This is a genomic window from Pseudomonas sp. Rh2 (genome assembly GCF_040762985.1).
GTDB lineage: Bacteria > Pseudomonadota > Gammaproteobacteria > Pseudomonadales > Pseudomonadaceae > Aquipseudomonas > Aquipseudomonas taiwanensis.
In genome coordinates, this window is the sequence record NZ_CP142890.1 from 4547482 (window position 1) to 4604282 (window position 56801).

Sequence of the window (56801 nt, forward strand, 5' to 3'; positions counted from 1 at the left end):
GGCGAGAAAGCCCTTCGACGATGGATTTGCGATCTTCTTCAGAGATACCGATATCGATTGCCATGAAGTTCCCCTTTTCCATGATGGCTTGTTGAACAAGCGGGCCCGAAACACTGTACCAACACTTTCCCCAACCCGCATGTGACACAAGGCAATGGATCGACGGCAACCGCCCTCGGTTTGAGAAGCCCCCGCCTTTGCTGTTAAATAGGCACGGTGCCACCCGTGCGGATTGTCATTGCCGGGTGCATAGGCTGGCCTGCCACGTGTTCGCGCTCTACACCTCATGCGCACCGTGCCGCCAGCTCTTCCTGTGATCGGCCTTATCAACTGTGAGCCAACCCATGTTCAAGATCGTCCATCTGGTGACGGGCGTAGCGGCTTTGCTGCTGTCGCTCATACCTGGCCTGAAAACCGATGCAACACCTTTCCTGCAACAACCCGACGCGGTCTACCTCGCCCTGCTCGGCCTGCTCAACCTGCTGCTCGCCCCGGTCGTACCGCTGTACTACCGAGGCGCTCGCCAGCAATTGCAACACCTGGCCTGCGCCCTGCTGGTGGTGGCAATGGTGCTGCAGACCCTGACGCTGCTGGCACGCCCGGAAATGGGCAACCTGGCCGCCCTGGTCTGTGCGGCATTGGCCGTCGCGCTGCACCTGGCCGCTGGCTTCGCGCGCAGCGGCCGCAAAGCCCGCAGCACCCAGCAGGCGCCCCTGGAAGGCGGCAAGCGCGATACCGGCACCGTCAAGTGGTTCAATACCTCGAAGGGCTTTGGCTTCATCTCCCGCGATTCGGGCGATGACATCTTCGTCCACTTTCGCGCCATTCGTGGCGAGGGCCACCGCATTCTGGTCGAAGGCCAGCGCGTGGAGTTTTCGGTGATGCATCGCGACAAGGGCCTGCAAGCCGAAGACGTGGTCGCGGTTACCCGCCGCTGACCGTGCACGGCCCTGGCCACCCCAGGGCCGCCCTTCAATAATGTGGCGGAGGCGCCTCTTCGCCTTCACCACCATATTGCCCGACCATTTCTTCGTATCGCTTGATCAGCTCGGCCATCTGCAACTGCAGGCGCTCGATCACCCGCCCCTGCTCGACCACCACATCATTCAATGCCTGAATGGTGTCATCCTGGAACGCCTGACGGGTCTCCAGCTCGATGATGCGCGATTCGGCAGACATTTCAGGCCTCCTGGTATTGATCATCGAGCCGCGCACGCAGGCGCTGGCGTATGGCGTCGACCTGCCCTGGGCCGTACTCGATCGCAGGCACCTTGCCCCACACCGGCGCCGGCCAGGCTGCATCGCCATGGCGGCGTACGATGACGTGCATGTGCATCTGGCTGACCACGTTACCCAACGTGGCCACATTCATCTTGTCGCCAGCGAACTCATCCTTGAGGACTTCAGCCAGGTAGGTGGTTTCCTTCCACAACTGGGCCTGCTCATCGGTGCTGAGGTCGAACAGCTCGCTCACACCTTCGCGCCGTGGCACCAGGATGAACCAAGGGTAATTGGCATCCTTGCTCAGCAACACACGGGACAATGGGAAATCCCCCAGCACGAGGGAATCCTGCTGCAAACGCGAATCCAGGACGAACACGGCAAACCTCCTAAGAAAACAGCCCCGTCGAATGCGGGAAAACCTGCGCAGAGGATACCCTGCTTCGCCCCTTTGGACATGCAACGGCTCGAATTGCGCTCACTTTCGGTTCACGGACGAGCCACCTTTGCACGCTTGCGGTAACACTGCGCTACTTTTCGCACCAAAATGATGCCGAAAATGTGGATCCCACCACACATCCCCCCACGCAAACGACTCAACTTGAACAGTCCGCGGTAACACATTGACTTTTAAGGCAGCTTTTGGGCATTTGCCGACGTGCTTCGGCGGCAGACCACCCACCCCGATACCGCCCCGTATTTGCGGGACTTCGCGCCCCTTGCCCGGGGATTTTGTGAAAATTTCATGAAGCGTTGCGAATTTTGAGCACGGTTGTTGCATTCCCTTCACGCCAAGTCGGCACGACACCTGCATTGACCGGGTGGACGCGACAAATAACAACAGCGGCATTGGAGGCACCAGGGAGTTTCTCGAACCGGACTTTCTTATTACAGATCGATTACGGTGACAGAAACAGCGCTGGCGTTGTACGCCTCACTTGGGGAGGCGTGATTTGCGACATGGAACTACCTAGAAGCGACATGAGCGTAACGTTACCGAAAGGATGTTTATTCCCATATCGCCAACAACAGTCAGCGTGCTATACATTTTCGCCGACATAACAAGAAAGAGCTGTCCCATATAACTAAAAAACTTGGGCACAGCGGTACTCTTCCTAAAAACCAAAGGAGCAAATCACGATGCGCGTGATGAAGTGGAGCATGATCGCCCTGGCCGTTGCGGCAGGGACCTCGCAGTTCGCCGTAGCCTCTTCGCAAGACGAAGCAAAAGGTTTCATCGAAGACAGTTCGCTGAACCTGAAGACTCGCGCCATGTACATGAACCGCGACTTCAAGCACGGTGCAGGCAACATTGCCGACCCAACCCGCTCCAGCGGCTTCAAGAGCGGCCACCGCGAAGACAGCGGCGCATCGCTGCTGGGCACCTTCGAATCCGGCTTCACCCAGGGCACCATCGGCGTGGGCGTTGACCTCATGGCCATGGGTAGCGTCAAGTTCGATGGCGGCAAAGGCACTGCCGGTAACGGCCTGTTCCGCACCGACAGCGACGGCCACCCGGAAGATTCGCAAGGCAAAGGCGGCGCAGCCGTCAAGTTCCGCCTCTCCGACACCACCCTGAAGTATGGCCGCCAGTTCGTCGCAAGCCCTGTGTTCGCGACCGATGACAGCCGTCTGCTGCCAGAAGTGGCGGAAGGCACCTTGATCACCAGCAAGGAGATCAAGGGCCTGGAATTGAGCGCCGGTCGCTTCACCGCGCTGAGCTCGCAAACCGGCATGGGCAAGGACAGCATCAACGGCAAGCACACGCCTGGCCTGACGTCGGCCAACATTGCCGGTGCCACCTACTCCTTCACCGACAACTTCGTCGGTACCCTGGCAGCCTCTGATGTCGATGACTACTTCAAGAAGCAGTACATCAACCTCAACTACACCCTGCCGATCGATGATACCCAAGCGCTGAACTTCGACTTCAACGGCTATCGCTCCAAGGACCAGGGCCAGAAACTCTACGGCGAACTGGACAACAAACTGTGGAGCCTTGCAGCTGCCTATAGCCTGGGCGGCCACAAGTTCACCCTGGCCTACCAGCGCTCCAGCGGCGACACCGGCTACCTGTATGGCGTCGATGGTAACGGCACTGTCTTCGTGTCCAACTCCATCCAGATCTCCGACTTCGTCGGTGCCGAAGAGAAATCCTGGCAGGCTCGCTACGACCTGAACATGGCTTCCTACGGCGTACCTGGCCTGAGCTTCATGACCCGTTACGTCTACGGTGACAACATCGAGACTACTTCCAACACCGAAGGTAAGGAACACGAGCTCAACGTCGAGTCCAAGTACGTCATTCAGGAAGGCCCGGCCAAAGACCTGTCCTTCCGCGTACGCTACGCCGTTTACCGTGCAAACAACGCGTACAACGCCGACTACGCTTCGGACAACAACGACCTGCGCCTGATCCTCGAGTACCCGCTGAGCATCCTGTAAGCTTCGGCCGACAGCGCTTCGCAATTGAAAAAGCCCGGCACATGCCGGGTTTTTTCTTGGCTGACAACTGCCAGCCAGTGCTGCATTCTGTACGCTTTCGTTTCGCCCCCGTACAATGCGGGGTCATTTCACATTCAGGCAATCGACACGGCTCACCATGCGCACCAGTCAATATTTGCTCGCCACCCAAAAAGAAACCCCTGCCGACGCCGTGGTCATCAGCCACCAGCTCATGCTGCGCGCTGGCATGATCCGCAAGCTGGCCTCCGGCCTGTATACCTGGCTGCCGATGGGCCTGCGGGTAATGCGCAAGGTCGAGGCCGTGGTCCGCGAGGAAATGAACGCTGCTGGGGCCCTGGAAGTGTTGATGCCAAGCATCCAACCTGCCGAGCTGTGGCAGGAGTCCGGCCGCTGGGAGCAATACGGCCCTGAACTGCTGCGCCTGAAAGACCGCCACAATCGTGACTTCTGCGTCGGCCCGACCCACGAAGAGGTCATCACCGACCTGGCCCGTAACGAGCTGTCCAGCTATAAACAGCTGCCGCTCAACATGTACCAGATCCAGACCAAGTTCCGTGACGAGATCCGCCCGCGCTTCGGCCTGATGCGCGGCCGCGAGTTCATCATGAAGGACGCCTACTCGTTCCATGCCGACCAGGCTTCCTTGCAAGAAACCTACGACCGCATGCACCAGGCGTACAGCAATATCTTCACTCGCCTGGGCCTGGACTTCCGCCCAGTGCAGGCCGACACCGGCTCTATCGGTGGTAGCTACTCGCACGAGTTCCACGTACTGGCCGAGTCCGGCGAAGACGACGTGATCTTCAGCGACACTTCCGATTACGCAGCCAATATCGAGAAGGCCGAGGCCATCCCGCGCGAAACCGTGCGCCCTGCGCCAACTGAAGAACTGCGCCTGGTCGACACCCCGAATGCCAAGACCATCAAGGATCTGGTGGACAACTTCGGCCTGCCGATCGAGAAAACCGTCAAGACCCTGATCGTCCGCGGTGCCGAGGAAGGCAAACTGGTCGCCCTGGTGGTCCGTGGCGACCACGAGCTCAATGAAATCAAGGCCGCCAAGCTGGAACAGGTTGCCGACCCGCTGGTCATGGCCACCGATGCCGAACTGCGCGAGGCCATTGGCGCCGGTGCTGGCTCGCTCGGCCCAATGAACCTGCCGATGGAGTGCATCATCGACCGCTCGGTCGCCCTGATGAGTGATTTCGGCATCGGCGCCAACATCGACGACAAACACTACTTCGGCGTGAACTGGGAGCGCGACCTCCCCGTCCCGCAGGTCGCTGACCTGCGTAATGTGGTCGAAGGTGACCCGAGCCCGGACGGCCAGGGCACCCTGGTGATCAAGCGCGGTATCGAAGTGGGTCACATCTTCCAGCTCGGCACCAAGTACAGCGAGGCGCTCAAGTGCCAGGTACTGGGCGAGAACGGCAAGCCGGTCACCCTGTCCATGGGCTGCTACGGCATCGGCGTGTCCCGCGTGGTCGCCGCGGCCATCGAGCAGAGCTATGACGACAAGGGCATCATCTGGAACGACGCCCTGGCCCCGTTCCAGATCGCCCTGGTACCGCTGCGCTACGAAACCGATGTGGTTCGCGAGGCAACCGACAAGCTGTACGCCGAGTTGACGGCTGCCGGCTTCGAAGTGTTGCTGGACGACCGTGACAAGAAGACCAGCCCAGGCATCAAGTTTGCCGACATGGAGCTGATCGGCATCCCGCACCGCATCGTCGTCAGCGATCGCGGCCTGGCCGAAGGCAACCTGGAGTACAAGCACCGCACCGAGCAAGAGGCTCAGGCACTGCCGCTCAATGAAGTGCTGACCTTCCTGCAGGCCCGCGTTCGCCGCTGATAACCAATGCACGAGTGATCATGTCCAAGCGAAGTACCTTTACCCTGGGGGGCGCCGCTTTGTGCGGCGCCCTGCTGGTCAGCGGCTGCGCCAACCAGATGTCCCAGCGCAGCGAGCACGAGGAACGCGTCGAGCGCAAATTGCTCGAGCACAGTCTGCAGATCGATGTCGGCGAGCCGAAGGTGATGGAACTGCCTCAACGGCGCGTTCGGGTCAATGAGCAGAAGCGCTTCGAAGTCACCGAGTTCGAAGTCACCCGTCGCTATGACCGCTACACGCCCTACCAGCCCTGGCGGGAGATCTACGAGATTCCGCTGGGTGCGGTGGCAGTGGTTGCCGGGATCGGCGCCAATGTGGTCAACGTCTTCGCCTTGGGCAACCTGCCGGACAGCGTCACGCACGATTGGCTCAACTACGGCGTGGCCGGGGTAAACCCGTTCATGAACGTGCAGTCCAATGGTCGTGCTCAGCAAAACCTTGCAGGCATCAGCGAAGTGCAGAAGGGCAAACGTGAAGAGTTCACCAGCATGCCCTGGAGTGAACGCCTGGTCGAGGTGAAGGCTGGCAAGCAAACCCACGAGCTGACCACCGACAGAAACGGCGTCTTGCGCCTGAACCTGCTGGACAGCCCGTTCTCCGAGCAGCACCTCAACCACGTCGGCACCCTGCACCTGCATGTGGCTGATGAAGAGAACGCCGTGCGTGGCGATGCCAGCTTGTTGGTCAGCGCCACGCTGCGCAACAAGTTGCTCGAAGCCCATGAGCTGATTTTCGATGACCTGGAAGACGATGACGTCGGCCAGTGGGTACACCGGGTCAAGCGCCTGTCGGAGCTGGGCCTGGAAGAAGAGGCCAGTGAAATGGAGCAGAGCCTGATCGAGCTGACCCGCAACGATCCGGAGCTGCAACAGGAGTTCCTGCAAGCGCTGACCAAGGCTACCGGCCGGTTGGTGGCAGATCCGGGCGTGCAGTAATAAAGCATCGCTGATAAACCGGCCTCTCCAGATACCGCTAAAAAAGCCAGACGCTCGACTCCGTGAAAGCGGCCTTGCGTCGCGTTAGGGCTACACAGGAGCTCTATCGTGACGCAAGGCCGCTTTCACGAGGTTGGCCGACACTGCATTGCTCACGGCCCTGGGAACAGCTCCAACTGCTCATGGGCCCCTCGCAAGTCCCGCAGCCTCACCCCTACCCCCAGCAAACGCACCGGCTTTCCGCCACGGGCAAAAGCCTGGCTCAGCAACTGCCGATAACTTTCCAGATCCCTGCCCGCCCCCGCCTGCTCCAGGGTGGTCTGGCTAAAGTCATGGAACTTGACCTTCACGAAAGGTTTGTCCGGTCGATAGCTGCTGTCCATTCGGGCGATTCGCTCATTCAGACTGGCCAACAGTTCAGGTAACCGTTCAAGACAGCTGGCGAGGTCAGGCAGGTCGGTGTCGTAGGTGTTCTCCACACTGACCGACTGCCTGCGACTGTCGTTGTGCACTGCCCGCTCGTCGATACCGCGCGCCAGCCCCCATAACCGCTCGCCGAAACTGCCGAACTCGCGCACCAGCGCAAGTCGCGACCAATCCCGCAGGTCATCGCATGTGTCGATCCCCAGGCGCGCCAGCTTATCTGCTGTGACCTTGCCGACGCCATGCAGCCTGGCCACCGGCAAAGCGGCGACGAAAGCCTCCACCTCATCTGGAGTGATGACGAACAGTCCATTGGGCTTTCGCCAGTCACTGGCAATCTTGGCCAGGAACTTGTTCGGCGCCACACCCGCCGAAACCGTTATGTGCAAGGTGCGCGCGACCCGCCGACGAATATCTTCGGCAATCCGTGTAGCGCTGCCGGAAAACCACTGGCTGTCGCTGACATCCAGATAGGCCTCGTCCAGCGACAACGGCTCGATCAGCTCGGTATAGTCTCGAAAAATGGCGTGGATCTCGCGCGAGGCCTCGCGGTAGGCATCAAAGCGCGGCTTGACGATCAGCAGGTCAGGGCACAGCTTGAGTGCATGCCGCGAGGACATGGCCGAACGCACGCCATAGGCGCGGGCCTCGTAGTTGCAGGTGGCGATCACCCCCCGCTGTTCGGGCTGCCCCCCTACCGCCATGGGGCGCCCCGCCAGACTCGGGTCGTCACGCATCTCGATTGCGGCATAGAAACAATCGCAGTCGATGTGAATGATCTTGCGCTGGGACATGGCCTACCATCGGCACTGTAAATTCATACAGATAGTAGCGTAAGCGCCCCTTATGGAAACAGCCTGCATGCGACAAGACCGGCTAATCGGGCTGAAAGCCACGTCAATCCTGAGCTGCGGACTCATTGCGTACGCTAAGAGATTGAACAAAAAAGGTTTTTTTCACGAAACAGCTTGACATAGGGAAGCAAATCCGTAGAATTCGATCTCACAGGCGCGGGATGGAGCAGCCTGGTAGCTCGTCGGGCTCATAACCCGAAGGTCGTCGGTTCAAATCCGGCTCCCGCAACCAGATTCGAGAAAAGGCCACTGTTCACACAGTGGCCTTTTTCTTTGGCCCTTGAAAAAGGCGCGGAAGAAAAATGACGAAAAATCAATGCTTAATGCTTGACAGCCGTCCGCGAAACTGTAGAATGCGCACCACTGACGCGGGATGGAGCAGCCTGGTAGCTCGTCGGGCTCATAACCCGAAGGTCGTCGGTTCAAATCCGGCTCCCGCAACCATATTCGTCAGAACAAACCCCGCCTGTTTAACAGCAGCGCGGGGTTTGTTGCTTTTCCCCTCCAGGAAATTCCCCGCCTTACCCCCCCCTACGGCCAGGCCCCGTGTATTGGATGAACTATCTTTAACCCGCTCGGACGGCTAAAAGCGACGTCGCCCGGAGTAATATCTGGATACGTTTTCCAAAGGGACTTTCTCTTGGCCGCACCTTTCCCCCACCTCGCGCTGTGTGCACGGGGTACCCCATGACCTCCCGCAACCCTGAGCCTCAGGCTACCATCGCCTCGGCCCTACCCAGCGCCGCGCACCAGCTGACCTGGCTGGAGCGCATAAGCCGTTATCGCCAACCCATCGGGCTGGCGGTGACCTTGTTGCTGTTCGCCATGGGCCTGATCGCCTGCCGGCACCTGTTGAGCGAACTCGACATCTATGCCTTGCACGATGCCATGCTCAGCGTGCCGACCCGTGCGCTGCTCGGCGCCTTCGTGGCCACCGTGGTGGGCTTCGTGATCCTGCTCGGGTACGAATGGTCGGCCAGCCGCTACGCAGCCGTGAAACTGCCGCTACGCACTTTGGTGCTGGGTGGTTTCAGTGCGTTTGCGATTGGCAATGCCATCGGCCTGTCGATGCTGTCTGGCGGCTCGGTGCGCTACCGCCTGTATGCGCGCCAGGGGCTGGGTGCCGGGGAAGTTGCGCGGATGACGGTGTTCGCCAGTCTCTCCCTTGGCTGCGCGCTGCCTCCCCTGGCAGCCTTGGCCACCTTGAGCGACCTCTCTGCCGCAGCCACCGCCTTGCATATGGCGCCAACACTGTTGGCAGGTATCGCGATTGCCGTGCTGGCCGCATCCGTCGTGCTGGTCATCGGGCTATACCGCCGACGCCAGGCCGAACAACCCTTGGCCGACAACCTGCTGGTACAAGTCGGACGCCGTACACTGCGCCTGCCCGGGGCTCGCCTGACGCTGCTGCAGTTGCTGATCACCGCCCTGGACGTCGCTGCGGCAGCCACCGTGCTCTATCTACTGCTTCCAGAGGCTCCGCCATTTGGCGCGTTCGTGCTGGTGTACCTGTTGGCCCTGGCCGCAGGCGTGCTCAGTCACGTACCGGGTGGCGTCGGCGTCTTCGAAGCGATTCTGCTGGCAGCCTTCGCTGACCAATTGGGCGCAGCGCCCCTGGCGGCGGCGCTGCTTCTATACCGCCTGATCTATGTCGTGCTGCCGCTGCTGATGGCATGCGTGCTGCTGCTGGCCAACGAAGCCCGTCGCTTACTGTTCGCCCAGCAGGCTATCAAGGCAGCCTCCGGGCTGGCGGCGCCGATCCTGGCGATCCTGGTGTTCCTCTCCGGCGTGGTCCTGCTGTTCTCCGGTGCGACACCGGAAATCGACACCCGCCTCGAACATATGGGGTTCCTCGTACCTCACCGACTGATCGATGCCTCGCACTTTGGCGCCAGCCTGATCGGTGTCCTGTGCCTGCTGCTGGCCCAAGGCTTGCGGCGCCGACTGTCGGCCGCCTGGCTACTGACCACTGTGTTGCTGCTGGTCGGTGCCTTGTTATCGTTGCTCAAGGGCTTCGACTGGGAAGAAGCGAGCCTGCTGACCGTGACCGCAGCCTTGCTGGCGTTGTTCCGTCGCTCGTTCTACCGCCCAAGCCGCTTGCTGGAACTGCCATTCTCGCCAATCTACCTGGTAGCCAGTGCCTGCGTGGTCGGAGCGTCGGTCTGGTTGCTGCTGTTCGCCTATCAGGATGTGCCCTACAGCCACCAGTTGTGGTGGCAGTTCACCCTGGACGCCGATGCCCCGCGTGGTCTTCGCGCCGCGATGGGCAGTGCGGTACTGCTGGTGATCGTCGCCCTGACCTGGCTGTTGCGCACTGCCCGCCCAGTGATCCACCTGCCAGATGATGATGAACTGCAGCGCGCCCACCAGATTCTGCTGGCCTCCGACCAACCCGACGGAGGCCTGGCCCTGACTGGCGACAAGGCGCTGCTGTTCCACCCAAGCGACAAGGCCTTCCTGATGTATGCGCGCCGTGGTCGCAGCCTGGTGGCCCTTTACGACCCCATTGGCCCTGCGCAAGAGCGCGCCGAAATGATCTGGCAGTTCCGCGACCTGTGCGACCTCCATCATGCCCGCCCAGTGTTCTACCAAGTGCGAGCGGAGAACCTGCCCTTCTATATGGATATCGGCCTGACCGCGCTCAAGCTCGGCGAAGAGGCCAGGGTCGACCTGCGCCGCTTTGACCTCGAAGCCAAAGGCAAGGAAATGAAAGACCTGCGCTACACGTGGAACCGCGGCGGCCGCGATGGCCTGAGCCTGGAAATCCACGAACCCGGCCAAGCGCCCCTGGCTGAACTGAAGGAGATATCCGACGCCTGGCTCGGCGGCAAGAACGTGCGCGAGAAAGGCTTCTCGCTCGGGCGCTTCAGCGCCGAGTACCTGCAGCACTTCCGTATCGCCCTGATTCGCTTCCAGGGCCGGCCGGTGGCCTTCGCCAACCTGCTGGAAACCCACAGTAACGAACTGGCCAGCCTGGACTTGATGCGCGCTCACCCCGAAGCGCCGAAGCTGACCATGGAATTCATGATGATCGGTCTGATCCTGCATTACAAAAGCCGAGACTACGCACGCTTCAGCCTGGGAATGGTTCCGCTTTCCGGCCTGCAACCGCGCCGTGGCGCCCCGCTGACACAGCGGTTGGGTTCGATGGTGTTCCGCCGCGGCGAGCAGCTTTACAACTTCCAGGGTCTGCGGCGCTTCAAGGACAAGTTCCAACCGGACTGGGAACCCCGTTACATGGCCGTGCCGGCCGGGCTCGACCCGCTGGTGGCACTGGCTGACACTGCCGCCCTGATTGCCGGCGGCCTGACTGGATTGGTGAAACGTTGATGATCCGACGCTATTGGTTGTACGTACTGGTTCCCTTGCTGCTGGCCGCGCTGTGCGGCGCCCTGGCCTTCTGGCTATGGGCTCGCCCGGCGCCCGAGGCGCGCCTTGAACAGCTGACCCTGGACGGCACCAGCATGACCCGGGTAACTCCGGGGGTTCACGCCAAGGCCAGGGTCGCCATCGGCGTACCCCAGGACCAAGCCCTGACCGGCAAGCAACTGCTGGACCTCAGCCAGGCTGGCGAAGCGCAACTGGTGCAAGTGATTCTGCCGCCGAGCGACTGCGCGAAACAGCAACAGGCGATGGACCAGGCCCTGAGCCAACTGTCCGACAAGCCGACCCTGGTTGCCGGTATTGGCCCGGGTGCGGCTCAAGCCTGGCGCTGGCTGGCCAGTCAGAGCGATGACAAGGCCCGCGCCATCTCCGTCGACTTCAGCCTCGAACAGCCGGGCTGTGCCACTGCCCTGCCGAAGTCTGCGGCCCACGGTCACTGGAACGTAGCCTGGAACGACAACCCCGATGACGCCAGCGCTGCGTTCGTGCGCGACCAGGCCAATGCCGAGACCAGCATCAGCGATTACGACATCCATCTGCCGCAGGTACTCAAGACGCAGTTGACCCAGGCATTGGTCGGTCGCGACGGTAACGCGCTTGCCATTCCGGTGGTGGAAGTCCCGGCTGGCCAAACCACCGATACCGTGACCCTGTTCCTCTCGGGCGATGGCGGCTGGCGTGACCTCGACCGCGACGTGGCGGGTGAGATGGCCAAGCTCGGCTACCCTGTGGTCGGTATCGACACGCTGCGTTACTACTGGCAGCACAAGACCCCGGAGCAAAGTGCCGCCGACCTGTCCGAACTGATGCAGCATTACCGTCAGAAATGGGGCACCAAGCGCTTCGTGCTGACCGGTTACTCGTTCGGCGCAGATGTGCTGCCAGCCATTTACAACCGCCTGCCTGTCGAGGATCAGCAGCGAGTCGATGCCGTGGTTCTGCTGGCGTTCGCCCGCAGTGGCAGCTTCGAAATCGAAGTCGAAGGCTGGCTGGGCAAGGAAGGTCAGGAAGCGCCGACCGGGCCGGAAATGGCCAAGCTGCCAGCGTCGAAGGTAGTGTGTGTCTATGGTGTTGAAGAGACCGACGAAAGTGGTTGCACCGACAAGACTGCCGTGGGCGAGCGCCTGAAACTGCCAGGCGGGCACCACTTCGACGAAAATTACCCGGCCTTGGCCAAGCGCCTGATCGGCGAGATCGAGACCCGTCAGGGCAAGTCCAGCGTCGCTGAACAGAACTGAGGCGTAGCCACGCTCCCACAGGATTACCGTGGGAGCGGCCTTGTGTCGCGAATGGGCCGCAAAGCGGCCCCGGATCACAGCCTCCCTGCATCCAGAAGGGCTGCTACGCAAGGCCGCGATGCGCGTCAGATCTCGACTTGAGTCCCCAACTCGATCACCCGGTTCAACGGCAGGTTGAAGAATCGCAGGTTGCCGTTGGCATTCTTCAGCAAGAACGCGAACAGGTTGCCCCGCCAGCGCGACATCCCTTCCAGGCGCGAAGCGATGACCGTTTCACGGCTGAGGAAGTACGTCGTGCGCATCGGGCTGAAATCCAGCTCATCCAGATGGCACAGCTTCAGCGCTTCAGGCACGTCGGGCTCGTCCATGAAGCCAAAGTGCAGCAACACGCGGAAGAACCCATCGCCGTAGGCCTCCACCTCGAAACGCTCCTGCTCCGGCACCCTTGGCCGGTCTTCGCTGACCACGGTCAGCAGCACCACCTGGCTGTGCAGCACCTGGTTGTGCAGCATGTTGTGCAACAAGGCATGAGGCACTGCATCAGGCCGCGCCGTCAGGAACACCGCGGTGCCCTCGACGCGGTGCGGCGGCTGCACGCGGATGCTGCTGATGAACACCGGCAGCGGCAAGCCGCCTTCGTCGATACGGTCCACCAGAATCTGCTTGCCACGCTTCCAGGTGCTCATGAGCAGGTACAACACCCCGCCCGCCAGCACCGGGAACGCACCGCCCTGGACGATCTTCGGCACGTTGGCGGCGAAGAACAGCCCATCCACCAATAGGAAGCCCAGCAGAATCGGCACGGCCAGCACCGGCGGCCACTTCCAAAGCAGCAGCATCACGGCCGACACCAAAATCGTGGTCATCAGCATGGTGCCCGTCACCGCCACACCGTAGGCTGCAGCCAGGGCGCCAGAGGATTCGAAACCGATCACCAGCATTACCACACCGGCCATCAGCGTCCAGTTGACCGCACCGATGTAGATCTGCCCCTGCTCGTGACTGGACGTATGCTGGATCTGCATGCGCGGGATATAGCCCAGCTGGATCGCCTGGCGCGTCAGGGAGAAGGCTCCGGAAATCACCGCTTGCGAGGCGATCACAGTCGCCAAGGTCGCAAGCCCGACCAAAGGCAGCAGCGCCCAGCCTGGCGCCAACAGATAGAACGGGTTGCGCGCGGCCTCGGGGTTCTGCAGCAAAATGGCGCCCTGGCCAAAGTAGTTGAGCACCAAGCCTGGCAAGACCAAAGCGAACCAGGCGCGGGCGATCGGCTTGCGGCCGAAATGCCCCATGTCGGCATACAGTGCCTCGGCCCCGGTCAGTGCCAGCACGACCGCGCCGAGAATGGCGACCCCCATGCCCGGGTGCACGATGAAGAAGTTCACCGCCCAGCCCGGATTGACCGCCTTGAGCACCTCAGGGCTTTGCGAGATGCCATACATCCCCAGCGTTCCCAGCACCACGAACCAGGTCACCATGATCGGGCCGAACAGCTTGCCGATCTTGTCGGTGCCATGCTTCTGCACCAGGAACAGCGCCACCAGTACCACCAGCGAAATCGGCACTACCCAGTGGTCGATGCCTTCGAACGCCAGGCCCATGCCTTCGACCGCCGACAGGACCGACACTGCCGGAGTGATCATGCTGTCGCCATAGAACAGCGAAGCCCCGATCAGGCCACTGACCACCATCAGCGTGCGCAACCGCGGATAGGCCGCCGTGGCCCGCCGCGCCAGCGCCGTCAGGGCCATGGTGCCGCCCTCCCCCTGGTTATCGGCACGCAGGATGAACATCACATATTTGAACGACACCACCCATAGCAGCGACCACAGAATCAGCGACAGGATGCCCAGCACCCCATCGTGATTGACCGGCACTCCATACCCCCCGGAGAAGACTTCCTTGAGTGTGTACAAAGGGCTGGTGCCGATATCGCCATAGACCACCCCAACAGCTGCCACGAGCAGGCCCAGCGACCGAGCCGCGCCCTGTTTCTCGCCGTGCCCGCCCTCGGCGTGACTGCTTGCCTGAACCATCGACCACTCCCGCAGACGGCCCCGAAGGCCAATAGAATTCACTCCCACGCCTGGGCCCTGCACAGACCCGGACGCAACGGCGCGAAGCATAGCGCAGCGTTCGTCGTATTTCTGCTGGTCAAGCGACCTCGCGCTCGCTAGAATTGCGCACTTTTTGATCAGAGGCGCCAAAAACGCCCGCCTGGATCGCCCCGCCAGAGGCCGGGGTGGCCTGTTTCAATACCGAGGTTAGCCATGTCCACCACTCCCGCCACGCCGAAGGTCGGCTTTGTTTCCCTGGGTTGCCCCAAGGCCCTGGTCGATTCCGAGCGCATCCTGACCCAGCTGCGCATGGAAGGTTATGAAGTCGTGCCCACCTACGAGGACGCCGACGTCGTGGTGGTCAACACCTGCGGCTTCATCGACAGCGCCAAGGCCGAGTCGCTTGAAGTGATCGGCGAAGCGATCAAGGAAAACGGCAAGGTCATCGTCACCGGCTGCATGGGCGTCGAAGAAGGCAACATCCGCGATGTGCACCCGAGCGTGCTGTCGGTCACCGGTCCGCAGCAGTACGAGCAGGTGGTCAATGCCGTGCATGAAGTGGTACCACCACGCCAGGACCACAACCCGCTGATCGACCTGGTACCGCCGCAAGGGGTCAAGCTGACCCCACGTCACTATGCCTACCTGAAGATTTCCGAAGGCTGCAACCACAGCTGCAGTTTCTGCATCATTCCATCGATGCGCGGCAAGCTGGTCAGCCGCCCGGTGGGTGAGGTGCTGAGCGAGGCCGAGCGCCTGGTCAAGGCGGGCGTCAAGGAAATCCTGGTCATCTCCCAGGACACCAGCGCCTACGGCGTCGACGTCAAGTACAAGACCGATTTCTGGAACGGTCGCCCGGTCAAGACCCGCATGCTCGAGCTGTGCGAGGCCCTGAGCAGCCTGGGCGCCTGGGTGCGCCTGCACTACGTGTACCCCTACCCGAACGTCGACGATGTCATCCCACTGATGGCCGCTGGCAAGATCCTGCCGTACCTGGACATCCCGTTCCAGCACGCCAGCCCCAAGGTGCTCAAGTCGATGAAGCGCCCGGCCTTCGAAGACCGCACCCTGGCGCGCATCAAGAGCTGGCGCGAGCAATGCCCCGAACTGGTGATCCGCTCGACCTTCATCGTCGGCTTCCCAGGCGAGACCGAAGAGGACTTCCAATACCTGCTGGACTGGCTGACCGAAGCTCAACTCGACCGCGTTGGCTGCTTCCAGTACTCGCCTGTCGAAGGCGCTCCGGCCAACGATTTGGGCCTCGAGGAAGTGCCTGACGACGTCAAGCAAGAGCGCTGGGACCGCTTCATGGCTCACCAGCAGGTGATCAGTGCGGCTCGTCTGCAACTGCGCATCGGCAAGGAAATCGACGTGCTGATCGATGAAGTCGAAGAACAAGGCTCGGTCGGCCGCAGCTTCTTCGATGCTCCGGAAATCGACGGCAGCGTGTTCATCGATGGCGACCACGGCTTCAAGCCGGGCGACAAGGTTCGTTGCCGTGTGGTAGACGCCGACGAATACGACATGTGGGCAGAGCCCCTCTAAGGCAATGCACCGAAAAATACCCCGCCAACTGGCGGGGTATTTTTTTGCATCTATGGTGATCTCAATGGACCTTGAGGATCCCCGCGATGCCACCGGCAATGACGCTACACACACCGCACTTGAGCGACTACCCCGAGCTGGTCCGGGTCTGGGAAGCATCTGTGCGCGCCACCCACGATTTTTTGCCCGAATCCTACATCCTGCTGTTGCGTGAGCACGTCCTGCGTCGCTACCTCGATGCCGTGATGCTGATCTGCTGCAAAGACCGCCGGCAGCGTATCCTGGGCTTTGCCGGCGTGTCCAATGGCCAGGTCGATATGCTCTTCGTCGCCCCGGAAAGTCGCGGCATCGGCGTAGGCAAGCGGCTGCTGCACTACGCCATCGAAGAACTGAATGCCGAACGCCTGGATGTCAACGAGCAGAACCCTCAGGCACTGGGCTTCTACCTGCATGAGGGGTTCGAAGTAGTCGGTCGCTCGGAAACCGACGGACTGGGGCAGCCCTACCCGCTGCTGCACATGAAGCTGATTCGCACCGCATCCTAGGACACAAGACAACCAGAGCGTGCGACGCTTCCGAAATGGCGGAATTGACATAGATTCCCATCATCTGGAGTGCGCAGGCAGGTACAATGGTCGCCTTTCCCCGTTTTTGCGAATTACAGCCATGTCTGAACCCGTCCGCCTGTCCAAACGCCTGATCGAGCAACTCGGCTGCTCACGCCGCGAAGCCGAGCTGTACATCGAAGGTGGCTGGGTCACGGTCGATGGCGTGGTGGTCGAGCAGCCTCAGTTCAAGGTCGACAGCCAGCGCATCGAACTGCTGCCAGGCGCGCGGGCCGAGACGCTGGAGCCGGTGACACTGCTGATGAACCAGCCGGCCACCCTGGACAGCGAGACCGCTCGTGCGAGCATCAACATGGGCAACCTCAGCGAAGCCCACCGCGAAGGCGTGCGCCCTTTGCACGGGCACTTTGCCCGGCTGTCCTGTATCGCGCCGCTCGAGCGCGGCGCCAGTGGCTTGCAGGTATTCACCCAGGACTGGCGGGTGACCCGCAAGATCGACGCCGACCTGCGCCGCATGGAGCAAGAGTACATCATCGAAGTGCGCGGCCAGACCACGCCCCAGGCACTGGAACGCCTGGCCCGTGGCGCCACCCGCAATGACCGGGAACTGCCCAGGGCCAAGGCCAGCTGGCAGAACGAGACCCACCTACGCATGGCCCTGAAGAACCCGCAACCTGGCCAGATCGCCGAACTGTGCGCCTACCTGCGCCTGGAGTTGCTCGGCATGCGCCGCATTCGCGTGGGCGGTGTATCCATGGGCAAGCTGGCGCTGGGCCAATGGCGCTACCTGGCCAGCACCGAACGTTTCTAAGCAAAGCGCCACGCCCTTGGCGTGGCTTTGAACAGGATTTAGCGACAATGAACCACAACGACGTCTTGCGCAGCCTGCGCTACATGCTCAAGGTGAACGACGCCAAGATGGCCGAGATCATCGGGCTGTCCGGCCTCGAAGTGCACCCGGTGGTGCTCGCCACTTACCTGAAGAAAGAAGACGAGGCAGGCTTCGTACGTTGCCCCGAGCGCGTCATGGCGCATTTCCTCGACGGACTGGTGATCTACCGCCGTGGCAAGGACGACAGCCGCCCGCCGCTGCCCGTCGAGCTGCCGGTGACCAACAACACCATTCTAAAGAAGCTACGGGTGGCCTTCGAGCTCAAGGAAGATGACCTGCACGCGATACTCAAATCGGTCAACTTCCCTGTTTCCAAACCCGAGCTCAGTGCCCTGTTCCGCAAGGTCGGCCATGACAACTACCGCCCTTGCGGCGACCAGTTGCTGCGCAACTTCCTCAAGGGCCTGACCTTGCGCGTGCGCGGCTGATTGGCCATGCAGCATACGGTCTCACCTATCGGCATCGTCCACTCCTGCTTCAAGGAAAAGTTCGCCATCCCCCGTCAGCCTCGCTTGGCACCCGCCGCGCGGGGCGTGCTGGAGTTGTTGCCGCCGTTCGACCAGGGCGAGGCGGTAGCTGGCCTGGAACAGGTCAGCCATGTGTGGCTGCTGTTTCTGTTTCACCAAGCGCTGGAGGACAAGCCCCGCCTAAAGGTGCGCCCACCGCGTCTGGGCGGTAACAAAAGCGTGGGGGTATTTGCCACCCGCGCCACCCACCGGCCCAATGGCATCGGCCAGTCGGTGGTTCGCCTGGAAGCCGTGGAGCCTGGGCGTCTGCTGTTGTCGGGGATCGACCTGCTCGACGGCACACCGGTGCTGGATATCAAGCCCTATGTACCGTATGCCGACAGCATTGCCGAAGCCCACAACCGCATGGCTGGCGACGCGCCAGAAGCCATTGCCGTGCAATGGTCCGACAACGCCTTGCTGCAGGCCCGGAATCACGCCTTGCGCTTGGGTGAGCCGCTGATCGAGCTGATCGAACAGTGCCTGGGCCAAGACCCACGGCCGGCCTATCAGGTACCGCCGCCGGAGCGGATTTACGGGGTGAAGTTCTGGGATGTGCAGGTCAGGTGGCAGTATCCGCAGCCGGATAGGATTCGGGTGCTGGAGGTCGTACCTGATCAGGCCCAGTGACCTGCTTGCCGTGCACCTGTAGCAGGCTTGCCGACGATAGGGCCGATAATGTCAGCACAAAAACCTCAGGTATAAAAAAACGCAGGCCAAGGCCTGCGTTTTTGCGTTCCAGCGTCCGCCTTACTTCTCGACGAATGCACGCTCGATCAGGTAGTCACCCGGCTCACGCATACGCGGGGAGATCTTCAGGCCGAAGCTGTCCAGGACCTCGCTGGTCTCGTCGAGCATGCTTGGGCTGCCGCAGATCATGGCGCGGTCGTCCTGCGGGTTGATCGGTGGCAGACCGATGTCGCTGAACAGCTTGCCGCTGCGCATAAGATCGGTCAGGCGGCCCTGGTTCTCGAACGGCTCACGGGTAACGGTCGGGTAGTAGATCAGCTTGTCACGGACCGCTTCACCGAAGAACTCGTTCTGCGGCAGGTGCTCGGTGATGAACTCGCGGTAGGCCACTTCGTTCACGTAACGCACGCCATGGACCAGGATGACCTTCTCGAAGCGCTCGTAGGTTTCCGGGTCCTGGATGACGCTCATGAACGGCGCCAGACCAGTGCCGGTGCTCAGCAGGTACAGGTGCTTGCCTGGGTTCAGGTCGTCGAGTACCAGGGTGCCGGTGGGCTTCTTGCTGATGATGATCTCGTCGCCTTCCTTCAGGTGCTGCAGCTGGGAGGTCAACGGACCATCCGGCACCTTGATGCTGAAGAACTCCAAGTGCTCTTCCCAGTTCGGCGAAGCGATGGAATAGGCGCGCATGAGCGGACGGCCATTGTCCTGTTGCAGGCCGATCATCACGAACTGACCGTTCTCGAAGCGCAGGCCCGGGTCACGGGTGCACTTGAAGCTGAACAGGGTGTCGTTCCAGTGGTGCACACTGAGGACACGTTCGTGGTTCATGTTGCTCATTTATGGGGCTCCTGAAGAAAGACGCAGCGCGTAAAACGCGCAGTTGCGCGATAGTTTAGGGGCAGCGACAATATCTGTTAACTGAATTATCAAGATATGTGTTATCGGTTATATAGATATGCGATTCACACTCCGTCAGCTGCAGGTCTTCGTCGCCGTCGCTCAGCACCAAAGCGTGTCGCGCGCTGCCAGCGTGCTTGCGCTGTCGCAATCGGCGGCCAGCACCTCGATCACTGAACTGGAGCGTCAATCCAGCTGCCAGCTGTTCGACCGGGCCGGCAAGCGCCTGAGCCTCAATGCCCTGGGGCACCAGCTCTTGCCCCAGGCCGTCGCCCTGCTCGACCAGGCCAAGGAAATCGAAGACCTGCTCAACGGCAAGTCCGGTTTCGGCTCACTGGCTGTTGGCGCTACGCTCACCATCGGCAACTACCTGGCGACCCTGCTGATCGGCAGCTTCATGCAGGTGCACCCCGAGAGCCAGGTGAAGCTGCATGTGCAGAACACTGCGCATATCGTGCAACAGGTTGCCCACTACGAGATTGACCTGGGTCTAATCGAAGGCGACTGCAATCACCCAGACCTGGAGGTTCAACCTTGGGTCGAGGATGAACTGGTGGTGTTCTGTGCCCCGCAGCATCCGCTGGCCAAACTCGGCCGGGCGGACGTCCAGACGCTCTCCCAGGAAGCCTGGATCCTGCGCGAACAAGGCTCAGGCACTCGCCTGACGTTCGACCAGGCCATGCGCCACCACCGCGCCAACTTGAACATTCGCCTTGAGCTGGAGCACACCGAAGCGATCAAGCGCGCCGTGGAATCGGGGCTGGGTATCGGCTGTATCTCACGCCTGGCGTTGCGCGATGCTTTCCGGCGCGGCAGCTTGGTACCGGTGGAAACCCCCGAGCTCGACCTGATGCGCCAGTTCTACTTCATCTGGCACAAACAGAAATACCAGACCTCGGCCATGCGCGAGTTTCTCGAACTGTGCCGCAACTTCACCGCAGGCTTCACTCGCAGCGACGAAATCGTGCTGCCGCCGATCGCTTAAAGCAGAATCACACCCCAGACCAGCGCCACCATGGTCAGCGCTACCAACTGCGCAGCACTGCCCATGTCCTTGGCGTTCTTCGACAAAGGATGGCGCTCCAGCGAGATGCGGTCGATCGCTGCCTCCACCGCCGAGTTGAACAACTCGACGATCAGGCCCAGCAGGCAGACCGCGATCATGATCGCCCGCTCCGCTCGGCTGACAGGCAGCCAGAAGGCGGTCGGAATCAGCAGGACGTTGAGCAGCACCAGTTGGCGAAACGCCGCCTCGCCCTTGAAAGCCGTGCGCAGGCCATCGAGGGAGTAGCCGGCGGCATTGACGATACGTTTGAGGCCTCTCTGGCCTTTGAATGGCGACATAGGTGTCACTTCACCGTTAAAAGGCCGGCAGACTAGACCAGCACGAGTCAAAAAAGCGTGAAGCAGCAGACCATTAGCTGGCCGCAACTGATTCCAGTTGTTGCAGCAGCAAGGCAGCCTGGGTGCGAGTACGCACGCCCAGTTTACGGAAGATCGCCGTGACATGGGCCTTGATGGTCGCTTCGGACACATTCAGTTCGTAGGCAATCTGCTTGTTCAGCAACCCTTCACAGACCATGGTCAACACCCGGAACTGCTGCGGCGTCAGGCTGGCCAAACCTTCACTGGCCGCCTTGGCCTCGGCGGAAACGTCGACCTTCTCGAAGGCCTGGGGTGGCCACCAGACATCGCCGTCGAGCACTTTCCTCACGGCATCCTGGATCACTTCCAGCCCGCTGGACTTGGGAATGAAACCGCTGGCGCCAAATTCGCGGGACTTGACCACAACAGCCGCCTCTTCCTGGGCCGAGACCATCACCACTGGAATTTGCGGATACTGGCCGCGCAGCAGCACCAGACCGGAGAAACCGTAAGCACCTGGCATGTTCAGGTCGAGCAGGACCAGGTCCCAGTCGGCCTTTTCGCCGAGGCGGGTTTCCAGTTCCGCGATGCTCGCCACTTCGACCAGGCGTACGTCCGGGCCCAGGCCCAGGGTTACCGCCTGGCGCAATGCGCTGCGAAACAGCGGGTGGTCATCGGCAATCAGGATTTCGTATGTGGCCATCGATCTATGGATCCTGTTCTGTGCCAGGCGCATGCGGGGGAAGGGAGCGCCCGGCGGGGAATCGGCGCCAAGGATGCCGAGCACGGTTGGGGGCGGTCAAGCCGATCACCCTGCCGCCTCGCCCACCCTGGCTGCCAGCTCCGTCATTATGAACCATCGGGGTGTTGTTGCCCCTTGGACTATAGGAAGGTATGCAAACGTTGATGAATGTCATCCCGCTCATCCAGCGGCAGGCGACGCTTGCCACTCAAGTAGTGCAGGCTGAACACATCCAGGTAGGCATCCAGCGCCTGCGAGGCCCGGCTGTCACCGGCCAGGTCCAGGCACATGGCCGCGACTTCCGCAGTGCAGAAATGATCATCGCGCTTGGAACGGCGCAGGCGGTAACGCGACATCTGCTCGGCTTGCAAGCTCAGCACCGGGAAACGATCAAGATAGGGACTCTTGCGAAACATCTTGCGTGCTTCGGTCCAGGTCGCATCGAGCAGAATGAACAGTGGGCGCTTGCCCGGTTCCCGTACGACCTGGCTGACCACGCGCTCCTGGGCAACGAATTCGCCAGGAAACACGATGTAGGGCTGCCATTGCGGATCCTCGAGCAATGCCAACAAGCGCTCATCCACCGAGGTGCGCAACCAGCCGAAGGCAGCGGTGTCCTCGATCAGGTCAGCGATCAACCAACCGGTATTGGTCGGCTTCAGTGGCTCGGTATCGTGCATCAGCAGGCAGACACCGGAATCCGCCTGGACTCGGGGCTTCCAGGCGCACAGGCAATGAGTGGCGATCACCCGGCAGTCGGGGCAACGTTCGGCACGCGACCCACGGGCAATGAAGGGTTTGTTGCTGCGCGCCAGGCGCTCGGCACGCAGGCGCGCGACCGCATGGTTCATGCGGGCAGGCCTTGGGAGAGGTTGGAAAGGGTCACTGCGATGACTCGGCGAATACAAAACGCCAGTCTACCAGAGCGGTTGCCATTTGCCGTGCAGGCGTGCCGGTCGCTCCCTTATAATCGGCCTTTGGGTGCCCCACTGTTATCCGCCATGACGCGGATGGGCAGGGAACGCCAACTGCCGGCGCAGGTCAAAGCGCCAGTCATCGAACCAGGAGAGATTCATGCTGCGTCTTATCGTCCCGACCTTGAGCCTGTTGCTCACCCTGCCCCTGGCTGCCCAGGCGGCGTCCAAGCAGGAGTTCGAGCTGAACAAGCTGCTGCAGAAGGTCGCCAAGGAAAGCAGCGTCGGCACCCCACGCGCCATCAACGAAGACATCCTCGACCAGGGTTACACCGTCGAAGGCAAAGCCCTGATCAACCACTTGAGCGTGCGTGCCAGCCACGCTGCACGCATGCAGGAAAACCCGGCACAGGTGCGCAGCCAGCTGGGCGACAGCGTGTGCCGCAACAGCGGTTACCGCAATTTGATGTCCAAAGGCGCGGTGATGGTCTATCGCTTCACGGTCTACAAGACCAATCAGCCGGTGATGGACCAAGCGTTCGACGCCGCCAGCTGCACTGCCGGCAACAAGAAGAAGTAATCAGAGCACCTGCTCGTTCCGCGCGCGCTGCGGCTCATCCTCGGCGCGCATCTCGGCCAGCAGCGCCTGCAGGTAGCGTGACTGGCACTCCAATGTCGCCAGCCTGCGACGGCACTCGGTCTCCAGGCTTACGTGGTGATCATGCGCCGCACTTTCCAGTTGTTGGTAGAGCTGGGAGTCCACCTCGATGACCAAGCGATGCATACCGCCACCTCCTGCATCGACACGATTCGCTTTCCCAGTTAACCAAACCCGCACCGCCATGGGCCATGTGCCGACGAGCGGCGACTTCGCTCCCTGCGGCACGATCATGCGCAAGGGTCTAGATTGATAGCGAGGATCCTGAAATCAAAGAAGATGGATTGATTACCACTGCATCAGGGCCTTGAAGGCCTACTGCAATGCTCGGTATGCACACTCGAGCCACAGCAGCCAGCGACACACGCAGTGTCGCGGCCGAGCCACTCCATCGGCCCGGTCAGGGGTTTTGCTGCAGAAGGAGACGTTGAATGCCTTACCAACCGAATGAGCTTTTGTTCAACCACTTCAGGGACAGCGGCATCGACCTGAACAAGATCGACGAACAACTGCAACTGGTCGCTCCCGACAGCCCCAACCTGCCCTTGTATCGCGACATGATGTTGACCGTTTTGCGTATGGCCCACGATGACACCGATCGCTGGAGCGCCAAGATCACCCTGCAAGCACTGCGCGAACTGGATCACTCGTTCCGTACGCTCCAACGCTACAAGGGCCGCAGAAAGGTAACAGTGTTCGGCTCGGCCCGTACGCCGCTGGAGCACCCGATGTACGCCTTGGCTCGCGAGCTGGGCGCAACGGTGGCGCGCTCCGACATGATGGTCATCACCGGTGCCGGGGGTGGCATCATGGCCGCCGCGCACGAGGGTGCAGGCAGCGAGCACAGCCTGGGCTTCAACATCACCCTGCCGTTCGAGCAACACGCCAATGCCACGGTGGGCGGCACCGACAAGCTACTGCCGTTCCACTTCTTCTTCATTCGAAAACTGTTTTTCGTCAAGGAGGCCGACGCCCTGGTTCTGTGCCCTGGTGGCTTCGGCACGCTGGATGAGGCACTGGAAGTGCTGACCTTGATCCAGACCGGCAAGAGCCCGTTGGTTCCAGTAGTGTTGCTCGACTCACCCGGTGGAAGTTTCTGGCAAGATGCCCTGGACTTCTTCACCCGCCAGTTGGAAGAGAACCGCTACATCTTGCCCAGTGACCTGAAACTGCTTCGCCTCGTGCACTCTGCTGATGAAGCCGTGGAGGAAATCAACCAGTTCTACAGCAACTACCACTCCAGCCGCTGGCTTAAGAACCAGTTCGTGATTCGTATGCATCATCCGCTGAGCGATGCAGCGCTGTATGACATCCAGGAGGGCTTCGCCGACCTGCGCCTGAGCGGCAAGTATCACCAGCAACCCGACAGTGGTGCCGAGCACGAGCTGGGCAAATTCAGCCATTTGACGCGACTGAGCTTTGCCTTCAATGGCCGTGACCAAGGGCGCCTGCGCGAACTGGTTGACTTCATCAATCTGCCGGAAAACTGGGCCAAACCTGAGCCGATGCATACGACTCAGCGGGCCAGGGAGGCCTTGAAGGTGAGCTGAACGCTTTTTTGAGGGGGCATGCCAGCAAGCCGGCGCCTACGATTGCCAGGCCTTTACTCAGTAATCATCGAGGTCACGGCCGCTAAGCAGGCGGCCGATCATCTCCATGGAGAAACCTCGGTAGGCAAGGAATCGGGTCTGCTGGGCACGGCTGCGGGGGTCATGCGGACGCTGCCCGGCGAACTTGCGTTGCCAGACATCCTGTAGTCGCTCTGCCCAGTTCACCTCGCTGTCACGTAGTGCCTGGTCGACGTCATTGCGGTCCAGCCCACGCTGGCCCAATTCCTCACGAATACGTGCGGGGCCATAACCGGAGTTGGAACGGTAGCGGATGAAGCTTTCAAGGTAGCGGGCTTCGCTGAGCAGCCCCTCTTCTGCAAGCCGGTCGAGCTCAGGTTGAATCAGCTCCTCCGGCGCGCCGCGCTGACGCAGCTTGCGCGTCAGCTCGACTCGACCATGCTCGCGGCGTGCAAGCAGGTCCATGGCTGTCCGCCGAACGGCGACGGGGGTGTCGAGTACGGCGGACATAGGGCCAATCAGTAACCGGCGTCGGCGTCGGCCATATCGTCGGCGTCAGCCTCGGCAGCAGCGGCCTTGCCTGCTGCAGCAACAGCACCTGCGTTCAGCAGTTTCTCGCGAATTTGCTTCTCGATCTCAGCGCCAACGGCCGGGTTCTCTTGCAGGAACTTGGCGGCGTTAGCCTTGCCCTGGCCAATCTTGTTGCCCTGGTAGCTGTACCACGCACCGGATTTTTCCACCAGGCCTTGGGAAACACCCAGGTCAATGATTTCACCGTTGCGGTAGATACCCTTGCCGTAAAGAATCTGGAACTCGGCCTGGCGGAACGGAGGAGAGACCTTGTTCTTGACGATCTTGACGCGGGTTTCGCTGCCGACCACTTCGTCGCCTTCCTTGACAGCGCCGGTACGGCGGATGTCCAGACGCACAGAAGCATAGAACTTCAGCGCGTTACCACCGGTGGTGGTTTCAGGGCTACCGAACATCACACCGATCTTCATACGGATCTGGTTGATGAAGATAACCAGGCAGTTGGCGTTCTTGATGTTACCGGTGATCTTACGCAGGGCCTGGGACATCAGGCGGGCTTGCAGGCCCACGTGCATGTCACCCATTTCGCCTTCGATTTCAGCCTTGGGTACCAGGGCTGCAACGGAGTCGACGATGATCACGTCAACGGCATTGGAGCGCACCAGCATGTCGGTGATTTCCAGCGCTTGTTCACCGGTGTCTGGCTGCGAGACCAGGAGGTCGTCGACGTTGACGCCCAGCTTGCCGGCGTACTCAGGGTCGAGGGCGTGTTCGGCGTCGACGAAGGCGCAGGTGGCGCCGTTCTTCTGGGCTTCGGCGATAACCGACAGAGTCAGGGTCGTCTTACCCGACGATTCCGGACCGTAGATTTCGACGATACGACCTTTCGGCAGACCGCCGATGCCAAGGGCGATGTCCAGGCCCAGGGAGCCGGTGGAGATAGCGGGGATGGCCTGACGCTCATGGTCGCCCATGCGCATGACGGCACCTTTGCCGAATTGGCGTTCGATTTGACCCAGGGCCGCAGCCAAGGCGCGCTTCTTGTTGTCGTCCATTGAAATCCTCACGTGATCGACCGGCCCTGATGGCCCGAATAACTGTATAAGTAGCCAGTATTATTCCACAGGGATTCGTTTGAGCAAACCCCTGTCGTCGATTTAAACGCTGCCAAGCTGTAACAAGCCGTCTAACGCGGCGATCACCGTCTGTCGGCGCACCGCTTCGCGGTCACCATCAAAGTGCCTGCGCTCACTGTGCACATGGACGCCATCGGCCCACGCCAGCCATACGGTACCCACCGGTTTGGCCGCCGAACCCCCATCGGGCCCGGCCACGCCGCTGACCGCGACGGCGAAGCGCGCCCCGCTGGCCGCCTGCGCACCCCGAACCATAGCCTCGACCACTTCCTGGCTGACGGCGCCAACCGTGGTGAACAGGGCGGCGGGCACCCCCAGTTGACGCGTCTTCTGGGCATTGGAGTAGGTCACATAGCCCGCCTCGAACCAGCTCGAACTGCCCGGCACCCGGGTAATGGCTTCGGCAATACCGCCGCCGGTACAGGACTCGGCCGTCGTGACCTGCGCGCCTATACGTCGCAGGTGCTCGCCCAGGCGTGTGGAAAGCGTGGTGATGGGATCCATGAAGGGTTCCTCGACAAGACAGACCACAACCCTAGCACCCGCGCGCGCCAAACGGGACCCCACCACTTCGGCTGACATCAGGGCCCGCCTGCATCTCGATGAAAAAGTCTGTACCATTGCCCGTTTCACAATCGCCAACCAGATCACCCGCTGTAAGGCCCTGAATGTCTGATCTTTCCGCACACACACCGATGATGCAGCAGTACTGGAAGCTGAAGAACCAGCACCCGGACCAGCTGATGTTCTACCGCATGGGCGACTTTTACGAGATCTTCTATGAAGATGCGAAAAAAGCCGCGAAACTGCTGGATATCACCCTGACCGCCCGCGGCCAGTCCGCCGGCCAGTCGATCCCCATGTGCGGAATTCCCTTCCATTCGGTAGAGGGCTATCTAGCCAAGCTGGTCAAGCTCGGCGAATCGGTAGTGATCTGCGAGCAGATCGGCGACCCGGCCACCAGCAAGGGCCCGGTCGAGCGCCAGGTGGTGCGCATCATCACCCCCGGCACGGTCAGTGACGAGGCATTGCTCGATGAGCGCCGCGACAACCTGATCGCCGCCCTGCTGGGTGACGAGCGCCTGTTCGGCCTGGCGGTGCTGGACATCACCAGTGGCAACTTCACCGTGCAGGAGATCAAAGGCTGGGAGAACCTGCTTGCCGAGCTCGAACGCATCAACCCGGTGGAGCTGTTGATTCCAGACGACTGGCCCCAGGGCCTGCCGGCAGAGAAGCGACCAGGTGCCCGACGTCGTGCGCCGTGGGACTTCGACCGGGAATCGGCACGCAAGAGCCTGTGCCAGCAGTTCGCGACCAAGGACCTCAAGGGTTTCGGTTGCGACAAACTGACCCTGGCCATCGGTGCCGCCGGCTGCCTGTTGACTTACGCCAAGGAAACCCAGCGCACCACCCTGCCCCACCTGCGTAGCCTGCGCCACGAACGCATGGACGACACGGTGATCCTCGACGGCGCCAGCCGCCGTAACCTGGAGCTGGACATCAACCTGGCGGGTGGCCGTGACAATACCCTGCAATCGGTAATCGATCGCTGCCAGACCGCCATGGCCAGCCGCCTGCTGACCCGCTGGCTGAACCGGCCGCTGCGCGACCTCAAGGTGCTGCAGGCGCGCCAGGATTCGATCCGTTGCCTGCTCGACGGCTATCGTTTCGAAAAACTCCAGCCGCAGTTGAAGGAAATTGGCGATATCGAGCGGATCCTCGCCCGTATTGGTCTGCGTAATGCCCGCCCCCGCGACCTGGCACGTCTTCGCGATGCCCTCGGCGCCCTGCCGGAACTGCAGAACGCCATGGCCGAGCTGGAGGCGCCGCATCTGGCGCGCCTGGCGGCCATTACCGGTACCTATCCGGAGCTGGCCAGCCTGCTGGAACGTGCGATCATCGACAACCCGCCGGCGGTGATCCGCGACGGCGGCGTGCTCAAAGCCGGCTATGACAACGAGCTGGACGAGCTGCTGGCGATGAGCGAGAACGCCGGCCAGTTCCTCATCGACCTGGAAGCCCGCGAGAAAGCACGCACCGGCCTTGCCAACCTGAAGGTCGGCTACAACCGCGTGCATGGCTATTACATCGAGTTGCCGACCAAGCAGGCCGAACAAGCGCCGGGCGATTACATCCGGCGCCAGACCCTAAAGGGTGCCGAGCGCTTCATCACCCCGGAACTCAAGGCCTTCGAGGACAAGGCGCTGTCGGCCAAGAGCCGCGCCCTGGCCCGCGAGAAGATGCTCTACGACGCCCTGCTGGAAACGCTGATCGGCCATCTTGCTCCACTGCAGGACAGCGCCGCGGCGCTGGCCGAACTGGATGTGCTGAGCAACCTCGCCGAACGTGCGCTGAACCTAGATCTCAACTGCCCAAGCTTCGTCGACGAGCCTTGCCTGCGCATCGAACAGGGCCGTCACCCAGTGGTCGAGCAGGTACTGACCACGCCGTTCGTGGCCAATGACCTGAGCCTGGACAACAGCACTCGCATGCTGATCATCACCGGCCCGAACATGGGTGGTAAATCCACCTACATGCGCCAGACCGCGCTAATCGTGCTGATGGCACACATCGGCAGTTTCGTGCCAGCGGCGCGTTGCGAGTTGTCGCTTGTCGATCGTATTTTCACCCGTATCGGCTCCAGCGATGACCTGGCGGGTGGCCGGTCGACCTTCATGGTCGAGATGAGCGAAACGGCCAACATCCTGCACAACGCCACCGACCGCAGCCTGGTGCTGATGGACGAGGTCGGCCGTGGCACCAGCACCTTCGACGGACTGTCGCTGGCCTGGGCTGCTGCCGAGCGCCTGGCTCAACTGCGCGCCTACACCCTGTTCGCCACGCACTACTTCGAATTGACCGTACTGCCGGAAAGCGAACCGCTGGTGGCCAACGTGCACCTGAACGCGACCGAGCACAACGAACGCATCGTCTTCCTGCACCACGTGTTGCCAGGCCCCGCCAGCCAGAGCTACGGTCTGGCCGTAGCGCAACTGGCCGGCGTACCTGGCCCGGTCATCCAGCGCGCCCGCGAACACCTGGGGCGCCTGGAAACCGCCAGCCTGCCGCACGAGCCACCGGTGGTGAATAAAGCCAAGGACGAGCCGCACGTGCCCCACCAAAGCGATCTATTCGCCAGCCTGCCACACCCGGCCATCGAGAAGCTGGGCAAGCTGGATCTGGACGAGATGACCCCTCGCCAAGCTATCGAAACGCTATATCAACTAAAGAACCTGTTATAACGGCGCCCACTACAAGCTGGTAGAATCCGCCGCGGTTTGCTGGCGCTGCAGGTTATTAGCCTGGCCTGCAGCCAACCACCCGCAAACCGCGCGGCCCCGAGAGGAAGGGCCGCCGCCGTCGCCTGAGGAGAGAACTAGAAATGACCTTCGTCGTCACCGACAACTGCATCAAATGCAAATACACCGACTGCGTGGAAGTCTGTCCGGTGGACTGCTTCTACGAAGGCCCGAACTTCCTGGTCATTCACCCGGACGAGTGCATCGACTGCGCCCTGTGTGAACCAGAGTGCCCGGCACAAGCAATCTTCTCGGAAGACGAGGTTCCAGCGGGCATGGAGAACTTCATCGAGCTGAACGCCGAGCTGGCAGAGATCTGGCCTAACATCACCGAGCGTAAGGACGCCCTGCCGGACGCTGAAGAGTGGGATGGCAAAACCGGCAAGATCGCCGACTTGGAGCGTTGATCGCGACCAGCAACGAAAAAGGCCCGAAAGGGCCTTTTTTCATGTTCAGCGGGCAAAAAAAGGGGCGGTTTGACCCGCCCACATTTTTTCCGTAGTCCCTGCTTGTCCCAAACATCGTCCTGATGAAATCGCGTCTTGCGATGTCCTTGGCTTTCATCCTGAAAGCCTGTGCATGTCCGTGTGCACAGTTCGAATACTAGCGACTTGCGCCAAGCAGGCAACTGCGAGACCTCACAAGATGTTGCAGGGGACACACTTCCTCACAACCAAATAAGCTATATTTTTCAAATAGTTATAAAAAGTCTTGTGCTGCAACGGAAGAATTTTTACTGGAACTTCCGTAGAAAGCTTACAAAACCAGTAAGCAAAGGCTTACACACGATGCTACAGGGGTAGCGCTTTACATAGTGGCGCTGGGGCTTCGCGGCCCGGCAATCGGTGCTGAGCCGGCTCCTGCTGGGCCGCAGCTGGCCAGCGGTATGCTGCACGCCGATGAAGCAAACAAAAACGCCCCGAGGTCATCGGGGCGTTTTGCATTGCAGCCTTGGTTACTGGAACAACGACTCGCTGGACAGGCCGTTCTTCTCGAGGATCTCGCGCAGCCGCTTGAGCCCCTCCACCTGAATCTGACGCACCCGCTCGCGGGTCAGGCCAATCTCCAGGCCAACATCCTCCAGCGTACTGCTCTCATGGCCACGCAGACCAAAGCGGCGCACCACCACCTCACGCTGCTTGTCAGTCAGCTCGCCCAGCCACTGGTCGATACTCTGCGAAAGGTCGTCGTCTTGCAGCAGCTCGCACGGATCGGTTGGCCGATCGTCGGTGAGGGTATCGAGCAGCGTCTTGTCCGAATCCGGGCCCAGGGAAACATCCACCGACGAAACCCGTTCGTTGAGACCAAGCATGCGCTTGACCTCGGTGACGGGCTTCTCGAGCAGGGTGGCGATTTCTTCAGGCGACGGTTCATGATCAAGCTTCTGGGTCAGTTCCCGCGCGGCACGCAGGTAGACGTTCAGCTCCTTGACCACGTGGATCGGCAGGCGAATGGTGCGGGTCTGGTTCATGATTGCCCGCTCGATGGTCTGGCGAATCCACCAGGTCGCATAGGTCGAGAAGCGGAAACCGCGTTCCGGGTCGAACTTCTCGACCGCGCGGATCAGCCCCAGGTTGCCCTCCTCGATCAGGTCGAGCAACGACAATCCGCGATTTACATAACGACGCGCGATTTTCACAACCAGGCGCAGGTTGCTTTCGATCATGCGTTTACGGCCAGCGGGATCGCCCTTTTGCGACAAGCGCGCAAAGTGCACTTCCTCTTCCGGCGACAGCAGAGGCGAGAATCCAATCTCGTTGAGATACAGCTGGGTGGCATCGAGCGCCCGGCTGTAATCGATATACTTGTGTTGCTTGAGCGTAGAGCCTGACTTGGCCCTCGTCCGAACCGAAGGTACAGCAGGTTCGTCTGACACCACATCCGTTTCCAAAACGATACCCGTCTCCATCAGGAGGACGTCATCGTCGATGTCAAACTCCGGCGCTTCTTTATTGAGAGCCATTGTTATAGTCCTTTGCTGAGTTCGAACTCAGACTCAAGCGGCACCTGTTTCCCTGGCAGCGCTGGAGCCTGTCCCCTCTACATCATAGGAACAGGCCGGGTACAACGATCAACGGCGTGGCAGGAATTGGAGCGGATCGACGGGTTTGCCCTGGCGGCGAATCTCGAAATGCAGCTTCACCCGATCAGTGCCCGTGGACCCCATTTCAGCAATCGACTGCCCTGCCTTGACCTGCTGCCCCTCCCGAACCAAAAGCCTGCGGTTATGGCCGTAGGCACTGACGTAGGTATCACTGTGCTTGATGATGATCAGCTCGCCGTAGCCCCTCAAGCCACTGCCGGCGTAGACCACCGAACCATCAGCTGCAGCAAAAACAGGCTGTCCCAAATCACCGGCGATATCAATGCCTTTATTCAAACTACCGTTTGAAGCGAATTTTCCAATCAGGACGCCGTTCGCCGGCCAGGTCCAACCACCCACGGCACGCTCGGCGGCAGGCACGGTAGTGACCACCGGTGCCGGGGTCGCCGGCGTCGAAGTCGCCGGTTTGCGATTGCTGGCGGGCGTCGTGACCGTGCTGGTGACCGGGCGGCGGGTGACCGTTGTCCTGCTCGAAGACGATGGGCTGGAGACCACGGTGGTACTGCTGCTGGAACCGCTGCTGAAACGTATCGCCTGGCCGGGACGAATGGTATAGGGGGCCGAGATGCCGTTGCGCGCCGCCAGCTCCTTGTAGTCCCAGCCGTAGCGGAAGGCGATGGAAAACAGCGTATCGCCGGGCTTGACGATGTACTGACCCGAGGTCACCGCTGGCCGCTTGGGCGCCGTGGTATTACGGTCGACTACCCGCGCGCCGCTCGAGCCGGTGCTGGAGCAGCCGGTCAGCAGGCTGCCCATGGCCAGTGCGATCACCAGAAGCTTCAAACCCGACCGATCCCTGCGCTGCTGAACGACTGTGTGACCCACCCGCGCTCCCCTCATGGTGCCCAAAACGATATGACGATAAGAAATGCAATATTGTTGCAATTATAACTGAGCCCGTCCGCCTTGGGAGAGCTCGGCGCAGCCTGAGAACAACTCGACCGCACCGCAGATAGACAGGGCCTTGCCGCAAGAATTCTGCGTCTGCGCAAATATTCCGTACGGCTCAGGCCAGCGGGCCGTTGAGCAACGGCACGAAGCGCACGGCGCCCAGCACACGCCGGGAGAAACCGTGTTCCTCACGGACGATCAACATCAGTTGCTGCACCTCGCCCGCCGGCCCCACGGGAATCACCATGCGCCCGCCTGGTGCCAGTTGGTCGAGCAGCGCCTGCGGGACCTCAGGTGCCACCGCGGTGACGATGATGCCATTGTAAGGTGCCAAGGCCTGCCAGCCATCGCAGCCATCGCCCCAGCGAAACACCACGTTGCGCAGGTTGAGCTCGACCAGGCGTTCCTTGGCCCGGTCCTGCAGGACCTTGATCCGCTCCACCGAGAAAACCCGTTCGACCAACTGGGCCAGGATCGCCGTCTGGTAACCTGATCCCGTACCAATCTCCAGCACCTTGTCCAACGGGCCGGCTTCGAGCAGCAGCTCACTCATGTGGGCCACCATGAACGGCTGGGAGATGGTCTGGTTATGGCCGATTGGCAGCGCGGTGTCTTCATACGCGCGATGGGCCAGGGCCTCGTCGACGAACAGATGGCGCGGCGTGCGACGGATCGCGTCGAGCACCTTGGTGTTCGACACGCCCTCCTCGCACAGACGCTGGATCAGCCGTTCCCGGGTCCGCTGGGAAGTCATGCCGATTCCGCGGCGCAGCAGATCGTCGTGTTCGCGCATCAGAGTACGCCCTCCAGCCAGCCATCGAAGCGCTCGAACGCGTCGTTGAAGGTCCGGTCCAACTGCAGCGGTGTAATCGACACGTAGCCTTGCATCACCGCATGGAAGTCGGTACCCGGCCCGCCATCCTCGGCATCGCCGGCCACGGCAATCCAGTAGCCCTCCTTGCCACGTGGGTTGACCACTTTGGTGGGCGCCGCCGCACGCGCCCGATGCCCGAGCCGGGTGAGCTGGATACCCCGGATATGCTCCAGTGGCAGGTTGGGGATATTGATGTTGAGCACGGTCCGAGGCGGCAGGTCGAGTCGCGATTGTGCCTCCACCAGGCGGCGTGCGATGTAGGCCGCCGCCGGCAGGTTGTCGGTCTGGCGCGACAATAGCGAGAACGCCAGCGACGTTCCGCCGAGGAAGCGGCCCTCGAGGGCGGCGGCAACGGTGCCGGAGTAGAGCACATCGTCACCCAGGTTAGCGCCCAGGTTGATGCCGGAAACGACCATGTCGGGCATTTCCGGCAGCAACCCATTCAACCCCAGGTGCACGCAGTCGGTCGGCGTGCCATTGAGGCTGATGAAGCCGTTGGCCAGGGTATGCGGGTGCAAAGGCCGGTCGAGCGTCAGCGAACTGCTGGCGCCGCTCTTGTCTTGTTCCGGGGCGATCACCACACACTCGGCGTAGTCCGCCAGCGCAGCATGCAGCGCGGCAATCCCGGGGGCGGTAACACCGTCATCGTTCGAAATCAGAATACGCATGGGCTGTCCGTCTGCCCTGCCGGCACCAGATCGACGAGTTCGCGCACCACCACGGTGGCGAAGCATCCGGCCGGAAGGACGAATTCCAGTTGCAGGATATCAGGCTCGGGATAATGCCACGACAAGCTGCCAATAGGGAGCCGCAGGATGCGTCGTTCGTGACTCATTCCCGCGTGGGCCAGCCATTGGCAAAGCGCCTGGTGCTGCTCGCCGACAGCCGACTCCAGCTCGAAGGGCGCCCCGGCTGCCGGTGACGGACCCTCTCCCCACATCGGGCCGGTGGGATGCAAGTCCAGAATCGCCAGGCGTGGATCGGAACATTCCGACTCGCCCGCCGGAAAGAAACTACGGCTGTCAGTGAACGCCAACAAATCGCCAACCTGCGCGTGCTGCCAGCTTCCATCGGCAACCCGAGCCGCCAACACCTGGTTGAACACATAGCTGCGCGCCGCTGACAGCAGCCGCGAACGTACATTGCGTTGTTCCGGTAGCGCCTTGCGCTGTGCCCAGTCCCGGGCGTCATGCACGTTGCCGCCACCATGGCCGAAACGCTGCGTGCCGAAGTAGTTGGGCACCCCCTGCTGCTTGAGCAGTTCCAGCCGAGCATCCAGCGCCTGGTGGTCTGCCGCCAGCGCAGTCAGACGCAGGGTAAAGCCGTTGGCGGAATGAGCGCCTCGTTGCAGTTTGCGCTGGTGGCGCACCTGCTTGAGTACACGCAGGGTTTCGTCTTCGGCGCGGGACAGGTCCGGGTCGGCCTTGCCCGGCAGGTGCAGGCTGAACCACTGGCGGGTCAGGGCCTGGCGGTCCTTCAGACCGGCGTAGCTGATGGCGCGGACCGGCACACCAGCTGCACGTGCCAGGCGACGAGCAGCCTCCTCGGTATTGAGGTCACGCTTTTCAACCCACAGCCACAGGTGCTCGCCCTGGCCGGACAGCGGAATGTCCAGCACTTCGTCCACCTGGAAATCGTCGGCCACCGCCTTGAGCACCGCGGTGCCCAAGGATTGGCCCGATGCACGCGGGCCGAGCAGGTCGTGTTCGGTCATGCTGGCAGCAACAGGGCAACCGCATGCACGGCGATACCCTCCTCGCGGCCGGTGAAGCCGAGTTTTTCGGTGGTGGTCGCCTTGACGTTGACCTGGTCGAGTTCGACGTGCAGGTCCTCGGCGATCAGCTGGCGCATGGTTTCGATGTGTGGGGCCATCTTCGGCGCCTGGGCAACGATGGTGGCGTCGACGTTGCCGACTTTCCAGCCCTTGGCCAGAACGATGCCGACCACGTGACGCAGCAGGACACGGCTGTCCGCGCCCTTGAACTGCGGGTCGGTATCGGGGAAATGCTTGCCGATGTCTCCCAGCGCGGCGGCGCCGAGCAAAGCATCGCTCAGTGCGTGCAGCAGCACGTCACCGTCGGAGTGGGCCAGCAGGCCGTATTTGTGGGGGATACGCACCCCGCCCAGGGTAATGAAATCACCGTCGCAGAAACGGTGCACATCGTAGCCGTGGCCAATACGCATAGAAAAACGCCCTGATAAAGTCAGGGCGTGATTCTACCTGCTTTGTGGGCGCTTGGGCTGGCTATTGCCGACACCAAGCACCACCGCTACGCCCGCCCCAGCGCTAGCGCGTGATGGCGCAGGTGCTCATCGATGAAGCTGGCGATGAAGTAGTAGCTATGGTCATACCCAGGCTGCAGACGCAGGGTCAGCTCATGCCCCCCCTTGCGCGCTGCCTGCTCCAGTGCTTCTGGCTTGAGCTGCTTCTCGAGGAAGTCATCGCGGTCGCCCTGATCGACCAGCAACGGCGGGCATTTGCCGGAAGGCGTCTCAGCCAGCAGCACACTGGCATCCCACTCGCGCCAGCGCGCCCGGTCCTCACCCAGGTAACGGCTGAAGGCCTTTTCGCCCCAAGGGCAATCCATTGGATTGCTGATTGGCGAAAACGCCGACACCGAACGGTAGCGCCCTGGGTTGCGCAATGCGCAGACCAAAGCACCGTGCCCGCCCATGGAATGGCCGCTGATGCTGCGCTGGTCGGAAGCTGGGAAATGCGCCTCGATCAGTGCCGGTAGCTCCTCGACCACGTAATCGTGCATACGGTAGTGCTTCGACCAGGGTTGCTGGGTGGCATTGAGGTAGAAGCCAGCACCGAGTCCGAAGTCCCAGGCACCGTCCGGATCGCCGGGCACCTGCTCACCACGCGGACTGGTGTCTGGCGCGACGATGATCAGCCCCAGCTCGGCGGCCAGGCGCTGGGCGCCGGCCTTTTGCATGAAGTTTTCATCGGTGCACGTCAGGCCGCTCAGCCAATAGAGCACCGGTAGCTTCTCGCCCTGTTCGGCCTGCGGCGGCAGGTACACGGCGAATACCATGTCACAGCCCAGCACCTTGGAGTGATGCCGGTAACGCTTGTGCCAGCCGCCGAAGCTCTTCTGGCAGGAGATGTTATCCAGGCTCATGGCTGACCTCAGAAGTGGATCACGCTACGGATGCTCTTGCCTTCATGCATCAGGTCGAAGGCTTTGTTGATGTCTTCCAGGCCCATGGTATGGGTGATGAAGGTATCCAGCGGAATTTCGCCCTTCTCGGACATTTCAACGTAACTTGGCAGCTCGCTGCGACCTCGTACGCCGCCGAAGGCCGAACCGCGCCAGACGCGACCGGTCACCAGCTGGAATGGACGGGTGGAGATTTCCTGGCCAGCGCCGGCCACGCCAATGATGACGGACTCGCCCCAGCCTTTGTGGCAGCACTCCAGGGCCGCACGCATCAGTTGGACGTTACCTACGCACTCGAACGAGAAGTCCACGCCGCCATCAGTGAGATCGACGATCACCTCCTGGATTGGGCGGTCGTAGTCTTTGGGGTTGACACAGTCGGTAGCACCCAGCTGGCGAGCGATCTCGAACTTGGCGGGGTTGATGTCGACGGCGATGATGCGCGAGGCCTTGGCCTTGACCGCGCCAATGATCGCCGACAGGCCGATGCCACCCAGGCCGAAGATGGCCACGGTGTCACCTGGCTTGACCTTGGCGGTGTTGAGCACGGCACCGATACCGGTGGTGACACCGCAGCCCAGCAGGCAGACTTTCTCCAGCGGCGCTTCTTTCTGGATCTTGGCCACGGAAATTTCCGGCAGCACGGTGTACTCGGAGAACGTCGAGGTCCCCATGTAGTGGAACAGTTGCTGGCCTTTGTAGGAGAAGCGAGTGGTGCCATCAGGCATCAAGCCCTTGCCTTGAGTGGCGCGGATGGCCTGGCACAGGTTGGTCTTGCCCGAACGGCAGAATTTGCACTGGCCGCACTCTGGAGTGTACAGCGGAATGACGTGGTCGCCGACAGCTACGGAAGTCACGCCTTCACCAATTGCTTCGACGATTGCACCGCCTTCATGACCGAGAATCGACGGGAAGATACCTTCCGGGTCGGCGCCAGACAGGGTATAGGCATCGGTATGGCAGACGCCGCTGGCGACCACGCGCAGCAGCACTTCGCCCGCCTTGGGCATGGCCACGTCGACTTCGACGATTTCCAGGGGTTTCTTGGCCTCGAAGGCGACGGCGGCACGGGACTTGATCATCAAGGTTCTCCAGACAGAGTGTCGATTCCAGTACTCAGTGTAATTCAGGCACTTTTGATGAATAATCCGAGCGAAGACAAAACATTATTGCCATACAGGGATAATCGATGAGCAGTCGCTGGGAAGGCATCGACGAGTTCGTTGCCGTGGCCGAGTCGGGACAGTTCACTGCTGCGGCGGAGCGGTTAGGGGTATCGTCGTCGCACATCAGCCGGCAGATCGCTCGCCTGGAGGAGCGCCTGCAGACACGCCTGTTGTACCGCAGTACCCGCCGCGTGACGTTGAGCGAGGCAGGCCAGACGTTCCTTCAACACTGCCAGCGTCTGCAAGATGGTCGCGAAGAGGCGTTACGCGCGATGGGCGACTTGGCCAGTGAACCGAAGGGATTGTTGCGCATGACCTGCGCGGTGGCTTACGGCGAGCGTTTCATCGTGCCTCTGGTCACGCGCTTCATGGCGTTGTATCCGCAGTTGCGGGTCGAGGTGGAACTGACCAACCGGACGCTGGACCTGGTGCACGAGGGGATGGACCTGGCGATTCGCCTGGGGCGTCTGCAGGACTCGCGGTTGGTCGCGGCTCGTCTGGCGCCACGGCGCATGTACCTGTGTGCTTCGCCGGCTTACCTTGAGCGTTATGGCCGGCCGCATAGTTTGTCGGAGCTGGCGCGACATAATTGCCTGGTGGGTAGCTCTGATATCTGGGCGCTGCAGCAGGATGGTCGGGAGATCAGTCAGCGTGTGCAGGGGAATTGGCGGTGCAACAGTGGGCAAGCTGTGTTGGATGCTGCGTTGCTGGGGATGGGATTGTGTCAGCTACCGGATTATTACGTGCTGGAGCATCTTAAAAGCGGGGCGTTGGTTTCGCTGTTGGAGTCGCATCAGCCGCCTAATACTGCGGTTTGGGCGCTGTATCCTCAGCAGCGGCATCTTTCGCCTAAAGTCAGGCGGCTTGTGGACTTCTTGAAAGCCGGTCTTTCGCAATTACCGGAATATCGCTGAACACGATTATTCGATTATGCCATCCCACTCGCTGCGTTTGTGTTTGTTTTTGCTTTTGCTTTTGCTTTTGCTTTTGCTTTTTTTTACGCGATAGACCAAGCGCCGCCAATTGCGACGTCAGGAGGCCGAACGCAGGTCTTGCGGAGGGAGGTGACGGGCATGGATGCCCGTCAAGCGCTGCGGCCCAGGATGGGCCGTTCAGCGCGGTCCTCCCGGGAGCAAGGCCGGAGTGAGGGAACCCCGGAGCGAAGCGTAGGGGCCGGATGATAGGAGCTGACGGTTTTTGGTTCCTTTTTGCCACGACAAAAAGGGACCCGCTGTAAGAGCGGAAAGGTGATTAGGCGTCACCTTGGCAAATGGATATGTTCACAAATCCAAATACCAAAACCTCGAACCTCAAACTTCAAATTTCAAAGCGAATGCTTGGTGCTGGCACTCAAATAGCGTGAATATCCATTTTCCATGGCGGCACCTATTCACCTTTCCGCCCTTCCGGCGGGTTACTTTGGTCGTGGCCAAAGTAACCAAAACCGTCGGCTCCTATCATCCGGCCCCTACGCTTCGCTTCGGGGTCCCCTCACTCCGGCCTTGCTCCCGGGAGGACCGCGCTGAACGGCCCATCCTGGGCCGCAGCGCTTGACGGGCATCCATGCCCGTCACCTCCCTCCGCAAGACCTGCGTTCGGCCTCCTGACGTCGCAATTCGCGGCGCTTGGTCTATTGCGCACTAGAAGCAAAAGCAAAAAACGAGCGACAGCGACAGCGACAGCGACAGCGACAGCGACAGCGACAGCCTTTAGCTTCGGGTTGACCAGCGTTGACGCAACCACTCCAGATCTTCCGGTCGGGTCACCTTGATGTTGTCACTGCGACCCTCGATCAACCGCGGCGCCTGACCAGACCATTCAATCGCGGACGCCTCATCAGTCACCACGACATCCGACACCAGACATTCAGCCAATGCCCGATGCAAAGCCCCAAGACGAAACATCTGTGGCGTATAAGCCTGCCAAATGGTACTGCGATCCACCGTCGCACTGACCCGCCCATGGGCATCCGCCCGCTTGAGCGTGTCACGTGCCGGCACCGCCAATAACCCACCTACAGGGTCGTCAGCCAAGTCAGTCAGCAACCGATCCAGATCGGAACGTGCAAGGTTCGGACGCGCAGCATCATGCACCAACACCCAGTCGTTATCAGTCGCCCCTTGGGCATGCAACAACAACAAGGCATTGAGCACCGAGTCAGCACGCTCACGCCCGCCAGGCGCACGCCGAATGCGTGAATCACTGGCACAACGCAAGGTCGGCCAGTAAGGGTCGTCTTCAGCAATGCTGACCACCACGCCCTTGAGCGCCGGGTGATCGAGAAAACAGTCGAGACTATGTTCGAGAAGCGTCTGCCCGCCCAATTGCAAGTATTGCTTGGGACGGTCGGCAGCCATGCGGGTACCCACGCCCGCGGCAGGAATCACAGCCCAGAAGGCCGGCAACGTATCAGTCATTTTTGCGGCAACTGGAAGAGAGTTTCGCCCTCTTTGACCATTCCCAATTCATGACGAGCCCGTTCTTCGACGGTCTCCATACCTTTCTTCAACTCCAGGACCTCCGCGTCAAGCACACGGTTACGCTCGAGCAAACGCTCGTTCTCCGCATGCTGCTCGGCAATCTGCTGCTTGAGCTCGGCCACTTGCGCCAGGCTGCCATTACCCACCCAGAGGCGGTACTGCAGGCCACCGAGCAGCAGGAGCAGGACAAGGAACAACCAATAGGGACTGCGCATCAAGGTATCCAGGGTTAAAAAGACGCCGCTCACGGGCTTCGAATAGCACGAAGCCTGGCCGAGGCCAGGCTTCGTCGACAGAAACCCGCTGGAAGCGCCAGATCTTTCAGTAGGAAAGGTCCGACAGCCTCGGCTGCTGTCTTTTTACCATCTCTTGCTTAACCGCGAAACTCGGCACGGCCACGGTAAACCGCTTTGGCGCCCAGTTGCTCTTCGATACGCAGCAGCTGGTTGTACTTCGAAACGCGGTCGGAACGGCACAGCGAACCGGTCTTGATCTGGCCGGCAGCAGTACCGACTGCCAGGTCGGCGATGGTCGAGTCTTCGGTTTCACCGGAACGGTGCGAAATGACTGCGGTGTAACCGGCGGCCTTGGCCATCTGGATGGCCTCCAGGGTTTCGGTCAGCGAGCCGATCTGGTTGAACTTGATCAGGATCGAGTTACCGATACCCTTCTCGATGCCTTCTTTCAGGATCTTGGTGTTGGTCACGAACAGGTCGTCACCCACCAGCTGAACCTTGGCACCGATCTTGTCGGTCAGGATTTTCCAGCCAGCCCAGTCGGACTCGTCCAGACCGTCTTCGATCGAGATGATCGGGAAACGTTCGGTCAAGCCCTTCAGGTAGTCGGCAAAACCTTCGGCGTCGAACGACTTGCCTTCGCCGGACAGGTTGTACTTGCCGTCTTCGTAGAACTCGGAAGCCGCGCAGTCCAGAGCCAGGGTCACGTCGGTACCCAGCTTGTAGCCCGCCTTCTCGACCGCTTCGGCGATGGCGCCCAGCGCGTCTTCGTTGGAAGCCAGGTTCGGCGCGAAGCCACCTTCGTCACCCACCGCAGTGTTCAGGCCACGGGCCTTGAGCACGGCTTTGAGGTGGTGGAAGATCTCGGTACCCATGCGCAGGCCGTCGGAGAAGGTCTTGGCGCCAACCGGCTGAACCATGAACTCCTGGATGTCGACGTTGTTGTCGGCGTGCTCGCCACCGTTGATGATGTTCATCATCGGAACCGGCATCGAGTACTGGCCTGGGGTACCGTTCAGGTTGGCGATGTGCGCGTACAGCGGCAGGTCCAGATCCTGTGCGGCGGCCTTGGCGGCAGCCAGGGACACGGCCAGAATGGCGTTGGCGCCCAGCTTGGCCTTGTTCTCGGTTCCGTCCAGTTCGATCATGGCACGGTCCAGGGCCTTCTGGTCAGCCGGGTCCTTGCCCAGCAGCAGGTCACGGATCGGGCCGTTGATGTTGGCGACGGCCTTCAGCACGCCCTTGCCCAGGTAACGGCTCTTGTCGCCATCGCGCAGCTCCAGCGCTTCGCGCGAGCCGGTGGAAGCACCGGACGGCGCGCAGGCGCTGCCGATGATGCCGTTGTCGAGCAGTACATCGGCTTCCACGGTGGGGTTGCCACGCGAGTCGAGAACTTCACGACCTTTGATGTCGACGATCTTTGCCATTGTTGTAAGCACTCCAGAATTGACGAAAACAACGCAGCTTAAGGAAATCCTTGCACTCCACCAGGCGGGGCACAGCGGGCAGGCCGGGTGAAAGCGCCCCCTGACCAAACGGTCAAGGGGAGAACGGGCGGTACTTTACCCGAGAAATGAGCTTTACGCGGTTTCTACCGTCGGAAAACTTTTCACCAGGTCGTCCAGTTGCTTGAGCTGGGCCAGGAACGGCTCCAGCTTGTCCAGGCGCAGGGCGCAAGGACCATCGCACTTGGCGTTGTCCGGGTCAGGGTGAGCTTCGAGGAACAGGCCTGCCAGACTCTGGCTCATGCCGGCCTTGGCCAGGTCGGTGACCTGGGCGCGACGGCCGCCGGCGGAATCGGCGCGGCCACCCGGCATCTGCAGGGCGTGTGTCACGTCGAAGAACACCGGGTACTCGAACTGCTTCATGATGCCGAAGCCGAGCATGTCCACGACCAGGTTGTTGTAGCCAAAGCTCGAACCACGCTCGCACAGAATGAGCTGGTCGTTGCCGGCCTCAACGCACTTGTTGAGGATGTGCTTCATTTCCTGCGGCGCGAGGAATTGGGCCTTCTTGATGTTGATCACCGCGCCGGTCTTGGCCATCGCCACGACCAGGTCGGTCTGGCGCGACAGGAAAGCCGGCAGCTGGATGATGTCGCACACCTTGGCGACCGGCTCGCACTGGTAGGGTTCGTGCACGTCGGTGATCACCGGCACGTTGAAGGTCTTCTTGATCTCTTCGAAGATCTTCAGGCCTTCTTCCATGCCTGGGCCGCGGAACGATGTCACCGACGAACGGTTAGCCTTGTCGAAGCTGGCCTTGAACACGTACGGAATACCGAGCTTCTCGGTCACCCGTACGTACTCTTCGCAGACCTTCAGGGCCAGATCACGAGACTCCAGCACGTTCATGCCGCCGAACAGGACGAACGGCTTGTCGTTGGCGATCTCGATGTTACCGACGCGAATGATCTTCTGGGTCATTGATCAGGCCTTGTTCTTCTGTGCCAGGGCTGCCTTGACGAAACCGCTGAACAGCGGATGACCGTCACGCGGGGTGGAAGTGAACTCCGGGTGGAACTGGCAGGCCACGAACCATGGGTGATCCTTGGACTCGACCACTTCCACCAGCGCGCCGTCTTCGGAACGGCCGGAAACCACCAGGCCGGCGTCGATCAGCTGCGGCAGCAGGTTGTTGTTCACTTCGTAGCGGTGGCGGTGACGCTCGGTGATGATGTCAGTGCCGTAGCAGTCATGAACCTTGGAGCCGGCAACGATCTGGCAATCCTGAGCGCCAAGGCGCATGGTGCCGCCGAGATCGGAGGCTTCGGTACGGGTTTCGACCGCGCCGGTGGCATCGGCCCACTCGGTGATCAGGCCGACTACCGGGTGACCGCTGTTACGGTCGAACTCGGTGGAGTTGGCGTCTTTCCAACCCATCACGTTACGGGCGAACTCGATCACGGCAACCTGCATGCCCAGGCAGATACCCAGGTACGGCACCTTGTTCTCGCGGGCATATTGCACTGCGGTGATCTTGCCTTCCACGCCACGCAGGCCGAAACCGCCAGGAACCAGGATGGCGTCTGCGCCCTCCAGCAGGCTGGTGCCCTGGTTCTCGATATCTTCGGAATCGATGTAGCGCAGGTTGACCTTGGTACGGTTCTGGATGCCGGCGTGGCTCATCGCTTCGATCAGCGACTTGTACGCGTCCAGCAGTTCCATGTACTTGCCGACCATGGCGATGGTGACTTCTTGCTCTGGGTTGAGCTTGGCATCGACCACCTTGTCCCACTCGGACAGGTCGGCGCTGTTGCACTGCAGGCCGAAGCGCTCGACGACGAAGTCGTCCAGACCCTGTGCGTGCAGCACGCCCGGGATCTTGTAGATGGTGTCGACGTCTTCCAGGGAGATGACCGCACGCTCTTCAACGTTGGTGAACAGCGCGATCTTGCGACGCGAGGAGGCATCGACCGGATGGTCGGAACGGCAGATCAGCACGTCCGGCTGCAGGCCAATGGAGCGCAGCTCCTTGACCGAGTGCTGGGTCGGCTTGGTCTTGGTCTCGCCGGCGGTGGCGATGTACGGCACCAGGGTCAGGTGCATCAGCATGGCGCGCTTGGAGCCCACTTCGACGCGCAACTGGCGAATCGCCTCGAGGAACGGCTGCGACTCGATGTCACCCACGGTACCGCCGATTTCCACCAGGGCCACGTCGGCATCGCCGGCACCCTTGATGATGCGACGCTTGATTTCGTCGGTGATGTGCGGGATGACCTGGATGGTCGCGCCCAGATAATCACCACGGCGCTCCTTGCGCAGCACGTGCTCGTAGATACGGCCGGTGGTGAAGTTGTTGTTCTGGGTCATGGTGGTGCGGATGAACCGCTCGTAGTGGCCCAGGTCGAGGTCAGTCTCGGCGCCGTCGTGGGTGACGAATACTTCACCGTGCTGGAACGGGCTCATGGTGCCAGGATCGACGTTGATGTACGGATCCAGCTTGAGCATGGTGACCTTGAGCCCCCGCGCTTCCAGGATGGCCGCCAGGGAAGCCGAGGCAATGCCTTTCCCCAATGAAGAAACAACACCGCCCGTGACGAATATGTAGCGCGTCATGAAAAACCCTAGAAGTCTGCGTTAAGGCGGCCAGCGCCGCCGGAGAAAGCGAAGGAAGGCCGAAGCCCCCGATCACCTGCGTCAATCACAGTGCATCTCGAAAAACTGCCGCGTCTGTACAGACCAGGGGTATCCCCGGCATGGAGCTCGCTCGTCATTTCCAGAATCAGCCCAGCAAAAAACTGCTTGGTAATCGGCAACTCCTGTGTTTTCGCGGAACCCACAGAAGCTGTATCAAGAAGGGAGGGTAGTCTACCGGAATGTACCCTTCATCTCAAACCTTGCGCGCTTGTCGGCAAATGCCAGCGAAGCTGGCAATCGGCCTGCCCCCGTTCGGGAAGATTGGCCACCGCCAGCAAGTCCTCGCCACGGAACAGCAACGGCAGGCGCGAACGCAGGAAGTGCGGAACCTGCGCCTCGTTCAGCAGGCGCTTGAGATCACGCCGACCACGACCGGGGACGTCCAGCACTTCGCCCCCCTGGCGATATGCGATGCGTAGCGGCCCCTCGGGCCGCTTGCCCTCGATACGCACATCGCCATTGCCCGGCAATGCCAGTGCCTCGGCCGGCGCCAGCCAGGGCTGCCCGACAGGCTCGGACTGCAACCAGTCATCGCCAAGCCACCAGATACGCCCATTGCTGCGCACCAACTGGCCGTCGGCAAGGCGCCAGATCGGCTGGGCATCGAGCGCGGCAGTGCACAAATCCACCCACCCGGCCCAGTGACGGCTGTCAGGCAATCGAGTGCGCTGGCTGAGCCAGTATTGCAAGGCGTTGCGCTGGCGAGCAGGTGACAGCGAACGGAGGCAGGTCAGATCGAGCGAACTCAGGGCAGACCACTGAGCCGGAGCGCCTTGCTCGGCTAGGGCCAGATCGTCAAGCGCCACTTCATCGAGCAGCCCCAGCGCTTCGCCAAGATGATCGGCGCAGCGCGCGATGTTTTGGCTCGCTTGCGGCCAACGCTGGCGCAGCAACGGCAACACCTCGCCACGCAAGTAGTTGCGGGCGAAGTCGGTGTCACGGTTGGAAGGGTCTTCGACCCACTTCAGCCGCCAGGCTTGGGCGTACGCGGCCAACTGTGCTCGCGAGATCGCCAGCAACGGGCGGACCAAGGCGCCCTGCCCCAACCGCCGCTTGTCGGGCATGGCGGCCAACCCGCGCAAACCGGCGCCACGCAACAGGCGAAACAGCAGGGTTTCAGCCTGATCCTCGCGGTGCTGGCCGGTGAACAGCAGCTCTCCCGGGCCCAGCACCTGAGCCAATGCCGAGTAGCGGGCGTTACGTGCAGCCTGCTCAAGGCTGGCACCCGGCTCGACCTGAACGCGGATCACGGTAAGCTCGACACCCAAGTCGTTGCAGACACGCTGGCAGTGCTCCGGCCAGTCATTGGCGACAGGTTGCAAACCGTGGTGGACATGGATGGCGCGCAGTGGTGGAGCGCAGTGACTGCGGGCGTAATCGGCCAACAGGTGCAGAAGGACTGTGGAGTCGAGGCCGCCAGAGAAGGCGACGTGCCAGGCGGGGGCGTTCAGCCAGGGGGTGAGGTTGATCATGTAGGCCTCACACGGTTTGAAATCGCCGGGGCCACTACAGGCCTTGATCGCCGGCAAACCGACGATCAAGGCTTCCAGAGCCCCGGGTCTATCAGAGACCGTAGCTCATCAGACGCTCATAACGGCGCGCCAGCAGCGCGTCGTTGTCGAGCTTGCCGAGCATGTCCAGCTGCTGGATCAGGTCGGCACGGATGCTTTCGGACATCTTCACCGGGTCACGGTGGGCGCCGCCCAGCGGTTCCTCGATGACCTTGTCGACGATGTTCAGGCTCTTCAGGCGTTCTGCGGTGACACCCATGGCCTCGGCCGCGTCGGCTGCGCGGTCGGCGGTCTTCCACAGAATCGAGGCGCAACCTTCCGGCGAGATGACCGAGTAGGTGGAGTACTGCAGCATGTTCAGCTGGTCGCACACACCGATGGCCAATGCGCCACCGGAACCGCCCTCACCAATCACGGTGGCGATGATCGGGGTTTTCAGGCGCGCCATGACACGCAGGTTCCAGGCGATGGCTTCGCTCTGGTTGCGCTCTTCGGCGTCGATACCTGGGTAGGCACCCGGGGTGTCGATGAAGGTGAGAATCGGCATCTTGAAGCGTTCGGCCATCTCCATCAGGCGGCAGGCCTTGCGGTAGCCTTCCGGACGCGGCATACCGAAATTGCGGCGCACCTTCTCGCGCACTTCGCGGCCTTTCTGGTGACCGATGACCATCACCGGCTTGCCATCCAGACGTGCGGTACCACCGACGATGGCAGCGTCATCGGCGAAGTGGCGGTCACCGTGCAGCTCTTCGAACTCGGTGAAGATGTGCTCGAGGTAGTCCAGGGTATAAGGACGACGCGGGTGACGGGCCAGACGGGCGATCTGCCAGCTGGTCAGGTTGCCGAAAATGCTTTCGGTCAGGGTGTTGCTCTTGTCTTGCAGACGGGCAATTTCATCGCTGATGTTCAGCGAATTGTCGTTACCCACCAGGCGCAACCCTTCGATCTTGGCTTGCAGGTCGGCAATCGGCTGTTCGAAATCGAGGAAGTTCGGGTTCATAGTCATCCGTCTTGGGTCTACGGCCAGGCGGCCGGCCGGTTGATCCGTTTGGCGCCCTACCTTAAGGGATCAGGCGCATTCAGGTCGAGATTAAATTAGGTCGGTTCAACGATATTGCAGGAAGACGTTCTCACGCCCGAACTGGTCACGCAGCGCTTGAATCAAGCCATCGGCCGGGTCGATCGCCCACTCGTCGGCGAACTGCAGCATAGCCTTGGCATCGCTGCCGGTGTACTCGAGGGTAATGGGGCAACCACCGCGATGGCGGGTGATCAGTTCACCCAGCCACTTCAGCCGGTCGCCCTTGAGCGCGTCATGGGCCACCTTCAGGCGCAGGCTTTCGGCCAGTTTGGTGCGTGCGTCCTCCATGGTCATCACTTGCTTGACCCGCAAACGCAGGCCACCGGAGAAGTCGTCGTTGCTGACTTCTCCTTCCACCACCACCATGGCATCGGCCTGCAGCAACGACTGGGCCGCCATGAAGGCGTCGGCGAACAACGAGGCCTCGATACGCCCTGAACGGTCATCCAGGGTCACGAAGCCCATCTTGTCGCCCTTCTTGTTCTTCATCACCCGCAAAGCAACGATCATGCCGGCGATGGTCTGGGGCTCGCGCGACGGCTTGAGGTCGATGATGCGTTGACGGGCAAAGCGACGAATTTCGCTTTCGTACTCATCGATCGGATGGCCTGTCAGGTACAGGCCGAGGGTGTCCTTCTCGCCCTTTAGGCGTTCCTTGAGCGTCAGCTCACGCACCTTGCGGTGATTGGCGTAGACGTCGGAGTCTTCCTCGACGAACAACCCGCCGAACAGGTCGACGTGACCGCTGTCGGCGGTACGGGCCGTTTGCTCGGCAGACTTGATGGCTTCCTCCAGCGCGGCCAGCAAGGTCGCGCGGTTGCGATCGATGTTGGCCTGGTAGGCCTTGATCTCGTCGTGGAAGTACGGACCGAGGCGATCGAGCGCACCACTGCGGATCAGCGCATCCAGGGTACGCTTGTTGACACGCTTGAGGTCGACGCGTTCACAGAAATCGAACAAATCCCTGAAGGGACCGCCCTGGGCGCGCGCCTCGACGATGGCCTCCACCGGCCCCTCGCCCACGCCTTTGATCGCCCCCAGGCCGTAGACGATGCGACCGTCATCGTTCACGGTGAACTTGAAGTCGGAGTTGTTCACGTCCGGCGCATCGAGGCGCAGCTTCATGCTGCGCACTTCCTCGATCAGCACCACCACCTTGTCGGTGTTGTGCATATCCGCCGACAGGACCGCAGCCATGAACGGCGCAGGATAATGCGTCTTGAGCCAAGCGGTCTGGTAGGACACCAGGCCGTAGGCGGCGGAGTGGGATTTGTTGAAGCCGTAACCTGCGAACTTCTCTACAAGGTCAAAGATGTTACCCGCAAGATCAGCATCGATACCGTTATTGACACAACCTTCGATGAAGCCGCCGCGCTGCTTGGCCATTTCTTCGGGCTTTTTCTTACCCATGGCTCGACGCAGCATGTCCGCACCACCGAGGGTGTAGCCCGCCATGACCTGAGCGATCTGCATCACCTGTTCCTGGTACAGGATGATGCCGTATGTCGGCGCCAGTACCGGCTGCAGGCCCTCGTACTGGTAGTCCGGGTGCGGGTAGGCCAGCTCGGCGCGACCGTGCTTGCGGTTGATGAAGTCATCCACCATGCCCGATTGCAGCGGGCCCGGTCGGAACAGGGCCACCAGTGCGATCAAATCTTCCAGGCAGTCGGGCTTGAGCTTCTTGATCAGCTCCTTCATGCCACGGGATTCGAGCTGGAAAACCGCCGTGGTTTCGGCCTTCTGCAACAGCTCGTAGGTCTTGCGGTCATCCAGAGGGATGAAGTCGATGTTGACGTCCGGCAGGTTCTTCTTGGCCTGCTCGCGGTTGATGGTCTCCATTGCCCATTTGATGATGGTCAGGGTACGCAGGCCGAGGAAGTCGAACTTCACCAGGCCGGCAGCTTCGACGTCGTCCTTGTCGAACTGGGTAACCAGGCCGCCGCCTTCTTCATCACAGGCGATCGGCGAAAAATCAGTGAGTTTGGTGGGCGCGATAACCACACCACCGGCGTGCTTACCAGTGCCGCGGGTGACCCCCTCCAGCTTCAGGGCCATGTCCCAGATCTCACGGGCATCCTCGTCGCCCTTGAGGAAGTCACGCAGGATTTCTTCCTGCTCGTAGGCCTTCTCCAGCGTCATGCCCACTTCGAACGGGATCATCTTCGACAAGCGATCCGCCAGACCGTAGGACTTGCCCTGGACCCGCGCCACGTCGCGCACCACCGCCTTGGCCGCCATGGTACCGAAGGTGATGATCTGGCTCACCGCGTTGCGCCCATAGGCTTCGGCCACATAGTCGATCACCCGGTCACGGCCATCCATGCAGAAGTCGACGTCGAAGTCGGGCATGGAAATACGTTCAGGGTTGAGGAAACGCTCGAACAGCAGGTCGTAGGCCAGCGGGTCGAGGTCGGTAATCTTCAGTACATAGGCCACCAGCGAGCCAGCACCCGAACCCCGGCCCGGGCCGACCGGCACGCCATTGTTCTTGGCCCACTTGATGAAGTCCATAACGATCAGGAAGTAACCGGGGAAGCCCATCTGGATGATGATATCCAGCTCGAATTTCAGGCGGTCCAGGTAAACCTGACGCTTCTCTTCATAGTTGGGCGTGGTCTCTTTCGGCCAGAGCACCGCCAGGCGCTCTTCCAGGCCTTCATGGGAGACGTGGCGCAGGTAGTCGTCGATGCCCATGCCGTTGGGGGTCGGGAAGTCCGGCAAGAAGTACTTGCCCAGCTGTACCTGGATATTGCAACGCTTGGCGATCTCGACGGTGTTGGCGACGGCATCCGGCAGGTCGCTGAACAGCTCGACCATTTCCTCTGCGCTCTTGAGGTACTGCTGGTCGCTGTAATTGCGGGGACGACGTGGGTCATCCAGGGTCCAGCCCTCGCCGATGCAGACGCGGGTCTCGTGGGCGTCGAAGTCGGACTGCTTGATGAAACGCACGTCGTTGGTCGCCACCAGCGGCGCCCCGAGCTTGTCGGCCAGGGCCACGGCGGCATGCACGTACTCCTCGTCACCTGCGCGGTTGGTGCGCTGCACTTCGACGTAGAAACGCTCGGGGAACATGCCCATCCAGTCGCGCAGCAGGGCCTCGGCTTCTTCATTCCGACCAGCCATCAGGGCCATACCGATGTCGCCCTCCTTGCCAGCGGACAGGGCGATCACGCCCTCACTGGCCGGGGCGATCCAGTCGCGCTGGAGAATCACCAGGCCGTTACGTTGGCCTTCGGTCCAACCCCGCGAGATCAACTCCGTCAGGTTGCGGTAACCCTTGGGGTTCATGGCCAGGAAGCAGATGCGCGACAGCGGCGCCTCGGGATCGGCTCCGGCCAGCCACAGGTCGGCGCCGCAGATCGGCTTGATCCCGGCGCCCATGGCGGTCTTGTAGAACTTGACCAGCGAGCACATGTTGCTCTGGTCAGTGATCGCCACCGCGGGCATGTTCATCCCGGCCAGCGCCTTGGCCAGCGGCTTGATCCGCACCAGGCCGTCGACCAGCGAGAATTCGGAGTGTACGCGCAGGTGAACGAAGGGAACCGACATGGATGATCCTGTAGCAGAGCTTGACGACAAGGGCGGGATTGTAACGTAAATGAGAGGGAAACGATTGGGGCCGCTGTGCGGCCCCAATGTGTTAGATCAGTGAGTCAGTGAGGCCTTCACGGGCTTCCCAGGCCGCGCGAACCGGCGCGAAGGAACGCCGGTGGATGGGCGTAGGCCCAAGGCGCGCAAGTGCCTCCAGGTGCACCGGCGTCGGATAGCCCTTGTGCCCGCCAATTCCGTAACCGGGATAGATCAGCTCGAAAGCGCTCATCTCGCGATCGCGCGTGACCTTGGCCAGGATCGACGCCGCGGCGATGGCCGGCACCTGGCTATCGCCCTTCACTACCGGCGCGGCGGGCACGGCCAGCCTGGGGCAACGGTTGCCATCGATCAGCGCGAGCTTGGGCGTGACGCTCAAGCCTTCGACCGCACGCTGCATGGCGAGCATGGTGGCCTGAAGAATGTTCAACCGGTCGATTTCTTCGACTTCGGCACGGGCAATACAGAAACTCAGGGCTTTTTCGCAGATCTCATCGAACAGCGCTTCGCGCTTGGCCTCGGTAAGCTTCTTGGAATCGTTCAGACCCAGAATCGGGCGTTGCGGGTCGAGAATCACCGCAGCGGTGACGACCGCGCCACACAGCGGCCCACGTCCCACTTCGTCGACACCCGCCACCAAGTCTTCGACCAGGTTGAAATCCAATCCAATCTGCATGTCAGCGGTCCTTGAGCAAAGCCAGCACCGCGTCGGCGGCCTGGTTGGAAGCGTCGCGGCGCAGGGTGCGGTGAATCTCGTCGAAACCTTCGGTCTGTCGGCTGCCATCGGCGACCAACGGCACCAAGGCCTGGGCCAGGGCTTCACACGTCGCGGCATCCTGCAGGAGTTCCGGCACCAGCTCGCGCTGGGCCAGCAGGTTGGGCAACGATACGTAGGGGCTCTTCACCAGGCGCTTGAGGATCCAGAAGGTCAAAGGCGCCAGGCGGTAGGCCACAACCATGGGCCGCTTGTACAGAAGTGCTTCAAGGGTGGCTGTGCCCGACGCGATCAGCACCGCATCGCAGGCCGCCAGCGCCACATGCGACTGGCCGTCCAGCAGCATCAGCGGCAGGTCACGGCCCTCCAGCATCTGTTCGATCTGGGCACGGCGCGCGGGATTGGCGCACGGCAGGACGAAACGCACCCCCGGGATGCGGTCGCGTAGAAGCTGGGCAGTATCGAGGAACAATGCCCCCAAGCGCCCCACTTCGCCTCCACGGCTCCCCGGCATCAAGGCGACCAGCGGACCATCGGCCAGGCCGAGGGAAGCGCGCGCGGCCTGTCGATCGGCCTCGAGCGGGATGGTATCTGCCAACGGATGACCGACGAAACGCACCGGCACGCCCTGCTCTTCGTAGAACCGCGCCTCAAAGGGCAGCAGGGTCAGCATCAGGTCGCAGCCTTCGCGGATCTTCAGCACACGCTTCTGCCGCCAGGCCCAGACCGAAGGGCTGACGTAGTGCACGGTCTTGATACCCGCCTGACGCAGCTTCAACTCGATGTTGAGCGTGAAGTCAGGCGCGTCGATACCGATGAATACGTCGGGCTTCTGCGCAATCAGGGTCTGGATCAGTTCCTTGCGCCGCTTGAGCAGCTCGCGCAGGCGGCCAAGCACCTCGACCAACCCCATGACCGCCAGGCGTTCCATGGGGAAGTAAGACTGCAGGCCTTCGGCCTCCATCAGCGGACCGCCGACACCGATGAAGCGGACGTCAGGATGGCGCGCCTTGAGCGCGCGCATCAGGCCAGAACCGAGAATGTCGCCGCTGGCCTCACCCGCGACCAACGCTACACAGAGCTGCGCCATGTCAGCGAGTGATGCCGCGAGCGGAGTTCAGGATCGACTGGCGGAACAGCTCGACCTCAGGGTGTTGCCCCGCCAGTTCTTCCAGTTCCTTGACCGCTTCTTCAACGGTAAGGCCCTGGCGGTAAACGACCTTGTAGGCACGGCGCAGGGCGTGGATGACCTCGTCACTGAAGCCGCGCCGACGCATGCCCTCGAAGTTCATGCTGCGGGCTTCGGCGGGGCTGCCGAACACCGTGACGAAGGCAGGGACGTCCTTGCCAATCGCCGTACCCATGCCGGAAAACGCGTGCGCCCCGATGTGGCAGTACTGATGCACCAAGGTGTAGCCCGACAGGATCGCCCAGTCGCCCACATGCACATGGCCAGCCAACGCGGTGTTGTTGACCAGGATGCAATGGTTGCCGATGACGCTGTCGTGACCAATGTGGGCATAGGCCATGATCAGGTTGTGGTCGCCGAGCGTGGTTTCCGAACGGTCCTGCACGGTACCGCGGTGGATGGTCACGCCTTCACGGATCACGTTGTGATCACCGATCACCAGTCGCGTCGGCTCGCCCTTGTACTTGAGGTCCGGGGTGTCTTCGCCGATCGAGGAAAACTGGTAGATACGGTTGTGCTTGCCGATACGGGTTGGTCCTTTGACCACCACGTGCGGACCAATGACAGTACCCTCCCCGATTTCGACATCGGGGCCTACGATCGACCAAGGGCCGACTTCGACACCGTCGGCCAACTTGGCCGACGGGTCGATGATCGCCCGAGGATCAATCGAACTCATAGGGAACGTTCCGCGCAGGTGATCTCTGCCGAGCAGACCGGCTTGCCGTCGACCAGCGCACGGCATTCGAACTTCCAGATCATGCTCTTGCGGCTGAGGAACTTGGCCTCCAGCACCAGTTGATCACCCGGCAATACCGGCTGACGGAAACGCAATTTGTCGGAACCGACGAAATAGTACAGCGTGCCATCGGCCGGCTTGGCGTCGAGCATCTTGAAACCGAGAATGCCGGCCGCCTGGGCCATGGCCTCGATGATCAAAACGCCCGGCATGATGGGGTGCGCCGGGAAATGGCCATTGAAAAACGGCTCGTTGATGCTGACATTCTTGTAGGCACGAATGCTCTGGGCCTCGAAGTCCAAATCCGTCACTCGGTCCACCAGCAGGAACGGGTAACGGTGAGGCAGGTATTCGCGAATCTCGTTGATGTCCATCATTTCGGGGGAAGCCTGTAATAAGAATAGGGAGCGCAGGTGCTGACCACACGCTCCTTTTGCAAATCCAAAGAGGAGCCAGCTAGCGACTGTTCACGCTCGCTCAGGAAATGGTATCAGCCTTCTGATGCCGGCTGATCACCTGAGGTCACGGTATCGACACGTTTTTCCAACTGCTGGAGACGCTTGGACATGTCGTCCAGCTGGCGAATACGCGCCGCACTCTTGCGCCAGTCAGCCAACGGCTGCATGGCCGTGCCGGAAGAATAGGCGCCCGGTTCAGTGATCGAACGGGTGACCATGGTCATTCCAGACACGAATACGTTGTCGCAGACATCGATATGGCCAACCATGCCGACGCCACCGGCGATGGTGCAGTGCTTGCCAATACGCGTGCTGCCGGAAATCCCGACACAGGCCGCCATGGCCGTGTGTTCGCCGATCTGCACGTTGTGGGCGATCTGGATCTGATTGTCGAGCTTGACGCCATCGGCGATGCGCGTATCGGACAGCGCACCACGGTCGACCGCGGTATTGACGCCAATTTCCACGTCATCACCAATGGTGACGCCGCCAATCTGGGCAATCTTGCGCCAGACACCCTTCTCGTTGGCAAAGCCGAAGCCTTCACCTCCGATCACCGCGCCTGACTGAATGACCACACGCTTGCCAATGGTCACATCGTGGTACAGGGTGACGCGCGGCGCCAACCAGCCGCCCTCGCCCACCACGCTGCGCGCACCAATCACACAGTGCGCACCGATGCTCACATTGGCACCAATACGCGCACCGCTCTCGATGACCACGAATGGCCCGATGCTGGCACTGGCATCCACCTGGGCATCCTCTGCCACCACGGCGCTGGGATGAATACCCGCCTCAGCCTTGGGCTTGGGATCGAACAGGTGGGAAATGCGCGCGTAGGCAAGGTACGGGTCGGCCACGATCAGGGCGTTACCAGCAAAGCCTTCGGCGTCCGCGGCCTTCAGCAATACCGCCGCTGCCTGGCTGTTATCCAGGTATTTGCGGTACTGCGGATTGGCAAGGAAGCTCAATTGACCAGGGCCGGCCTCCTGCAAGGTGGCCAGTCCGGTAATTTGCAGCGCCTCGGGCCCCTTGAGGGTCGCCCCGAGCGCTTCGGCCAACTGGCCGAGCGTCATGGTCACGGTCATATCAACGGGCTTGGTTCATGCGCTCGATGACTTGGCGGGTGATGTCGTACTGAGGTTTGACATCGATGACCGCACCGCGCTCCAGAACCAGGTCGTAACCGCCCTTCTTGATTACTTCCTCGACGGCACCATCGAGCTTCGGCTTGAGCTGCTTGAGCATGTCGCGGTCAGCAACGGCCTTGGCTTCGTTCAGTTCTTTGGACTGGAACTGGAAGTCACGGGCTTTCTGCTTGAATTCGAGCTCCAGGCGCTCACGCTCCTGCTGCTGCATCTTGTCGCCGCCCTTGATCAGGCGGTCCTGGATACCTTTGGCGCTGCTTTCCAGGGACTTGAGCTTGGTCAGTTGCGGGCCGAACTTCTTCTCGGCATCAACCGCGTACTTCTTGGCGGCATCGGATTCGAGCAGGGCCATCTGATAGTTCAGCACGGCAACCTTCATTTCGGCGAAAGCCGGGGTGGCGACCAGCGCCGCGGCCACTACGGCCAGTTGAGTCAACTTACGCACGATGCACTCCTGGATAAACCGTTGTCGTTAAGCAAGGGCCGACCTTAGAAGGTCTGGCCCAGAGAGAATTGGAACACCTGGGTATCGGCGTCGTCCGGCTTCTTGACCGGCATTGCCAGGCTGAAGCTCAACGGGCCCAGGGCAGTGATCCAGGTGACACCCAGGCCGACCGAGCTGGCCATGCCGGAGAAGCCAACCTTCTCGCAGTCAGGCTTGCTGCCGCAGTTGGTATCGAACACGTTACCCACGTCCCAGAACACGGAGGTGCGCAGCGAACGCTGGTCCTTCACGAATGGCAGCGGGAACAGCAACTCGACACCACCCTGGACCAACACGTTGCCACCGAACGGCAGCGGGTCCTGGTCCGGGTCTTTCACGGTGCCCGGGTTGGTACCGTCGCTCGGGGTACTGCGCGGACCGAGGCTGCTGTCCTTGAAGCCACGTACGGAGTTGAAACCACCCGCGTAGTAGTTTTCATAGAATGGCAGGCCGGAAGTACCACCGAAACCATCACCATAGCCCAATTCAGTGTGCAGGCGCAGGGTGTAGTCGTTGGTGATCGGCTTGAACAGCTGGCCGCGGTAGTCGAGCTTGTAGAACGACAGGTCGCTGCCAGGAACAGTCGTCTCGAAGGTCAGGCTCTGGGAGTGACCACGGGTCGCCAGCACGCCTTTGTTCAGGGTCGACTCGGACCAACCGACCGAGGCCTTGAAGTTCAGGAAGTTGTCGCCTTCCTGCTCGAGGAAATCGAAGATCTCGTCGACGGTGTAACGGCCAGTCTTGATCTTGTCCTGCTGCACGGTCAGGCCGTAGGTCAGGCGCGAAGTTTCGCTGATCGGGTAGCCGAGGCTGACACCGGCACCCAGGCTGTCGACCGCATAGCTGGCCACGTCGACGTCGAGGTCATCGTAGTCGGTGCTGCGATAGAAGGCGTTGTAGCCCAGGCTGACGCCGTCGGCAGTGAAGTAGGGGTCCACGAAGCCGAAGTTGTAGCGGGTCTGGTATTCCGAACGGGTCAGGCCGATGGACACCTTGTTACCGGTACCCAGGAAGTTGGTCTGGCTGATCGAGCCTCCCAGGATCAGGCCGGCG

General features: G+C 61.4%; 53 protein-coding genes and 2 tRNA genes (2 of these 55 only partly in view). 19 read left to right on the forward strand and 36 right to left on the reverse strand.

Going from position 1 to position 56801, the window contains the following annotated elements; translation table 11 throughout:
• Positions 1–64: the start of a Dps family protein gene (locus VXM67_RS20770; RefSeq protein WP_367237348.1), read on the reverse strand. Its footprint begins 410 nt before the window's first position; the window shows 64 of its 474 coding nt (coding positions 1–64); the start codon lies at positions 62–64; its stop codon lies off the left edge, out of view.
• Positions 65–344: 280 nt separating this feature from the next.
• Between VXM67_RS20770 and VXM67_RS20775 the strand changes: the two genes are divergently transcribed.
• Positions 345–938, forward strand: coding sequence for a cold shock domain-containing protein membrane protein (locus VXM67_RS20775; RefSeq protein WP_367237349.1), 594 nt, complete (start codon positions 345–347; stop codon positions 936–938).
• A 34-nt stretch (positions 939–972) separates the two neighbouring features.
• Here VXM67_RS20775 and VXM67_RS20780 read toward each other — a convergent pair whose 3' ends face one another.
• Positions 973–1179, reverse strand: coding sequence for a SlyX family protein (locus tag VXM67_RS20780; protein ID WP_023381919.1), 207 nt, complete (start codon positions 1177–1179; stop codon positions 973–975).
• A gap of 1 nt (position 1180) precedes the next feature.
• Complete coding sequence (locus VXM67_RS20785; RefSeq protein WP_023381920.1) at positions 1181–1600, reverse strand: HIT domain-containing protein; 420 nt, start codon at positions 1598–1600, stop codon at positions 1181–1183.
• 761 nt (positions 1601–2361) lie between these two features.
• Between VXM67_RS20785 and VXM67_RS20790 the strand changes: the two genes are divergently transcribed.
• The 3 genes from VXM67_RS20790 to VXM67_RS20800 all read left to right on the forward strand — a co-directional run bounded on the left by VXM67_RS20790 (position 2362) and on the right by VXM67_RS20800 (position 6513).
• A complete protein-coding gene (locus VXM67_RS20790) occupies positions 2362–3666 on the forward strand; it encodes an OprD family porin (RefSeq protein ID WP_023381921.1) in 1305 nt (434 codons plus the stop codon).
• 157 nt (positions 3667–3823) lie between these two features.
• A complete protein-coding gene (locus tag VXM67_RS20795; protein ID WP_023381922.1) occupies positions 3824–5539 on the forward strand; it encodes a proline--tRNA ligase in 1716 nt (571 codons plus the stop codon).
• 20 nt (positions 5540–5559) lie between these two features.
• Entirely contained in the window at positions 5560–6513 is a 954-nt protein-coding gene (locus tag VXM67_RS20800) for a lipoprotein (protein ID WP_023381923.1), read from the forward strand.
• Between the two features lie 152 nt (positions 6514–6665).
• Here VXM67_RS20800 and dinB read toward each other — a convergent pair whose 3' ends face one another.
• Positions 6666–7730 (reverse strand): DNA polymerase IV, encoded by a 1065-nt coding sequence (gene dinB, locus VXM67_RS20805; RefSeq protein ID WP_104881356.1) that lies wholly within the window; start codon positions 7728–7730, stop codon positions 6666–6668.
• A 215-nt stretch (positions 7731–7945) separates the two neighbouring features.
• On the opposite strand from dinB, the gene VXM67_RS20810 reads away from it, so the two are divergent.
• From VXM67_RS20810 to VXM67_RS20825, 4 genes are all read left to right on the forward strand, one after another.
• A tRNA-Met gene (locus VXM67_RS20810) sits at positions 7946–8022 on the forward strand.
• A gap of 135 nt (positions 8023–8157) precedes the next feature.
• A tRNA-Met gene (locus tag VXM67_RS20815) sits at positions 8158–8234 on the forward strand.
• Positions 8235–8477: 243 nt separating this feature from the next.
• Positions 8478–11120 carry a bifunctional lysylphosphatidylglycerol flippase/synthetase MprF gene (mprF, locus tag VXM67_RS20820; RefSeq protein ID WP_027907395.1) on the forward strand — a complete coding sequence of 881 codons (2643 nt, stop codon included), beginning with the start codon at positions 8478–8480 and terminating at the stop codon, positions 11118–11120.
• Entirely contained in the window at positions 11120–12412 is a 1293-nt protein-coding gene (locus tag VXM67_RS20825) for an AcvB/VirJ family lysyl-phosphatidylglycerol hydrolase (RefSeq protein ID WP_023381926.1), read from the forward strand. Before mprF ends, VXM67_RS20825 begins: the two co-directional genes overlap by 1 nt.
• A gap of 125 nt (positions 12413–12537) precedes the next feature.
• Here the strand turns inward: VXM67_RS20825 and VXM67_RS20830 are convergent, their stop codons facing one another.
• Positions 12538–14448, reverse strand: a complete 1911-nt coding sequence (locus VXM67_RS20830; RefSeq protein WP_023381927.1) for a potassium transporter Kup — start codon at positions 14446–14448, stop codon at positions 12538–12540.
• 234 nt (positions 14449–14682) lie between these two features.
• Between VXM67_RS20830 and rimO the strand changes: the two genes are divergently transcribed.
• The 5 genes from rimO (at position 14683) to tsaA (ending at position 18608) form a co-directional block, all read left to right on the forward strand.
• Positions 14683–16014: a 30S ribosomal protein S12 methylthiotransferase RimO gene (gene rimO / locus VXM67_RS20835; protein ID WP_367237350.1), complete on the forward strand. Its 1332-nt coding sequence runs from the start codon at positions 14683–14685 to the stop codon at positions 16012–16014.
• Between the two features lie 86 nt (positions 16015–16100).
• Entirely contained in the window at positions 16101–16559 is a 459-nt protein-coding gene (locus tag VXM67_RS20840) for a GNAT family N-acetyltransferase (protein WP_023381929.1), read from the forward strand.
• A gap of 121 nt (positions 16560–16680) precedes the next feature.
• A complete protein-coding gene (locus VXM67_RS20845) occupies positions 16681–17391 on the forward strand; it encodes an rRNA pseudouridine synthase (RefSeq protein WP_023381930.1) in 711 nt (236 codons plus the stop codon).
• Between the two features lie 47 nt (positions 17392–17438).
• Entirely contained in the window at positions 17439–17900 is a 462-nt protein-coding gene (locus VXM67_RS20850) for a DUF1456 family protein (protein WP_027907394.1), read from the forward strand.
• A gap of 6 nt (positions 17901–17906) precedes the next feature.
• Positions 17907–18608 (forward strand): tRNA (N6-threonylcarbamoyladenosine(37)-N6)-methyltransferase TrmO, encoded by a 702-nt coding sequence (tsaA, locus tag VXM67_RS20855; protein WP_104883377.1) that lies wholly within the window; start codon positions 17907–17909, stop codon positions 18606–18608.
• A 120-nt stretch (positions 18609–18728) separates the two neighbouring features.
• Here the strand turns inward: tsaA and fpr are convergent, their stop codons facing one another.
• Positions 18729–19508, reverse strand: a complete 780-nt coding sequence (gene fpr, locus VXM67_RS20860; protein WP_023381933.1) for a ferredoxin-NADP reductase — start codon at positions 19506–19508, stop codon at positions 18729–18731.
• Positions 19509–19626: 118 nt separating this feature from the next.
• Here fpr and finR point away from each other — a divergent pair, with 118 nt between their 5' ends.
• On the forward strand, positions 19627–20553 hold the full coding sequence (gene finR / locus VXM67_RS20865) for a LysR family transcriptional regulator FinR (protein ID WP_023381934.1): 927 nt from the start codon (positions 19627–19629) through the stop codon (positions 20551–20553).
• On the opposite strand, the gene VXM67_RS20870 is transcribed toward finR, so the two are convergent.
• The 3 genes from VXM67_RS20870 to VXM67_RS20880 all read right to left on the reverse strand — a co-directional run bounded on the left by VXM67_RS20870 (position 20550) and on the right by VXM67_RS20880 (position 22526).
• Complete coding sequence (locus VXM67_RS20870; protein ID WP_177325252.1) at positions 20550–20921, reverse strand: diacylglycerol kinase; 372 nt, start codon at positions 20919–20921, stop codon at positions 20550–20552. The two genes, finR and VXM67_RS20870, sit on opposite strands and share 4 nt — an antisense overlap.
• Before the next feature lie 64 nt (positions 20922–20985).
• Positions 20986–21636 (reverse strand): response regulator transcription factor ErdR, encoded by a 651-nt coding sequence (gene erdR / locus VXM67_RS20875; protein ID WP_023381936.1) that lies wholly within the window; start codon positions 21634–21636, stop codon positions 20986–20988.
• 179 nt (positions 21637–21815) lie between these two features.
• Positions 21816–22526 (reverse strand): tRNA-uridine aminocarboxypropyltransferase, encoded by a 711-nt coding sequence (locus VXM67_RS20880; protein ID WP_367237351.1) that lies wholly within the window; start codon positions 22524–22526, stop codon positions 21816–21818.
• 223 nt (positions 22527–22749) lie between these two features.
• On the opposite strand from VXM67_RS20880, the gene VXM67_RS20885 reads away from it, so the two are divergent.
• Positions 22750–23169 carry a quorum-sensing-regulated virulence factor family protein gene (locus tag VXM67_RS20885; protein WP_023381938.1) on the forward strand — a complete coding sequence of 140 codons (420 nt, stop codon included), beginning with the start codon at positions 22750–22752 and terminating at the stop codon, positions 23167–23169.
• On the opposite strand, the gene VXM67_RS20890 is transcribed toward VXM67_RS20885, so the two are convergent.
• Positions 23170–23373 carry a hypothetical protein gene (locus VXM67_RS20890; RefSeq protein WP_023381939.1) on the reverse strand — a complete coding sequence of 68 codons (204 nt, stop codon included), beginning with the start codon at positions 23371–23373 and terminating at the stop codon, positions 23170–23172. It abuts the gene before it with no gap.
• A gap of 305 nt (positions 23374–23678) precedes the next feature.
• Here VXM67_RS20890 and VXM67_RS20895 point away from each other — a divergent pair, with 305 nt between their 5' ends.
• Entirely contained in the window at positions 23679–24797 is a 1119-nt protein-coding gene (locus tag VXM67_RS20895; RefSeq protein WP_023381940.1) for an LOG family protein, read from the forward strand.
• Positions 24798–24854: 57 nt separating this feature from the next.
• Here VXM67_RS20895 and recX read toward each other — a convergent pair whose 3' ends face one another.
• The 3 genes from recX to VXM67_RS20910 all read right to left on the reverse strand — a co-directional run bounded on the left by recX (position 24855) and on the right by VXM67_RS20910 (position 26986).
• Complete coding sequence (gene recX / locus VXM67_RS20900; protein ID WP_023381941.1) at positions 24855–25325, reverse strand: recombination regulator RecX; 471 nt, start codon at positions 25323–25325, stop codon at positions 24855–24857.
• Positions 25326–25333: 8 nt separating this feature from the next.
• The gene (gene recA / locus VXM67_RS20905; RefSeq protein WP_023381942.1) at positions 25334–26401 is read right to left on the reverse strand and encodes a recombinase RecA; all 1068 of its coding nucleotides are present in this window, start codon (positions 26399–26401) and stop codon (positions 25334–25336) included.
• A gap of 102 nt (positions 26402–26503) precedes the next feature.
• Entirely contained in the window at positions 26504–26986 is a 483-nt protein-coding gene (locus tag VXM67_RS20910; RefSeq protein WP_023381943.1) for a CinA family protein, read from the reverse strand.
• Between the two features lie 164 nt (positions 26987–27150).
• Here VXM67_RS20910 and mutS point away from each other — a divergent pair, with 164 nt between their 5' ends.
• Positions 27151–29724, forward strand: coding sequence for a DNA mismatch repair protein MutS (mutS, locus tag VXM67_RS20915; RefSeq protein WP_023381944.1), 2574 nt, complete (start codon positions 27151–27153; stop codon positions 29722–29724).
• Positions 29725–29864: 140 nt separating this feature from the next.
• On the forward strand, positions 29865–30188 hold the full coding sequence (gene fdxA / locus VXM67_RS20920) for a ferredoxin FdxA (RefSeq protein WP_004375459.1): 324 nt from the start codon (positions 29865–29867) through the stop codon (positions 30186–30188).
• A 548-nt stretch (positions 30189–30736) separates the two neighbouring features.
• Here fdxA and rpoS read toward each other — a convergent pair.
• The 8 genes from rpoS to VXM67_RS20960 all read right to left on the reverse strand — a co-directional run bounded on the left by rpoS (position 30737) and on the right by VXM67_RS20960 (position 37896).
• Positions 30737–31744: an RNA polymerase sigma factor RpoS gene (gene rpoS, locus VXM67_RS20925; RefSeq protein ID WP_023381945.1), complete on the reverse strand. Its 1008-nt coding sequence runs from the start codon at positions 31742–31744 to the stop codon at positions 30737–30739.
• A gap of 108 nt (positions 31745–31852) precedes the next feature.
• Positions 31853–32710 carry a peptidoglycan DD-metalloendopeptidase family protein gene (locus tag VXM67_RS20930; protein ID WP_023381946.1) on the reverse strand — a complete coding sequence of 286 codons (858 nt, stop codon included), beginning with the start codon at positions 32708–32710 and terminating at the stop codon, positions 31853–31855.
• Positions 32711–32891: 181 nt separating this feature from the next.
• Positions 32892–33530: a protein-L-isoaspartate(D-aspartate) O-methyltransferase gene (locus VXM67_RS20935; protein WP_162144446.1), complete on the reverse strand. Its 639-nt coding sequence runs from the start codon at positions 33528–33530 to the stop codon at positions 32892–32894.
• 38 nt (positions 33531–33568) lie between these two features.
• Complete coding sequence (surE, locus tag VXM67_RS20940; protein ID WP_023381948.1) at positions 33569–34318, reverse strand: 5'/3'-nucleotidase SurE; 750 nt, start codon at positions 34316–34318, stop codon at positions 33569–33571.
• Complete coding sequence (gene truD, locus VXM67_RS20945) at positions 34306–35364, reverse strand: tRNA pseudouridine(13) synthase TruD (protein ID WP_315693065.1); 1059 nt, start codon at positions 35362–35364, stop codon at positions 34306–34308. The genes surE and truD overlap by 13 nt, the downstream gene beginning before the upstream one ends.
• Positions 35361–35834, reverse strand: coding sequence for a 2-C-methyl-D-erythritol 2,4-cyclodiphosphate synthase (gene ispF / locus VXM67_RS20950; RefSeq protein ID WP_023381950.1), 474 nt, complete (start codon positions 35832–35834; stop codon positions 35361–35363). The genes truD and ispF overlap by 4 nt, the downstream gene beginning before the upstream one ends.
• Positions 35835–35920: 86 nt before the next feature.
• On the reverse strand, positions 35921–36775 hold the full coding sequence (gene fghA, locus VXM67_RS20955; RefSeq protein WP_023381951.1) for an S-formylglutathione hydrolase: 855 nt from the start codon (positions 36773–36775) through the stop codon (positions 35921–35923).
• A gap of 8 nt (positions 36776–36783) precedes the next feature.
• Positions 36784–37896, reverse strand: coding sequence for an S-(hydroxymethyl)glutathione dehydrogenase/class III alcohol dehydrogenase (locus VXM67_RS20960; RefSeq protein ID WP_023381952.1), 1113 nt, complete (start codon positions 37894–37896; stop codon positions 36784–36786).
• Between the two features lie 107 nt (positions 37897–38003).
• Here VXM67_RS20960 and VXM67_RS20965 point away from each other — a divergent pair, with 107 nt between their 5' ends.
• On the forward strand, positions 38004–38894 hold the full coding sequence (locus VXM67_RS20965; protein WP_023381953.1) for a LysR substrate-binding domain-containing protein: 891 nt from the start codon (positions 38004–38006) through the stop codon (positions 38892–38894).
• Positions 38895–39689: 795 nt separating this feature from the next.
• Here VXM67_RS20965 and ispD read toward each other — a convergent pair.
• The 15 genes from ispD to bamA form a co-directional block, all read right to left on the reverse strand.
• Entirely contained in the window at positions 39690–40397 is a 708-nt protein-coding gene (gene ispD, locus VXM67_RS20970; RefSeq protein WP_027907388.1) for a 2-C-methyl-D-erythritol 4-phosphate cytidylyltransferase, read from the reverse strand.
• On the reverse strand, positions 40394–40675 hold the full coding sequence (gene ftsB / locus VXM67_RS20975) for a cell division protein FtsB (RefSeq protein WP_023381955.1): 282 nt from the start codon (positions 40673–40675) through the stop codon (positions 40394–40396). The genes ispD and ftsB overlap by 4 nt, the downstream gene beginning before the upstream one ends.
• 158 nt (positions 40676–40833) lie before the next feature.
• Positions 40834–42123 (reverse strand): phosphopyruvate hydratase, encoded by a 1290-nt coding sequence (gene eno, locus VXM67_RS20980; protein ID WP_023381956.1) that lies wholly within the window; start codon positions 42121–42123, stop codon positions 40834–40836.
• Between the two features lie 153 nt (positions 42124–42276).
• Positions 42277–43122, reverse strand: a complete 846-nt coding sequence (gene kdsA, locus VXM67_RS20985; RefSeq protein WP_023381957.1) for a 3-deoxy-8-phosphooctulonate synthase — start codon at positions 43120–43122, stop codon at positions 42277–42279.
• A gap of 3 nt (positions 43123–43125) precedes the next feature.
• Positions 43126–44754, reverse strand: coding sequence for a CTP synthase (locus tag VXM67_RS20990; RefSeq protein WP_023381958.1), 1629 nt, complete (start codon positions 44752–44754; stop codon positions 43126–43128).
• A 269-nt stretch (positions 44755–45023) separates the two neighbouring features.
• Entirely contained in the window at positions 45024–46307 is a 1284-nt protein-coding gene (tilS, locus tag VXM67_RS20995; RefSeq protein WP_023381959.1) for a tRNA lysidine(34) synthetase TilS, read from the reverse strand.
• Between the two features lie 91 nt (positions 46308–46398).
• Positions 46399–47346, reverse strand: a complete 948-nt coding sequence (gene accA, locus VXM67_RS21000; protein WP_023381960.1) for an acetyl-CoA carboxylase carboxyl transferase subunit alpha — start codon at positions 47344–47346, stop codon at positions 46399–46401.
• Positions 47347–47451: 105 nt separating this feature from the next.
• Positions 47452–50976, reverse strand: a complete 3525-nt coding sequence (dnaE, locus tag VXM67_RS21005) for a DNA polymerase III subunit alpha (RefSeq protein ID WP_367237352.1) — start codon at positions 50974–50976, stop codon at positions 47452–47454.
• A gap of 91 nt (positions 50977–51067) precedes the next feature.
• The gene (gene rnhB, locus VXM67_RS21010; protein WP_023381962.1) at positions 51068–51691 is read right to left on the reverse strand and encodes a ribonuclease HII; all 624 of its coding nucleotides are present in this window, start codon (positions 51689–51691) and stop codon (positions 51068–51070) included.
• A 1-nt stretch (position 51692) separates the two neighbouring features.
• Complete coding sequence (gene lpxB / locus VXM67_RS21015) at positions 51693–52820, reverse strand: lipid-A-disaccharide synthase (RefSeq protein WP_023381963.1); 1128 nt, start codon at positions 52818–52820, stop codon at positions 51693–51695.
• A gap of 1 nt (position 52821) precedes the next feature.
• Positions 52822–53598, reverse strand: coding sequence for an acyl-ACP--UDP-N-acetylglucosamine O-acyltransferase (lpxA, locus tag VXM67_RS21020; protein WP_023381964.1), 777 nt, complete (start codon positions 53596–53598; stop codon positions 52822–52824).
• Positions 53595–54035, reverse strand: a complete 441-nt coding sequence (gene fabZ, locus VXM67_RS21025) for a 3-hydroxyacyl-ACP dehydratase FabZ (protein ID WP_003252314.1) — start codon at positions 54033–54035, stop codon at positions 53595–53597. The genes lpxA and fabZ overlap by 4 nt, the downstream gene beginning before the upstream one ends.
• Positions 54036–54148: 113 nt before the next feature.
• The gene (lpxD, locus tag VXM67_RS21030) at positions 54149–55204 is read right to left on the reverse strand and encodes a UDP-3-O-(3-hydroxymyristoyl)glucosamine N-acyltransferase (RefSeq protein ID WP_023381965.1); all 1056 of its coding nucleotides are present in this window, start codon (positions 55202–55204) and stop codon (positions 54149–54151) included.
• A gap of 1 nt (position 55205) precedes the next feature.
• Positions 55206–55709 (reverse strand): OmpH family outer membrane protein, encoded by a 504-nt coding sequence (locus VXM67_RS21035; RefSeq protein ID WP_015269197.1) that lies wholly within the window; start codon positions 55707–55709, stop codon positions 55206–55208.
• Between the two features lie 44 nt (positions 55710–55753).
• Positions 55754–56801, reverse strand: the 3' portion of a protein-coding gene (gene bamA / locus VXM67_RS21040) for an outer membrane protein assembly factor BamA (protein WP_023381966.1). It continues 1301 nt past the right edge of the window; 1048 of the gene's 2349 nt are visible here — the last part of the coding sequence; its start codon lies off the right edge, out of view; it ends in the stop codon at positions 55754–55756.

Excerpts from the sequence above, each read along its gene's own strand:
- VXM67_RS20775 (WP_367237349.1), top strand. The coding sequence starts at position 345 with ATGTTCAAGATCGTCCATCTGGTGACGGGCGTAGCGGCTTTGCTGCTG.
- VXM67_RS20780 (WP_023381919.1), bottom strand. The coding sequence starts at position 1,179 with ATGTCTGCCGAATCGCGCATCATCGAGCTGGAGACCCGTCAGGCGTTC.
- VXM67_RS20790 (WP_023381921.1), top strand. The coding sequence starts at position 2,362 with ATGCGCGTGATGAAGTGGAGCATGATCGCCCTGGCCGTTGCGGCAGGG.
- VXM67_RS20795 (WP_023381922.1), top strand. The coding sequence starts at position 3,824 with ATGCGCACCAGTCAATATTTGCTCGCCACCCAAAAAGAAACCCCTGCC.
- VXM67_RS20800 (WP_023381923.1), top strand. The coding sequence starts at position 5,560 with ATGTCCAAGCGAAGTACCTTTACCCTGGGGGGCGCCGCTTTGTGCGGC.
- dinB (WP_104881356.1), bottom strand. The coding sequence starts at position 7,730 with ATGTCCCAGCGCAAGATCATTCACATCGACTGCGATTGTTTCTATGCC.
- mprF (WP_027907395.1), top strand. The coding sequence starts at position 8,478 with ATGACCTCCCGCAACCCTGAGCCTCAGGCTACCATCGCCTCGGCCCTA.
- VXM67_RS20825 (WP_023381926.1), top strand. The coding sequence starts at position 11,120 with ATGATCCGACGCTATTGGTTGTACGTACTGGTTCCCTTGCTGCTGGCC.
- VXM67_RS20830 (WP_023381927.1), bottom strand. The coding sequence starts at position 14,448 with ATGGTTCAGGCAAGCAGTCACGCCGAGGGCGGGCACGGCGAGAAACAG.
- rimO (WP_367237350.1), top strand. The coding sequence starts at position 14,683 with ATGTCCACCACTCCCGCCACGCCGAAGGTCGGCTTTGTTTCCCTGGGT.
- VXM67_RS20840 (WP_023381929.1), top strand. The coding sequence starts at position 16,101 with ATGCCACCGGCAATGACGCTACACACACCGCACTTGAGCGACTACCCC.
- VXM67_RS20845 (WP_023381930.1), top strand. The coding sequence starts at position 16,681 with ATGTCTGAACCCGTCCGCCTGTCCAAACGCCTGATCGAGCAACTCGGC.
- VXM67_RS20850 (WP_027907394.1), top strand. The coding sequence starts at position 17,439 with ATGAACCACAACGACGTCTTGCGCAGCCTGCGCTACATGCTCAAGGTG.
- tsaA (WP_104883377.1), top strand. The coding sequence starts at position 17,907 with ATGCAGCATACGGTCTCACCTATCGGCATCGTCCACTCCTGCTTCAAG.
- fpr (WP_023381933.1), bottom strand. The coding sequence starts at position 19,508 with ATGAGCAACATGAACCACGAACGTGTCCTCAGTGTGCACCACTGGAAC.
- finR (WP_023381934.1), top strand. The coding sequence starts at position 19,627 with ATGCGATTCACACTCCGTCAGCTGCAGGTCTTCGTCGCCGTCGCTCAG.
- erdR (WP_023381936.1), bottom strand. The coding sequence starts at position 21,636 with ATGGCCACATACGAAATCCTGATTGCCGATGACCACCCGCTGTTTCGC.
- VXM67_RS20880 (WP_367237351.1), bottom strand. The coding sequence starts at position 22,526 with ATGAACCATGCGGTCGCGCGCCTGCGTGCCGAGCGCCTGGCGCGCAGC.
- VXM67_RS20885 (WP_023381938.1), top strand. The coding sequence starts at position 22,750 with ATGCTGCGTCTTATCGTCCCGACCTTGAGCCTGTTGCTCACCCTGCCC.
- VXM67_RS20890 (WP_023381939.1), bottom strand. The coding sequence starts at position 23,373 with ATGCATCGCTTGGTCATCGAGGTGGACTCCCAGCTCTACCAACAACTG.
- VXM67_RS20895 (WP_023381940.1), top strand. The coding sequence starts at position 23,679 with ATGCCTTACCAACCGAATGAGCTTTTGTTCAACCACTTCAGGGACAGC.
- recX (WP_023381941.1), bottom strand. The coding sequence starts at position 25,325 with ATGTCCGCCGTACTCGACACCCCCGTCGCCGTTCGGCGGACAGCCATG.
- recA (WP_023381942.1), bottom strand. The coding sequence starts at position 26,401 with ATGGACGACAACAAGAAGCGCGCCTTGGCTGCGGCCCTGGGTCAAATC.
- VXM67_RS20910 (WP_023381943.1), bottom strand. The coding sequence starts at position 26,986 with ATGGATCCCATCACCACGCTTTCCACACGCCTGGGCGAGCACCTGCGA.
- mutS (WP_023381944.1), top strand. The coding sequence starts at position 27,151 with ATGTCTGATCTTTCCGCACACACACCGATGATGCAGCAGTACTGGAAG.
- fdxA (WP_004375459.1), top strand. The coding sequence starts at position 29,865 with ATGACCTTCGTCGTCACCGACAACTGCATCAAATGCAAATACACCGAC.
- rpoS (WP_023381945.1), bottom strand. The coding sequence starts at position 31,744 with ATGGCTCTCAATAAAGAAGCGCCGGAGTTTGACATCGACGATGACGTC.
- VXM67_RS20935 (WP_162144446.1), bottom strand. The coding sequence starts at position 33,530 with ATGACTTCCCAGCGGACCCGGGAACGGCTGATCCAGCGTCTGTGCGAG.
- surE (WP_023381948.1), bottom strand. The coding sequence starts at position 34,318 with ATGCGTATTCTGATTTCGAACGATGACGGTGTTACCGCCCCCGGGATT.
- truD (WP_315693065.1), bottom strand. The coding sequence starts at position 35,364 with ATGACCGAACACGACCTGCTCGGCCCGCGTGCATCGGGCCAATCCTTG.
- ispF (WP_023381950.1), bottom strand. The coding sequence starts at position 35,834 with ATGCGTATTGGCCACGGCTACGATGTGCACCGTTTCTGCGACGGTGAT.
- fghA (WP_023381951.1), bottom strand. The coding sequence starts at position 36,775 with ATGAGCCTGGATAACATCTCCTGCCAGAAGAGCTTCGGCGGCTGGCAC.
- VXM67_RS20960 (WP_023381952.1), bottom strand. The coding sequence starts at position 37,896 with ATGATCAAGTCCCGTGCCGCCGTCGCCTTCGAGGCCAAGAAACCCCTG.
- VXM67_RS20965 (WP_023381953.1), top strand. The coding sequence starts at position 38,004 with ATGAGCAGTCGCTGGGAAGGCATCGACGAGTTCGTTGCCGTGGCCGAG.
- ispD (WP_027907388.1), bottom strand. The coding sequence starts at position 40,397 with ATGACTGATACGTTGCCGGCCTTCTGGGCTGTGATTCCTGCCGCGGGC.
- ftsB (WP_023381955.1), bottom strand. The coding sequence starts at position 40,675 with ATGCGCAGTCCCTATTGGTTGTTCCTTGTCCTGCTCCTGCTGCTCGGT.
- eno (WP_023381956.1), bottom strand. The coding sequence starts at position 42,123 with ATGGCAAAGATCGTCGACATCAAAGGTCGTGAAGTTCTCGACTCGCGT.
- kdsA (WP_023381957.1), bottom strand. The coding sequence starts at position 43,122 with ATGACCCAGAAGATCATTCGCGTCGGTAACATCGAGATCGCCAACGAC.
- VXM67_RS20990 (WP_023381958.1), bottom strand. The coding sequence starts at position 44,754 with ATGACGCGCTACATATTCGTCACGGGCGGTGTTGTTTCTTCATTGGGG.
- tilS (WP_023381959.1), bottom strand. The coding sequence starts at position 46,307 with ATGATCAACCTCACCCCCTGGCTGAACGCCCCCGCCTGGCACGTCGCC.
- accA (WP_023381960.1), bottom strand. The coding sequence starts at position 47,346 with ATGAACCCGAACTTCCTCGATTTCGAACAGCCGATTGCCGACCTGCAA.
- dnaE (WP_367237352.1), bottom strand. The coding sequence starts at position 50,976 with ATGTCGGTTCCCTTCGTTCACCTGCGCGTACACTCCGAATTCTCGCTG.
- rnhB (WP_023381962.1), bottom strand. The coding sequence starts at position 51,691 with ATGCAGATTGGATTGGATTTCAACCTGGTCGAAGACTTGGTGGCGGGT.
- lpxB (WP_023381963.1), bottom strand. The coding sequence starts at position 52,820 with ATGGCGCAGCTCTGTGTAGCGTTGGTCGCGGGTGAGGCCAGCGGCGAC.
- lpxA (WP_023381964.1), bottom strand. The coding sequence starts at position 53,598 with ATGAGTTCGATTGATCCTCGGGCGATCATCGACCCGTCGGCCAAGTTG.
- fabZ (WP_003252314.1), bottom strand. The coding sequence starts at position 54,035 with ATGATGGACATCAACGAGATTCGCGAATACCTGCCTCACCGTTACCCG.
- lpxD (WP_023381965.1), bottom strand. The coding sequence starts at position 55,204 with ATGACCGTGACCATGACGCTCGGCCAGTTGGCCGAAGCGCTCGGGGCG.